Origin of the sequence: Sphingobium sp. 22B, from assembly GCF_001580035.1 — a bacterium.
GTDB classification, from domain to species: domain Bacteria; phylum Pseudomonadota; class Alphaproteobacteria; order Sphingomonadales; family Sphingomonadaceae; genus Sphingobium; species Sphingobium fuliginis.
Window position 1 is genome coordinate 1 of record NZ_LTAB01000023.1, and the last position, 57,671, is coordinate 57,671.

The 57,671-nt window shown below is 66.5% G+C and carries 49 protein-coding genes and 2 pseudogenes (1 of these 51 running past the window's edge); 30 read left to right on the forward strand and 21 right to left on the reverse strand.

Annotated elements, in window-relative coordinates:
* Both A0J57_RS26660 and A0J57_RS18360 read left to right on the forward strand, forming a co-directional pair.
* Positions 1-270, forward strand: a pseudogene (locus tag A0J57_RS26660) (hypothetical protein); the annotation flags it as partial.
* Between the two features lie 89 nt (positions 271-359).
* Positions 360-821 carry a hypothetical protein gene (locus A0J57_RS18360; RefSeq protein WP_061939118.1) on the forward strand — a complete coding sequence of 154 codons (462 nt, stop codon included), beginning with the start codon at positions 360-362 and terminating at the stop codon, positions 819-821.
* On the opposite strand, the gene A0J57_RS18365 is transcribed toward A0J57_RS18360, so the two are convergent.
* A complete protein-coding gene (locus A0J57_RS18365) occupies positions 799-2,118 on the reverse strand; it encodes an MFS transporter (protein ID WP_061939120.1) in 1,320 nt (439 codons plus the stop codon). The two genes, A0J57_RS18360 and A0J57_RS18365, sit on opposite strands and share 23 nt — an antisense overlap.
* 108 nt (positions 2,119-2,226) lie before the next feature.
* Between A0J57_RS18365 and A0J57_RS18370 the strand changes: the two genes are divergently transcribed.
* On the forward strand, positions 2,227-3,147 hold the full coding sequence (locus A0J57_RS18370) for a cupin domain-containing protein (protein ID WP_061939122.1): 921 nt from the start codon (positions 2,227-2,229) through the stop codon (positions 3,145-3,147).
* A 56-nt stretch (positions 3,148-3,203) separates the two neighbouring features.
* Complete coding sequence (locus tag A0J57_RS18375) at positions 3,204-4,220, forward strand: SMP-30/gluconolactonase/LRE family protein (RefSeq protein WP_025548693.1); 1,017 nt, start codon at positions 3,204-3,206, stop codon at positions 4,218-4,220.
* A gap of 45 nt (positions 4,221-4,265) precedes the next feature.
* Here the strand turns inward: A0J57_RS18375 and A0J57_RS18380 are convergent, their stop codons facing one another.
* Both A0J57_RS18380 and A0J57_RS18385 read right to left on the reverse strand, forming a co-directional pair.
* Positions 4,266-4,595, reverse strand: coding sequence for a hypothetical protein (locus A0J57_RS18380; RefSeq protein WP_061939124.1), 330 nt, complete (start codon positions 4,593-4,595; stop codon positions 4,266-4,268).
* Positions 4,596-4,604: 9 nt separating this feature from the next.
* Positions 4,605-6,530, reverse strand: coding sequence for a pyrroloquinoline quinone-dependent dehydrogenase (locus A0J57_RS18385; RefSeq protein ID WP_061939126.1), 1,926 nt, complete (start codon positions 6,528-6,530; stop codon positions 4,605-4,607).
* A 147-nt stretch (positions 6,531-6,677) separates the two neighbouring features.
* On the opposite strand from A0J57_RS18385, the gene A0J57_RS18390 reads away from it, so the two are divergent.
* Both A0J57_RS18390 and A0J57_RS18395 read left to right on the forward strand, forming a co-directional pair.
* On the forward strand, positions 6,678-7,865 hold the full coding sequence (locus A0J57_RS18390; protein ID WP_061939128.1) for a CaiB/BaiF CoA-transferase family protein: 1,188 nt from the start codon (positions 6,678-6,680) through the stop codon (positions 7,863-7,865).
* Positions 7,862-8,644: an enoyl-CoA hydratase gene (locus tag A0J57_RS18395; RefSeq protein ID WP_061939131.1), complete on the forward strand. Its 783-nt coding sequence runs from the start codon at positions 7,862-7,864 to the stop codon at positions 8,642-8,644. The genes A0J57_RS18390 and A0J57_RS18395 overlap by 4 nt, the downstream gene beginning before the upstream one ends.
* Positions 8,645-8,677: 33 nt before the next feature.
* On the opposite strand, the gene A0J57_RS18400 is transcribed toward A0J57_RS18395, so the two are convergent.
* The 8 genes from A0J57_RS18400 to A0J57_RS18435 all read right to left on the reverse strand — a co-directional run bounded on the left by A0J57_RS18400 (position 8,678) and on the right by A0J57_RS18435 (position 18,106).
* Positions 8,678-9,154: a c-type cytochrome gene (locus A0J57_RS18400; protein ID WP_025548698.1), complete on the reverse strand. Its 477-nt coding sequence runs from the start codon at positions 9,152-9,154 to the stop codon at positions 8,678-8,680.
* A 33-nt stretch (positions 9,155-9,187) separates the two neighbouring features.
* Positions 9,188-11,257: a PQQ-binding-like beta-propeller repeat protein gene (locus A0J57_RS18405; RefSeq protein ID WP_044660931.1), complete on the reverse strand. Its 2,070-nt coding sequence runs from the start codon at positions 11,255-11,257 to the stop codon at positions 9,188-9,190.
* A gap of 53 nt (positions 11,258-11,310) precedes the next feature.
* On the reverse strand, positions 11,311-12,795 hold the full coding sequence (locus tag A0J57_RS18410) for an NAD-dependent succinate-semialdehyde dehydrogenase (RefSeq protein ID WP_025548699.1): 1,485 nt from the start codon (positions 12,793-12,795) through the stop codon (positions 11,311-11,313).
* A gap of 20 nt (positions 12,796-12,815) precedes the next feature.
* Entirely contained in the window at positions 12,816-14,051 is a 1,236-nt protein-coding gene (locus tag A0J57_RS18415; RefSeq protein WP_061939133.1) for an iron-containing alcohol dehydrogenase, read from the reverse strand.
* A complete protein-coding gene (locus A0J57_RS18420; RefSeq protein ID WP_048576760.1) occupies positions 14,048-14,446 on the reverse strand; it encodes a c-type cytochrome in 399 nt (132 codons plus the stop codon). The genes A0J57_RS18415 and A0J57_RS18420 overlap by 4 nt, the downstream gene beginning before the upstream one ends.
* Before the next feature lie 85 nt (positions 14,447-14,531).
* Positions 14,532-15,854, reverse strand: a complete 1,323-nt coding sequence (locus tag A0J57_RS18425) for an MFS transporter (protein WP_061939135.1) — start codon at positions 15,852-15,854, stop codon at positions 14,532-14,534.
* A complete protein-coding gene (locus tag A0J57_RS18430; RefSeq protein WP_061939137.1) occupies positions 15,851-17,221 on the reverse strand; it encodes an amidohydrolase family protein in 1,371 nt (456 codons plus the stop codon). The genes A0J57_RS18425 and A0J57_RS18430 overlap by 4 nt, the downstream gene beginning before the upstream one ends.
* A 159-nt stretch (positions 17,222-17,380) precedes the next feature.
* Complete coding sequence (locus tag A0J57_RS18435) at positions 17,381-18,106, reverse strand: GntR family transcriptional regulator (RefSeq protein ID WP_052628168.1); 726 nt, start codon at positions 18,104-18,106, stop codon at positions 17,381-17,383.
* A 284-nt stretch (positions 18,107-18,390) separates the two neighbouring features.
* Here A0J57_RS18435 and A0J57_RS18440 point away from each other — a divergent pair, with 284 nt between their 5' ends.
* From A0J57_RS18440 to A0J57_RS18460, 5 genes are all read left to right on the forward strand, one after another.
* On the forward strand, positions 18,391-19,050 hold the full coding sequence (locus tag A0J57_RS18440) for a hydrolase (protein ID WP_061939139.1): 660 nt from the start codon (positions 18,391-18,393) through the stop codon (positions 19,048-19,050).
* Positions 19,051-19,138: 88 nt separating this feature from the next.
* Positions 19,139-19,978, forward strand: coding sequence for an alpha/beta fold hydrolase (locus A0J57_RS18445; RefSeq protein ID WP_061939141.1), 840 nt, complete (start codon positions 19,139-19,141; stop codon positions 19,976-19,978).
* A gap of 20 nt (positions 19,979-19,998) precedes the next feature.
* Complete coding sequence (locus A0J57_RS18450; protein ID WP_061939143.1) at positions 19,999-20,229, forward strand: DUF1427 family protein; 231 nt, start codon at positions 19,999-20,001, stop codon at positions 20,227-20,229.
* Positions 20,226-22,151 carry an amidohydrolase gene (locus tag A0J57_RS18455; protein WP_061939145.1) on the forward strand — a complete coding sequence of 642 codons (1,926 nt, stop codon included), beginning with the start codon at positions 20,226-20,228 and terminating at the stop codon, positions 22,149-22,151. The genes A0J57_RS18450 and A0J57_RS18455 overlap by 4 nt, the downstream gene beginning before the upstream one ends.
* Positions 22,152-22,215: 64 nt before the next feature.
* Positions 22,216-22,911: a YoaK family protein gene (locus tag A0J57_RS18460; RefSeq protein WP_061939147.1), complete on the forward strand. Its 696-nt coding sequence runs from the start codon at positions 22,216-22,218 to the stop codon at positions 22,909-22,911.
* Here the strand turns inward: A0J57_RS18460 and A0J57_RS18465 are convergent, their stop codons facing one another.
* Positions 22,912-23,841 carry a LysR family transcriptional regulator gene (locus A0J57_RS18465; protein ID WP_025548711.1) on the reverse strand — a complete coding sequence of 310 codons (930 nt, stop codon included), beginning with the start codon at positions 23,839-23,841 and terminating at the stop codon, positions 22,912-22,914.
* 123 nt (positions 23,842-23,964) lie between these two features.
* Between A0J57_RS18465 and A0J57_RS18470 the strand changes: the two genes are divergently transcribed.
* From A0J57_RS18470 to A0J57_RS18485, 4 genes are all read left to right on the forward strand, one after another.
* On the forward strand, positions 23,965-24,663 hold the full coding sequence (locus A0J57_RS18470) for a pirin family protein (RefSeq protein ID WP_025548712.1): 699 nt from the start codon (positions 23,965-23,967) through the stop codon (positions 24,661-24,663).
* Between the two features lie 65 nt (positions 24,664-24,728).
* The gene (locus A0J57_RS18475; protein ID WP_061939150.1) at positions 24,729-25,046 is read left to right on the forward strand and encodes a hypothetical protein; all 318 of its coding nucleotides are present in this window, start codon (positions 24,729-24,731) and stop codon (positions 25,044-25,046) included.
* A gap of 320 nt (positions 25,047-25,366) precedes the next feature.
* Entirely contained in the window at positions 25,367-28,273 is a 2,907-nt protein-coding gene (locus A0J57_RS18480; RefSeq protein ID WP_061939152.1) for a TonB-dependent receptor, read from the forward strand.
* Positions 28,274-28,331: 58 nt separating this feature from the next.
* On the forward strand, positions 28,332-29,873 hold the full coding sequence (locus A0J57_RS18485) for a carboxylesterase/lipase family protein (RefSeq protein ID WP_082718765.1): 1,542 nt from the start codon (positions 28,332-28,334) through the stop codon (positions 29,871-29,873).
* Positions 29,874-29,925: 52 nt separating this feature from the next.
* Here the strand turns inward: A0J57_RS18485 and A0J57_RS18490 are convergent, their stop codons facing one another.
* Positions 29,926-30,579: an HAD-IA family hydrolase gene (locus A0J57_RS18490; protein WP_235600904.1), complete on the reverse strand. Its 654-nt coding sequence runs from the start codon at positions 30,577-30,579 to the stop codon at positions 29,926-29,928.
* A gap of 128 nt (positions 30,580-30,707) precedes the next feature.
* Complete coding sequence (locus A0J57_RS18495; protein ID WP_025548719.1) at positions 30,708-31,187, reverse strand: pyridoxamine 5'-phosphate oxidase family protein; 480 nt, start codon at positions 31,185-31,187, stop codon at positions 30,708-30,710.
* Positions 31,188-31,321: 134 nt separating this feature from the next.
* Here A0J57_RS18495 and A0J57_RS18500 point away from each other — a divergent pair, with 134 nt between their 5' ends.
* From A0J57_RS18500 to A0J57_RS18540, 9 genes are all read left to right on the forward strand, one after another.
* On the forward strand, positions 31,322-32,086 hold the full coding sequence (locus A0J57_RS18500) for a histidine phosphatase family protein (protein WP_061939158.1): 765 nt from the start codon (positions 31,322-31,324) through the stop codon (positions 32,084-32,086).
* Complete coding sequence (locus tag A0J57_RS18505) at positions 32,083-32,985, forward strand: NAD(P)H-hydrate dehydratase (RefSeq protein WP_061939160.1); 903 nt, start codon at positions 32,083-32,085, stop codon at positions 32,983-32,985. Before A0J57_RS18500 ends, A0J57_RS18505 begins: the two co-directional genes overlap by 4 nt.
* A 150-nt stretch (positions 32,986-33,135) precedes the next feature.
* A complete protein-coding gene (locus A0J57_RS18510; protein ID WP_025548724.1) occupies positions 33,136-33,846 on the forward strand; it encodes a Crp/Fnr family transcriptional regulator in 711 nt (236 codons plus the stop codon).
* 56 nt (positions 33,847-33,902) lie between these two features.
* On the forward strand, positions 33,903-34,100 hold the full coding sequence (locus A0J57_RS18515) for a hypothetical protein (RefSeq protein WP_061939162.1): 198 nt from the start codon (positions 33,903-33,905) through the stop codon (positions 34,098-34,100).
* Between the two features lie 104 nt (positions 34,101-34,204).
* A complete protein-coding gene (locus tag A0J57_RS18520) occupies positions 34,205-35,695 on the forward strand; it encodes an ATPase domain-containing protein (protein ID WP_083945778.1) in 1,491 nt (496 codons plus the stop codon).
* The gene (locus A0J57_RS18525; RefSeq protein WP_061939166.1) at positions 35,692-37,704 is read left to right on the forward strand and encodes an ATP-binding protein; all 2,013 of its coding nucleotides are present in this window, start codon (positions 35,692-35,694) and stop codon (positions 37,702-37,704) included. Before A0J57_RS18520 ends, A0J57_RS18525 begins: the two co-directional genes overlap by 4 nt.
* 171 nt (positions 37,705-37,875) lie before the next feature.
* Entirely contained in the window at positions 37,876-39,786 is a 1,911-nt protein-coding gene (locus A0J57_RS18530) for a TonB-dependent siderophore receptor (protein WP_061939167.1), read from the forward strand.
* A complete protein-coding gene (locus A0J57_RS18535; protein WP_025548731.1) occupies positions 39,774-40,355 on the forward strand; it encodes a YfiR family protein in 582 nt (193 codons plus the stop codon). Before A0J57_RS18530 ends, A0J57_RS18535 begins: the two co-directional genes overlap by 13 nt.
* Entirely contained in the window at positions 40,352-42,070 is a 1,719-nt protein-coding gene (locus A0J57_RS18540) for an ATP-binding protein (protein WP_044660950.1), read from the forward strand. The genes A0J57_RS18535 and A0J57_RS18540 overlap by 4 nt, the downstream gene beginning before the upstream one ends.
* A gap of 277 nt (positions 42,071-42,347) precedes the next feature.
* Here A0J57_RS18540 and A0J57_RS18545 read toward each other — a convergent pair whose 3' ends face one another.
* The 5 genes from A0J57_RS18545 to A0J57_RS18565 all read right to left on the reverse strand — a co-directional run bounded on the left by A0J57_RS18545 (position 42,348) and on the right by A0J57_RS18565 (position 48,625).
* Positions 42,348-43,385, reverse strand: coding sequence for a zinc-dependent alcohol dehydrogenase family protein (locus tag A0J57_RS18545; protein ID WP_061939170.1), 1,038 nt, complete (start codon positions 43,383-43,385; stop codon positions 42,348-42,350).
* Positions 43,386-43,537: 152 nt separating this feature from the next.
* Complete coding sequence (locus A0J57_RS18550; protein ID WP_061939172.1) at positions 43,538-44,464, reverse strand: 3-keto-5-aminohexanoate cleavage protein; 927 nt, start codon at positions 44,462-44,464, stop codon at positions 43,538-43,540.
* An 82-nt stretch (positions 44,465-44,546) separates the two neighbouring features.
* Positions 44,547-45,512, reverse strand: coding sequence for an NmrA family NAD(P)-binding protein (locus A0J57_RS18555; protein WP_061939174.1), 966 nt, complete (start codon positions 45,510-45,512; stop codon positions 44,547-44,549).
* A 29-nt stretch (positions 45,513-45,541) separates the two neighbouring features.
* A complete protein-coding gene (locus A0J57_RS18560; RefSeq protein WP_158298532.1) occupies positions 45,542-47,830 on the reverse strand; it encodes a TonB-dependent receptor in 2,289 nt (762 codons plus the stop codon).
* A 189-nt stretch (positions 47,831-48,019) separates the two neighbouring features.
* On the reverse strand, positions 48,020-48,625 hold the full coding sequence (locus A0J57_RS18565) for a VOC family protein (protein WP_202814909.1): 606 nt from the start codon (positions 48,623-48,625) through the stop codon (positions 48,020-48,022).
* Positions 48,626-48,971: 346 nt separating this feature from the next.
* Here A0J57_RS18565 and A0J57_RS27285 point away from each other — a divergent pair.
* Both A0J57_RS27285 and A0J57_RS27290 read left to right on the forward strand, forming a co-directional pair.
* Positions 48,972-50,029 (forward strand): annotated as a pseudogene (locus A0J57_RS27285) (FAD-dependent monooxygenase); the annotation flags it as partial.
* Positions 50,030-50,311: 282 nt separating this feature from the next.
* Positions 50,312-50,755: a hypothetical protein gene (locus A0J57_RS27290; RefSeq protein WP_328587044.1), complete on the forward strand. Its 444-nt coding sequence runs from the start codon at positions 50,312-50,314 to the stop codon at positions 50,753-50,755.
* Positions 50,756-50,870: 115 nt separating this feature from the next.
* Here the strand turns inward: A0J57_RS27290 and A0J57_RS18575 are convergent, their stop codons facing one another.
* The gene (locus A0J57_RS18575) at positions 50,871-51,245 is read right to left on the reverse strand and encodes a nuclear transport factor 2 family protein (RefSeq protein ID WP_061939178.1); all 375 of its coding nucleotides are present in this window, start codon (positions 51,243-51,245) and stop codon (positions 50,871-50,873) included.
* 141 nt (positions 51,246-51,386) lie between these two features.
* Between A0J57_RS18575 and A0J57_RS18580 the strand changes: the two genes are divergently transcribed.
* Positions 51,387-52,088: a TetR/AcrR family transcriptional regulator gene (locus tag A0J57_RS18580; RefSeq protein ID WP_062017324.1), complete on the forward strand. Its 702-nt coding sequence runs from the start codon at positions 51,387-51,389 to the stop codon at positions 52,086-52,088.
* 19 nt (positions 52,089-52,107) lie between these two features.
* On the opposite strand, the gene A0J57_RS18585 is transcribed toward A0J57_RS18580, so the two are convergent.
* Positions 52,108-52,953, reverse strand: coding sequence for a fumarylacetoacetate hydrolase family protein (locus A0J57_RS18585; protein ID WP_062017327.1), 846 nt, complete (start codon positions 52,951-52,953; stop codon positions 52,108-52,110).
* A 130-nt stretch (positions 52,954-53,083) separates the two neighbouring features.
* Between A0J57_RS18585 and A0J57_RS18590 the strand changes: the two genes are divergently transcribed.
* The 3 genes in view from A0J57_RS18590 to A0J57_RS18600 are tightly spaced (at most 26 nt apart) and all read left to right on the forward strand, a layout consistent with a single transcriptional unit that may run on beyond the window.
* Positions 53,084-56,551 (forward strand): indolepyruvate ferredoxin oxidoreductase family protein, encoded by a 3,468-nt coding sequence (locus A0J57_RS18590; protein ID WP_061940515.1) that lies wholly within the window; start codon positions 53,084-53,086, stop codon positions 56,549-56,551.
* 26 nt (positions 56,552-56,577) lie between these two features.
* Positions 56,578-56,991 (forward strand): nuclear transport factor 2 family protein, encoded by a 414-nt coding sequence (locus tag A0J57_RS18595; RefSeq protein WP_158298545.1) that lies wholly within the window; start codon positions 56,578-56,580, stop codon positions 56,989-56,991.
* Positions 56,988-57,671: the beginning of an acyl-CoA dehydrogenase gene (locus A0J57_RS18600; RefSeq protein WP_061940519.1), read on the forward strand. Its footprint extends 1,119 nt past the window's final position; 684 of the gene's 1,803 nt are visible here — the first part of the coding sequence; it begins with the start codon at positions 56,988-56,990; the stop codon falls past the right edge of the window. Before A0J57_RS18595 ends, A0J57_RS18600 begins: the two co-directional genes overlap by 4 nt.

The following is a 57,671-nucleotide window of genomic DNA, read 5'->3' on the forward strand; positions in this document are numbered from 1 at the left end:
TTTCTGGCCCTTGTGCGCGGCAAGGGCCAGAAAAGCTGGACGCACGCCATCGTCCGCAACCGCGATCTGGAGGCGGACTGGCACCAGATGGCGGCCGGGCAGCGCACCGAACCGCTGATGTATGCCGACAATGCGACCGCCCTCATCGTCTGGGGCGGGCGGCGCAGACGGTGCCGGCGCAGGTGTCTGGGCCGACGCCCCCAGGATGAGCAGGGCGGGCGAACACAGATAGAATGCGGCCTTTATGATTGCCATCAATCCTCCCCTTGAGCAGACTTTTGCGTCTTGCATTTGATCATATAGGATATGATGTTAGAGCATTAGTCAAACAAATTATGACATGAAAAGAGGAGAAGGGCGTGAAACACATCTGGAAACTGGCCGTGATCGGCGGGATTGCGTTGTTTCCGCAATGTGTCGCGCTGGCGCAGGAAGATGGCTGCGCGCGTCTGGACGACCCATCGGAACGCCTGGCCTGCTATGATCGCCGGTCTGGCCGGGCCGCGAAGGACAGCCGCCCGATTCCCGTCCCCGCGCCCCCCGCCGCGGCATCGGCGGCTGCGATCAACAGCTATCAGGACCGTCGCGACGCCCTCAAGAGCCGCACGGATTTCGACAGCCGCTTGAAGGCGGCGATCCCGTTGCGGCACGGCTATCACCGGCTGGAGCTGGAGGACGGCACCGCCTACGACACGACGACCGTCGCGCCGCCGCCGCCCGTCGGGGCGGTGATCCATGTCCGCCGCACGCCGTTCGGCACCACCTTCTTCGACATGGAAGGGCGCAAGCCCTTCACCGTCAGGCTGTCGCGCCGCCAATAGGCGCCCGGGCGCCCTCCCCGGCCGGCTGCTCCAGCAGCCGGTTCGGGTCCACGATCACCCAGGCGAGCACGCCCGCCAGCACCACGGCGGCCCCCGCGATGAAGGCGGCGGTCCAGCCGAATTGCGCGGCGATCATCGGCGTCAGGGTGGAGGTCAGCGCCCCGCCGATCTGGCACCCCATGTTCATGAAGCCGGACACGACGCCGCTATGCGGGCCCGCTATGTCCGCCGTCACCGACCAGAAGGAGCTTTGCGAGAGGTAGATCGCCCCTGCCCCCCCGGCCAGGATCAGCACCGCGAGCGGCGCATTGTCCACCATCGATCCGCTGGCGAGGAACAGGCCGGTCAGCACGAAGGAGAGCACGCCCAGCCCGGAGCGTCCCCAATAAAGGCCGTAGCGCGCCGACACCCGGTCGTTGATGACCCCGCCCAGCAGGCAGCCGAAGGTCATGCACAGGAAAGGCAGCATGGAGAAGACAGCGCTGGATTTGACATCCAGATGCCGCGCTTCGGCAAGATAGATGAAGAACCAGCTGAAGAAGATCCAGATCACATAGCCGAAGGCGAAATAGCTGACGAACAGGCCCCAGACATTGCGGCTGGAAAATATGGCGCTCCAGGGAATGGGTCCGGCCGACGCCGTTTTGGCCGGGGGCAGGCCCGCCTCGATATGCGCGAGTTCGGCCGCGTTCACCGACGGATGCTCCTGCGGCCGGTCCCGCGCGAGCCAGAACCAGACGGCGGCGGCGGCAAGGCCCATTGCCGCGCAGGCATAGAAGGATGCGCGCCAGCCGCCCCACAGGATGATCGCGGTGATCAGCGGCGGCGTGATGCCAGAGCCGGCGCCCACCCCGGCGAAGATCCACCCGTTCGCCTTGCCGCGCTCCTGCGCCGGTATCCAGCGCGACAGGAACTGGTTGCCGCACGGATAGACGACCGACTCGCCGATGCCGAGCGCGAAGCGGGTCAGCGCCAGCAGCAGCAGCGCGGCGCTGCCCTCCGGATGGATGAGCGCCGTCGCCGCGGTGAACACGCCCCACCAGAGCAGCGCGCCGGTCAGCACGATGCGGGGACCGTAGCGCGCGGCGAGCCAGCCCGCCGGCACCTGGAACAGCGCATAGCCGATCAGGAAGGCGCTGAAGACCCAGCCCAGCTGCACCTGGTCGATGGCATATTCCTTCCGCATCTCCACCCCCGCGACGGAGATGTTGGTGCGGTCGAGAAAAGCGATCGCGCTGATGATGAACAACAGGAAGATCAGGCCCAGCCTGACCCTGGACCGCGCGGCTCCATTCATAACCATCCCTCCCGCTTGGCTTCTGCGCCAAACAATATACTATATGATTCGTGATAAGATGATGTATGTCGGCATAAGCAGGCAAGAGCAAGCATTGGAGAGGGGAAGATGGGCATGGGCACGTCGCGCATGGCGCTGGTCGCAGCGCTGATGGCCTTTGGCGGAACGGCCATGGCGCAGGGCGCGCCGCCGCTGGCGCAACGCATCGGCCACAGCGATCCGGACAAAATGCGGGTTGCGAACGGCGTCCATGGCGGTGCGGGATCGATGAAGTTCGGGCCGCTGCTCGGCGCCAATGCGCTCAGCACCAACCTCATCTTCGTCCATCGCGGGACGATCGCGCCGAAAAGCGGCATCGGCCAGCATTTCCACAATGATTGCGAGGAGATGTTCATCATCCTCGACGGCGAGGCGGAGTTCACCATCGACGGCCGCACCTCGCGCCTGGCCGGGCCTGCCGGCGTGCCCGACCGCAAGGGGCATGCCCATGGCATCTACAATCCGACCGACAGGCCGCTGCAATGGCTGAACATCAATGTCGGCATGACCAAGAGCTATGACAATTTCGATCTGGGCGACCCGCGCACCGATGCGACGCTCGATCCCGTGCCGCAGTTCATCAGCATGCGGCTGGACCGCGCCCTCCTGAAGCCGGCGGCGGCCGCCCTGCCCGATGCGACCGGCGGCGTCCTCTTTCGCCGCGCGCTGGGACCGGCGGTCTTTTCGACGCCCTGGTCCTATGTCGATCATGTCCTGCTGCCCGCAAATGCGGCGCTCGGCCGCCGGATGCAGGCGGATATGAGCGAGGTCTATTATGTGATCTCCGGCACGGGCGAAGTGACGCTGGACGGGGAAACCGCGCCGATCAGCGCGGGCGACGCCGTGCCCGTCGACCTTGGCGAGGCGCGGGCGATCCGCCAGACGGGCGCGCAGCCGCTCGAACTGATGGTGATCGGCGTGGCGCGCGATCTGGCGGCGAAGGCCCGCTACCGCGCCGAAGCCGAAGCGCGCATGCAACCGCGCCGGTAACATCGCGCCGATCCTCCCGCGTCCCTCCTTTCGATCATCCAAGAAGGAACCAAAGCATGTCATCCCGCCTTCGCGCCGCCCTGCTAGCCGCTGCGCTCTGCCCCCTGACCGCGCCATTGCTGGCGCAGGAACCCGCCGCACCGGCCGCCGCGCCATCCTTCGAGCGGCTGGACCCGGCGCTCGACGCGATCATAGCGCCGGGCACGCCGATCGAGCGGGTGGCGACCGGCTTCGGCTTTACGGAGGGGCCACTATGGCATGAGGGCCGGCTCTGGTTCTCCGACGTCACCGGGGACAGGATGCGGGCCGTCAGCCCGGATGGAAAGGTGGAGGAACTGGTGGCCAATTCAGGCGGCCTGCCCAATCCCCCGGCGGGCGCCAGCATCGGCTCCAACGGCATGGCCCCCGCCCCCGACGGCACGGTGCTGATGACGCAGATGGGCGCTCGCCGCATCGTCAGGGTCGGCAAGGACGGCAGCCTGCAACCCTTCCTGTCGGAATATCAGGGCAAGCGGCTGAACAGCCCCAACGATCTCGTCTACGACAAGAGCGGCGCGCTCTGGTTCACCGATCCGCCCTTCGGCCTGTTCAACGGCATGGACAAGGACCCGGCCAAGGAACTGCCCTTCAACGCCGTGTTCCGCTATGCCGACGGCAGGCTGACGCCGGTCATCACCGACATGACGCTGCCCAACGGCATCGGTTTCTCCCCCGATTTCAAGACCCTCTATGTCGGCAATTACGGCCCCGAAATGTATATCCGCGCCTATGATGTGCGCCCGGACGGCAGCCTGTCCGCGCCGCGCGAGCTGATCCGCTTCCCCGGCGGTCGCGGCGGTCCGGACGGGCTGAAGGTCGACACGGCCGGCAATATCTGGATGACGGGCCCGGGCGGCATCCGCATCGTCACGCCGCAGGGCAAGGTGCTGGGGCAGATCAGGCTGCCGGAAACCGCAGCCAATCTGGCCTTCGCGGAGGATGGGCACATGGTCTATATCACCGGCAGCACCAGCATCTATCGCCTGCGCAGCAAGGTGAAGGGGATGCTGCCGCTCTACGCCGGGGGCCAATGAAGGGCAGCGGGCGGCGACGCGCCGCCCGCTTGGGCCGAACCGCGTTTAACGGCCGCCCGCGCCCGGCCGGGCACCGGGCGCGGGGGCATAATTTTTCGCCAGATAGGCCGTGATCGTCTTGACCTCCTCCGGCGAGACCTCGGCCCCGCGGTCCGCCATGCCCTGCACGGTCGCCGCCCATTCCGCCTCGCTCCGCCGCTTCTGGAAAACCTGCCCGGTCGTGTGGCAGAAACCGCAGCGTTCGTTGATCAGGTCCAGGCCAGGGCCGGGCGGCGGCGGCGCCATGGCTACGGTCGCAGGCGCCTGCTGGGCCAATGCCCCCGCCCCGATCAGGGGCAGGGTCAGGGCCATGATCATCAGTCCGACTTTACGCATGTCATGTCCTCAAGGAAGCGCATAGGCCACCACCTCGTCGCTGGTGGCCGGTGAAAAGGCGAAGCCCCCTGTCGCCACGACGGCGACCATCTGCCGTTTCCCCACGGCATAGGTCATCGGCGTTCCGTAGCTGGAACCGGGCAGTTCCGCCGTCCAGAGCAGCTTGCCCGTCTTCGTTTCGAACGCGCGGAAGCGCTGGTCCTTGGTCGCGCCGATGAAGGTCAGCCCGCCCGATGTCGTGAATGGCCCGCCCGCGCTGGTGATCCCCGCATCTTTGAGCGCGGGATGGCCGGTGTCGCCCAAGGGCCGGCGCCACGCCACCGTGCCCTTGGCGACATCTACGGCCACCAGCTCGCCCCATGGCGGCCTGTGACAGGGGAAGCCGGTTTCCATGTCCGCGAAATAGGCGTAGCCGCCCTTCATGCCCCAGCTTCCGTCGGGCTGCTGCTCCAACTGCTGTGGGCTGGCGAGTTCGTTGAGGTTGATGACGTAGAGGCCCAGATCGGGGTCGAACGCGCCCCCGCCCCAGTCCACGCCTCCCAGGCTGCCGGGAAAGAAATTGATCGCGCTGTCGGCGCGCAGCGGCTGGAACGGCTTGCTGGGGGTGATGTTCAGCTTCTTGACCAGCGCCTCGCACCGGGCCTTCAGCTCCGGCGTGACATCCAATATGTCCTCGGCATTATAGGACAGGCGGGTGAGCGGCGGCGGCGCGACCGGCATGGGCTGGGTCGGCCAGGGCTGCTCGCCCGGCACGTCGGTCTCCGTCGGCACCGGCACTTCGCGCACGTCGAACAGCGGCTTGCCGGTCACGCGGTCCAGGATGAACATGATCGCCGTCTTGTTCATCGCCACCAGCGCGGGCGTGACCCGCCCGCCGCGCTTGATGTCGACCAGCGTCAGCGTCGGCAGGTCGAGGTCCCAGATGTCGTGATGCACGGTCTGGAAATGCCAGAGATATTTGCCGGTCGCCGCGTCCACCGCGACCACCGAGTTGGAATAGAGATTGGCGCCCTTTCGGTCAGCGCCCCAGCGGTCGAAGGTCGGCGCGCCGACCGGCAGATAGGCGATGCCGCGCTTTTCATCGACCTGCACGAAGGTCCAGACATTGGTGCCCGATCGCGCCTTCGCGCTGTCGCCCTCCCAACTGTCCGCGCCCTTCTCCCCCGCCTGCGGGATGGTGTGGAAGGTCCAGACCAGCTTGCCCGTGCGCGCGTCCCAGGCGCGCACATCGCCCGCCGCGCCCTTGACCGGCATCTCCTGCACCCGCGATCCGGTGATGACCAGGTCCTTGTAGATGGCGGGCGGGCTGCTCATGCCCAGCGGCGCGGCGCGCAGGCCGTTCATCACCTCGGGCGTCTTCATGTTGACGATTCCCGCCTCCCCGAAAGCGGCGGCAGGCTGGCCGGTCGCGGCATCGAGCGCGATCAGCTTGCCGGACCGGGTGCCGAAGAAGATGCGCGCGCCCTTCCCCCTGGCTCCGGGCCAATAGGCGACGCCGCGAGTCGAGGGCTGGTCCTTGTTCGCGAGCGTATAGGCCCAGCGTTCCTTCCCCGTGGCGGCGTCCAGCGCGACGACGCGATTATAGGGCGTGGCGAGATACATGACGCCGTCGACCACCAGCGGCGTCGCCTCCGACGCTGAGAATCCGGTGGCGAACTTGGCGCGCATGCCGTCCGGCATCGGTCCCACATCGGCGGTCACGCCGGGCGGGCGCATATGATATACCCAGGCCTGCCGCAGCGTGCCCACATTGGCGGTCGTGATCTGCCTGAGGGGCGAATGGCGCGCGCCGCCGGGATCGCGGCCATAGGCGGCCCAGTCGGCATCGGCGGACGACGCCGCCGTGGCTGCGCCGTGCAAGGCGCCGGCGGCAACGGAAATCAGGGAAGCCAGTGCGATGGACCGGCGGAACGAAGATGTGATTTTCAACGACATGCCTCTCCTGAAGGCGGGGTTTGACCTTTGGTCGACAAGCCCGGTTGTTCTTTTGTCAGGGGAATGCTAGCAGAGGGTCAAATCATATACAATATGATCTGTGACCGAAAATCGGCGCCCCCATATGGCGCATAAGGGAGAAGGAATATGGCGACGCTGCCATTGGCGGGCATCAGGGTACTCGACATTTCGCAGGTCATGGCAGGCCCGTTCTGCTGCATGCTGCTGGGCGACATGGGCGCCGACGTCATCAAGATCGAACCGCCGGTCACGGGCGATTCGACCCGGCATTCGATGGGCTTCCGCCTGAAGGGGGAGGACAGCCCCGGTTTCCTCGCGCTCAACCGCAACAAGCGCAGCATCGCCCTCAACCTGAAGGACGATGCCGATCGCGAGGTGCTCTATGCGCTGGTGAAGAGCGCCGACGTGCTGGTGGAAAATGCCCGCCCCGGCGTCGCGGCGCGGCTGGGCATCGACTATGACACGCTGGCGAAGATCAATCCGCGCCTCGTCTATGCCAGCATTTCCGGCTTCGGCCAGACCGGCCCATGGGCGCAGCGCCCCGGCTTCGACCTGATCGCGCAGGCCATGTCGGGCATTTTAAGCTCCAACGGCTTTCCCGGCATGGAACCGGCGAAGAACAGCATCGCCGTGGCCGATCTGGGCGCCGGTCTTTTCTCGGCCTATGCCATCCTCTCCGCCATTATCGGCCGGGAAAAGAGCGGGCAGGGCCAATATATCGACGCCTCCCTGCTGGAAGCGGCGCTGGGCCTTTCGATCTGGGAGACGACGGAGCTTTGGGGCACGGGCAAGTCGCCCACGCCCATCGGTTCGGCGAACCGCATGTCCGCCCCCTATCAGGCGATGCAGGCGTCGGACGGCTGGTTCGTCATCGGGGCGGCCAATCAGGGACTGTGGCTGACCTTCCTCGACGTCCTCGGACGCCCGGAGCTTCAGGACGATCCGCGCTATTCCAGCAACGCCGCCCGCGTCGTCAACCGGCTCGCGCTGATCGAGGATCTTGCGCCCACCTTCCTCACCCGCACGCGGCAGGAATGGATCGACGCCCTGCTGGCGGCGGGCGTTCCCGCCGCGCCGATCCTCGACTATGGCGAGGCGGTGACCAGCGAACAGGCCGTCGCGCGGGAGATGGTGATGCAGGTGCCCCATCCGGTGGAGGGCGAGTTCAAGGCGCTGGGCTTCCCGGTGAAGATGCGGGGCACGCCGCAGGAGGTCCGCCTGCCCCCGCCGCTGCTCAACGAACATAGCGACCTGATCCAGCAGGAACTGGTGGAAAAGGGCCTGCTCGCCCCGCAGCGGGAAGCCGCGAAATGAGCGAGGCGCGCCTCATTTACGAGAAGCGGGGCAATCAGGCCCATATCCGCTTCGACAATCCCGCCGCCCATAATGCGCTGACCGGCGCGATGTGGCACGACCTGCGCGATGCGGCGCGGGACATAGCGGCCGACCCCTCCATCCGCGTCGCGGTGTTCCGCGGCGTCGGGGGGAAGGCGTTCATATCCGGCACCGACATTTCCAAATTCGCGGATTATACGACCGGCCGGCAGGGCGTCGATTATGAGCGCGACATCGACGAATGCATGGGCGCTCTCGACGCCATCCCCTGCACCACCATCGCGGTCGTGGAGGGTTGGGCCGTGGGCGGCGGCATCAACATCTCCTCCGCCTGCGATTTCCGGATCGCGACCCGCGATGCGCGCTTCGGCTCTCCCATTGGCCGCACCATAGGCAACTGCCTCTCCGCCGCCAGCGTCGCTCGGATCGGCGCGGCGGTCGGCGTGCAACGGGCGAAGCGCATGGTGCTGCTGGGCGAGATGCTGACGGCGGAGGAGCTGCTCGCCAGCGGTTTCCTGCTGCGGATCGTGGAGCGGGAGACGCTGGATGCGGAGGCCGACGCGCTGGCGCGGCGGGCCGCCGAAAATGCGCCGCTCACCACCCGCGCGACGAAGGAGACGATCCGGCGCATGGCCTTCGGGGCTTTGCCCGATGTCGAGGATCTGGTTGCGGAGGTCTATGGCAGCGCCGATTTCCGGCGGGGCGTGTCCGATTTCCTGGCGCGCACGAAGAAAGTGCCGGACTGGACCGGCGCCTGATGGGGAAGCGGGCGGCGGGACGCCGCCCCGCCCTCATTTACCGCATTTGCATTCCGGCGCGGGCTTGGCCGGTTCGGGCCTTTGCGCCACGATCCTGACATTGGGCATCAGCGCCGCATTGGGCGGCAGCGCCAGGTCGCCGGCGGGAAAGCCGTTGGCTTCGAACATATAGGCTTCGATGTCCGCGACCTTCCGCCCGCCCAGGCTGCCCGGCGCGTTGAGCGGCATGGTCGTCTGGATGCGCGCGAACAGATCGCCGGCGGACGTGTTGTTCCAGTTGTTGAGGAAGGTCGGCCCGACCAGAGCGGGCGCGACGTCGATCCCGGCCAGCGTTTCGCCATGGCAGGCCGCGCAATTCTCCGCATAGGCGGCCTTGCCGCGCTCGGCCTGATCCTTCGTATAGACCCCGGTCCAGACATGGCGCTCGGGCGCCTGCGCGCGCGTCACGACCGCGCCGCCCGCAAGCAGCAGCGCGCCCGCCAGCCAATATCCCCGCGTCACCTTGCCCATCGAGCCACTCCTGCCATCAAGCCATTCCTGCCATCAAGCCATTCCTGGAAGTCGGAACGCCACCAGTTCGGCGCTGTAATTGCCACCGCCAATGGCGACGACGATATATTGGCGGTTGTTCAGCATATAGGTCATGGGCGATCCGCTCTGCGGCGCGGGCATGTAGACTGCGCCCTTCTCCTCGCCGGTGGCCTTGTCATAGGCGCGCAGCATCGCGCCCCGGATGCCATATTCATTGGTGTAGAAGCCCGCCTCGCCGCAGATCACCAGGCTCTTGGTGCACAGAGGCCCCAGATTGCCTGCCCGGCCGGTGCGGGGAATCTTCAGGCCCTTGAGCGCCGGGTGGTTGCGGACATTGTCCGGCGTCTCGCCATGGGCGACCTGCCATTTGAGGTCGCCCTTGCCAAGGTCGATGGCGGTGATGCGGCCATAGGGGGGCTTGAGCAGCGGCAGGCCCTGCACGGTCAGGAAACCGGGCGGCGGCCCCGAACCGGGCTTCGCCGCCGGGGGCCGCATGAAGGGCGTCGGCGCCGCCGCGCCCATCGCCACCTGCGGTCGCACTTCGGACCCGGCAATGCCGTGCACATGCGGAAATTCGGAGACGCTGGGGTCTTCGTTCGGGATGATGCCGATCACGGAAGGCTGGGTCTTCGAATAGACGAAGACGGTATGGCTTTCCGGATCGTAGCAGCCGCCCGGCCAGTTGGTCCCGCCCTGGATGCCGGGCGCGGATATGGTGCCCCAGCGGCCGGGCTTGCTGACCACGGGCGGCGTGTAGAGCGGCCCGATCTTGTACTGCTTCACCAGTTCCACCGCCTGCGCGCGCAGTTCCGGCGTGAAGTCGATGAGGTCGTCGATGCCGACGCCCTGCACGTCATAGGCGGGGGGCTTGGTCGGGAATGGCTGGGTCTTGGCATACCATTCGCCCGGCACGTCGCCCGCCTCCACCGGCCGCTCGACAATGGGCCAGATCGGCTGGCCGTTGGTGCGGTCCAGCACATAGAGGAAGCACTGCTTGGTCGGCTGCGCCAGCGCCTTCACCGTCCTGCCGTTCACCGGAATGTCGCACAGGATCGGCGCGCAGGGAATGTCGCGGTCCCACAGGCCGTGATGGACGAGCTGATAATGCCAGCGCCGCACGCCCGTCTCCAGGTCCAGCGCGACCAGCGACTCCCCGAACAGGGCGTTGCCGCGCCGGAACATGCCCATCTCGTCGCCGGTGGGCAGCTCCACCGGCACATAGACCAGCCCCAGTTCCTCGTCGGCGGACATTTCCGCCCAGACGCCGCCATTGCCGGCTTCATCGGCGTCGCCGTTCAGCCAGCTGTCATAGCCATATTCGCCCTTTTTCGGGATGGTGTGGAATATCCACTTGCGCTTGCCGGTGCGCACGTCGAAGCCGCGCACATAGCCCTTCACATTCTTGCGCACCGCCGGCACGTCGCCCGCCGTATGCGCCGCGCCCACCACCACCGTGTCGCGGGCGACGAGCGGCGTCGCGTGCAGCCCGACATCGGCGGTTTCCGGATCGATCTCCTGATCGAAATCCTTCTTGAGATCGACCACGCCGTTCACGCCAAAGGCCGGATCGGGGATGCCGGTCGCCGCATCCAGCGAGACGAGCTGATAACCGATGGTCACGAACAGGATGCGCTCCTGCTTGCCGTCGGTCCAGTAGGAGCAACCATGGCCCGAAAGCTGGCGCGGGGAATTGAGCGCGCGCTGCCCCTCGTCCTTGCGGAACATCCAGAGCAGTTCGCCCGTCGCCGCGTCGATGCAGACGCAGTCGCGGCGCGACCCGGCGGTCAGGAACAGCCGTCCCTTGACCAGCAGCGGCGTCGGTTCGAACTGATATTCCTTGCGCGCCCCCAATATGTCCGTCTTGAAGCTCCAGGCCACCTGAAGATCGCTGAAATTATCGGCGTTGATCTGGTCGAGCGGCGAATAGCGCGTATTGGCCTGGTCGGCGGCATAATGGCGCCATTCGGTGTCCGGCCCGCCGGGCAGATCCTGCGCCATGGCGCGCCGCATCGGGGCCGTGCCGATGCTTGCGGCGACGGCGACCGTCCCGCCCAACAGCCTGCGTCGGGTCATCTTGAACATCGCGCTTTCGGCCCCTTCCCTCTCTCTTTTCCGTGCCGTCGACCGGCTGCGGCTTACCAGCTCACCGCGATATATTTCGCCTCGCAATATTCGAGCAGGCCGTGATGTCCGCCCTCCCGCCCGAGGCCGCTCTGCTTGACGCCGCCGAAGGGCGCCGCGGCATCCGACACCAGGCCGCGATTGACCGCCACCATGCCGGCCTCGATCCGCTCGGCCAGTTGCAGCCCCCGCTTGAGGTCGGCGGTATAGACATAGGCGGCAAGGCCATATTCGGTCGCATTGGCCAGCGCCACCGCCTCCGCCGGATCGTCGAACGGGATCACCGCCGCGACCGGGCCGAACACTTCGGTCGTCAATATCTCCGACCCCGGCTGGACGTTCGCGATCACCGAGGGCGGATAGAAGAAGCCCGCGCCCTCCGGCGTCCTGCCGCCCAGCCTGACCTCTGCGCCGCGCGCCACGGCATCCGCCACCAGATGCTCGATCTTGTCGATGGCCTGCCGGTTGATCATCGCGCCGCACTGGGTCGCGCTTTCCGTGCCGGGGCCCATCTTCATCGCGCCCATGCGCTCTGCCAGCTTCGCGACGAAGGCGTCATGGATGCCGCGCTGGACATAGAAGCGGTTGGCCGCCGTGCACGCTTCCCCCGCATTGCGCATCTTGGCGACCATCGCGCCCTCGATCGCCTCTTCGATGTCGGCATCGTCCAGCACCAGGAAGGGCGCGTTGCCGCCCAGTTCCATGGAGGAGCTGATGACCTGGTCCGCCGCCTGGCGCAGCAGGATGCGGCCGACCTCGGTCGATCCGGTGAAGGACAGCTTGCGCACGCGCGGGTCGTGCAGGATGCCGCTGCACAGCGGCCCCGGATCGCTGCTGTTGACGACATTGACCACGCCCGCGGGCACGCCCGCCCGGCGCATGATCTCCGCCACGGCGAGCGCCGTCAGCGGCGTTTCCTCGGCCGGTTTCAGGATGCAGGTGCATCCCGCCGCCAGCGCCGGGGCGATCTTGCGCGTCGCCATCGCCGCCGGGAAGTTCCAGGGCGTGATCAGCAGGGCGATGCCGATGGGCTGATATTGCACCATGATGCGGTTCGCGCCGGAGGGCGAGACGGCCAGCTCCCCGTTGATGCGCACCGCTTCCTCCGCATACCAGCGGAAGAATTCGGCGGCATAGGCCACCTCCCCCCGCGCGTCGGGCAGCGCCTTGCCATTTTCCAGAGATATGAGCTGCGCCAGCCATTCCTGCTCCGCCATCATCGCATGGAAGCAGGCGAGCAATATGTCGGCGCGCTTGCGCGGCGGGGTCGCGGCCCAGTCCGCCGCTGCTGCTGCGGCGGCGTCGACAGCGGCGATGCCCTCGGCCGGGCTTGCGTCCGCGACGGAGGTCAACACCGCCTCCGTCGCGGGATTGAGGATGTCGATGCGCTTGCCGCTGGCGGCGGGCACCCATGCTTCCCCGATCAGCAGGTCGGTCGGGATGGCGAAGGGACCGGCATGGCCGTCGGTCGTCGTGCAGCTATAGCTTTGCGTCGTCATGGGAAACCTTGTTCGAGAAGTCACGCGGACTTGAGCGCCGCCCGCTCGCCGGAAAAGGCGGCGCGGGTGATGCTCTGCATCGCCGGGAGATCGAGGGGACGGGGATTGTTCTTGACCAGCCGGGCGGCGTTCAGGGCGTTTTCCGCCACGAAGTCCTGCTGGTCGGCCTTCAGCCCCAGCGCCGCGAGCGAGGGTGGAATGTTGACGCGGCCAAGCAGGTCCGCTACCGCATCGATGAACGCCTGCGACATGTCCTCTTCCGCCGCATCGGACAGCCCCACCGTCCGCGCCAGTTCGGCGAAGGCGGGGGCGCAGAAGGGCCGGTTGAACTGCATGACATAGGGCAGCAGCGTCGCCACCCCGTCGCCATGCGCGGTGTGCGTCAGGTTGCCGACCGGATATTGCAGCGCGTGCGCCGCCGCCGTACCCGCCGTGCCGAAGGCGCAGCCCGCCGCCAGCGCCGCCAGCATCAGCCCTTCGCGCGCTTCCATGTCGCTGCCGTCGCGATAGGCCCGCTCCAGGAAGCGGAAGATGTTGTCGACCGCCAGCCGCGCGAAATGATCCGACAGCAGGTTCTTGCCCACGAACACATGATCCTGCGTCAGCATCGGGTCGGCGGGGCGCGCCAGCGTCGTATAGGCCTCCACCGCATGGGTCAGCGCATCGGCGCCGGAACAGGCGGTCAGGGCAGGCGGGCAGGTGGCGGTCAGTTCCGGATCGCAGATCGCGACCAGCGGGATCAGATGCGGGCTGGCGATGCCGACCTTCACCCCGCGCTCGTCGTCGGACACCACCGCGACCGGCGTCACTTCCGATCCGGTGCCCGCCGTCGTCGGCATGGCGATCAGCGGCATGACCGGGCCGGGTACGGCGAATTCGCCATAATAGGACCGGATATCGCCCCCATGGGTCAGCAGCACGGCGACGACCTTGGCCATGTCCATCGAACTGCCGCCGCCGATGCCGACCACCAGATCGGGGGCGAAGCCGCGCATCTCCTCGACACAGGCATTGATCGATCCGATCGGCAGGTCGGGGATCGTCCGGTCGAAGACCCGGACCTCCAGCCCATGGGCCTGGAGGTCCGCGACCATGGCGTGGAATTCAGGCTGGGCGGCCTGCCGTTCGTCGGTGCAGAGCAGGGCGCGCTTGCCCAGCCTGCCGGCGGCGGAGCCGAGCGCGTGGCGCTGCCCGCGTCCGAACAGGACGGAGCGGGGCAGGCGGAGCGCGCCGAAGGCGGGAGGGAGGTCGCTCACTTCTTGCCACCATCCGCGCCATATTGTTTCAGATAGGCGATGATGTCGGCGCGATCCTGCGCGGCGGCCATGCCGGGGAAGATCATCTTGGTGCCCGGAACCAGCTTCGATGGACCTTGCAGCAGCTTGTCGATGCTGGCCTCGTCCCATCTGATGCCCGACGCCTTCATCGCGGGCGAATAGCCATAGCCGCCTTGACTGCCCGCCACGCGGCCGACGACGCCGTTCAGCGAAGGCCCCATGGAGCGCGCCGGGTTCGGCCCGACCTTGTGGCACGCGGCGCAGCGCGCGAAAAGCTGCTGCCCATGCGCGGCATTTCCCTTCGGCGCGGGGGCGGCGACCGCCGTGCCGGCGATGACCGCGCCGATGCCCACAGCGAATATCCAAGTCTTCACCTAAACAACCTCCTGTCGTGCGCGCCATGCGCGCGATGTCCGAACCGAAGCGCCGGGGCGCTGCGGATGATTTCCGGCGATGGCATCACGCCTGGGCCCCCTGCCCGTCACGCAGCTTGCGCGAGGCGTCGATGCGCAGGAACAGCGCCGCCGCGATCAGGCAGAGGACGGAGAGGACCGCGAAGGCGGCGAACCAGCCGCTCATGCTGACGATATAGCCGGTGACCGCCGCCGCGACCGCCGCGCCGCTGTTGCCGAGCGTGTTCATGACCGCCGATACCGAGCCCGCATATTCGCCGCCAATGTCGAGCGTCACCGCCCAGGATACGCCGACCGTCAACTCCAGCCCGAACAGCGCGATGCAGAAGCAGAGGATGCTCGCCACATGCCCGTCCATGGCGGCCGCCAGCGGGATCATCGCCGCGGCCGTCAGGAAGCCGACCACCGCGACCGAGCGGCGCGCCATCTTCAGCCCCGCGCCGCGCTTCACCAACAGGTCGGACGCCCATCCGCCCATCAGGTCGCCCACCACGCCCGCCATCAGCGGCAGGCTGGCGAACAGGCCCATCATGGCGATGTCGAACCCGCGCGCATCGTGCAGATATTTGGGGAACCAGGTCAGGAAGATGTTGATGCAATAGGCGTAGCAGAAATACATGGCCGACAGCACCCAGAGCTGCGAATTGGCCAGCAGGTGCCGCCATGGCACGCTCACCCGCGCCCGGCCCGCGCCCAGCGCGCCCTCGATCATCGCCAGTTCGGCGCTGTTGACCGAAGGATGCTCGCGCGGCGTGTCGCGATAGTAGAAGAACCACAGGGCCGCCCAGCCGATGCCGACCAGCGCGAAGGCCATGAAGGGCATGCGCCAGCCGAACTGGACGATGAGCAGCGCGACGAACACCGGCGTCACCGCCCCGCCCAGCCGCGCCCCCGCATGGGTGAGGCCCTGCGCCCAGCCCCGTTCCGACGGCAGCATCCAGCGCGAGAGCGACCGGGTGGCGATGGGAAAGGCCCCCGCCTCCCCCATGCCGAAGAGGAAGCGGCACACCATCATCGACCCGGCCGACCAGGTCAGCGCCGTCGCGGCGGTGAAGGTCGACCACCAGAGCACCACGCCGGTCAGCGCCCGGCGCGGCCCGAACCGGTCGCCCAGCCAGCCCCCCGGAATCTGGAACAGCGCATAGGCGATGGAGAAGGACGCGAAGATCCAGCCCATCGTCACCGGCGAGAAGCCATATTCCTTCTCGATCACCGGGGCCGCCGTGGCGATTACGACGCGATCCATATAGGTGATGAGATAGGCGAGCACCGTCAGCCAGAGCACGACATGGCGCGCCCGCGTCGGGCGCGCCGCGCCGGCTCCGGCGGCCGCGTCGCGCGGTTCTGCGACGCTTGCCTCGCCGGTCACGGGCGGGGCCCGCAGGCATCGGCCGCGCGGCCGGTGCAGGTCTGCCAGATGGTCGGCACCTTGTTGCCGGCGATATAGACGGCGTCGATGGCGCGGGTGTTGCGGATGTCCGCCGTGGGATCGCGGTCCAGCACCAGCAGGTCGGCCCATTTGCCCGGCGCGACGGTGCCGATGTCCCTGGCGCCCATGAACTCCGCATTGGCGCTGGTCGCGGCCGTGATCGCCTGCATCGGCGTCACCCCGGCCTTCACCATCAGTTCCAGTTCCCAATGCGCGAAATAGCCGGGAAAGCGCGCCGTCGGGCCGCTGTCCGTGCCCATGCCGTAGCGGATGCCCGCCTTCGCCTCCCGCGCGAAATTGTCCATCGCATATTGCAGGGTCGGCGCATATTTGGGGAAATTGGGCGCCGCGCCCAGCTTCGCCGCCCGCTCCGGACTGGCCAGTTCCTTCAGCACGGCGGGCGTCACCCCCCGCGCGAAGAAGGGATCGTCCAGGAAGGGCAGCGTCCTGTAGGTGAAGGACGCCTCCCGGCTCAGCGTCGCGGCCATCTGCCACACGCCCTTCGCCTTCATCTGGCCGAGCAGCGCGTCGTCCACGGCGCGGTCGCGCACGGAATGGGCGAAGGCGTCCACCCCTTCCCGCGTCAGTTCGGCGGCGTTGGAATAATAGAAGATGTGGGCGACGGTCTTCTTCCCGTCCTTGTGCGCCTGGTCGATCACGGCGCTGCTGATCCGGGGCGGCATGCGTTCCTCCAGCATGCCGAATTCGTCGTCGACCCACAGCTTGATGAGGTCTGCGCCCTTGGACGCCTCCTTGTCCACCATCGCCCGCGCCTCTTCCGGCGTGGCGACCGACTGGTCGAGGCCGGGGACGCCGCCATAGCTGCCCTTGAAGACCACGCCCTGCCCGACGGTATAGACCCGCGACATCGCCGTGGGCCCCTTGCGCCTCTGCTGGATCGGGAAGATCAGGTCCTTCTCCGTCCCCAGCGTCTGGACGGTGGTGACGCCATAGGCGGCGTAGATGCGAAGCTGCTTCTCGATATTCTCAGCCGTCTGATATTGCAGGTTCTGGGTGATGCCGTCGACCAGCCCCAGATGGACATGGCTGTCGATCAGGCCGGGCATCAGATATTTGCCCTTCAGCCTTTCGACTTTCGCCCCGGCCGGCGCCTTCAGCTTCGCGGACGGCCCGACCCAGTCGATCCGCCCATCCGTCATGACCAGCGCCTGGTTCGCCGCCGGCGCCTTGCCGGTGCCGTCGATCAGCGTGAAGTCGCGCAGCACCCTGGTTTCGGCCAGCGCCGCCGCCGGAAGTCCGGCAAGCATCGCGACCGTCAGGCTGACAAGTGAAAAATCGGCTTTCATGGCTGACCGCATTACCCATCCTCTCCAGGATCTATTTCATATCCTATATGATCCTGTGCGACCGTGGTAGGTGGTTGCCGCGGGCCCGTCAAGGGGCTTTCCCACGTCGTTGAACGTTCGGCCGACACGTGATGCCTCCCCCTTCCGGGGGTTGCGCGATCAGCGTCGAGACGTGCCGTTCGCCCGGTCCATCCGCTGCTGCGAACAGGTGAGATGGTCGCGCACCGACTGCTCGGCCGCGACGGGATCATGCGCCAGCAGGGCGGCGATGATCGCCTGATGCTCCCGCGCCGCCACTTCGGGCGCATTGGGCTGGGCGCTGTTCTGGTAGAGCGATCGGAAAATCTGGAGATGCGCGTGCAGCCGCTCGATCGTCTCCTCGATCAGGCGGTTCCCGCTGCCCTTCGCGATCAGCCGGTGGAGCTGCGCATCCGCTTCCGCGAAACGGGCATAGGCCTGCTCGTCGCGCTCGACCACGGCGTCCATGTCGGCCTGGATCGACTGCAGGACGGAAAGCGTCTCATCGTCGATCTGCTCGGCTGCCCGGGCGGCGGCATAGGGTTCGATCAGCAGGCGCAGCGTATAAAGGTCATGCACCTCCTCCGGCGTCATCTGCGGGCTGGCGCGGTAGCCGACATTGGTGGTCTTGTAGACCAGCTTCTCCGCCTCCAGCTGGCTCAGCGCCTCGCGAATCGGCGTCTGCGAGATGCCGAGCTGGCGCGCGACGGTATCGATGGGAATGCGTTCCCCCGGCGCGATCTTCACCGTCATCAGCATGGAGAGAAGATGCTCATAGGCACGCTCCACCAGCGTCGGTCCGGAGGCGGCGCGTGCCGGGGAACCAAGGGCGCCCGCGGGCTGTGACATGTTGTGAAGGTCGGACATGGAGGCCGCTTATAAGGTCAGATGCGGAACATATAGGATATTTTCGTCGCAATGGCGATGGCCATCTTGCAGGAGACAGGGCCGGCGCGACGATCCGTCACCGTCCTGCTACAATGAAGGTGCAATATCGATTATGCTCCATTGGGCCAGCCGGCCGCTTCGGCTTTTCCAGAATTTGGAACGAATAGGTAGATTTTATACGCCTGTTTCGCAGAAGCGAGGGAAAGTAGACCGACATCAGCCCGAACGACGGGCCCCTGCACTTTCAAGGAAGGAGACCCGCCATGTCGATCACCGCCATTCCCACCCCCTCCGATGCGCTGCTGTCACCCGACGACCACGCCCTGATCCTGATCGACTTCCAGTCGCAGATGGCCTTCGCCACCAAGTCGATCGCGCCCGAAATATTGCGCAACAATGCCGCCCTGGTCTCCAATGCCGCGGCCGGATTCCACGTCCCCACCATCCTCACCACCGTTGCGGAGAAGAGCTTTTCCGGCCCGATGTTCAGCGAGATCGCCGACGCCTTTGGCGACCAGCCGATGATCGACCGCACCAGCATGAACAGTTGGGAAGACGCCGCCGTGATCGGGGAGGTGAACCGCATCGGCAAGGACCGCCTGGTCATCGCCGGACTGTGGACCAGCGTCTGCATCGTCGGCCCGGTGCTCTCCGCGCTCGAACAGGGTTTCGAGGTCTATGTCATCGCCGACGCCAGCGGCGACATTTCCGAGGAAGCCCATGACCGCGCCGTGGAACGCATGATCCAGGCGGGCGCGCGCCCGATCACGGCGCTGCAATATCTGCTCGAACTGCAACGCGACTGGGCGCGCGCCGAAACCTATGCGCTTACCACCGGCATCGCCCGCCAGTGGGGCGGCGCCTATGGACTGGGCATCACTTATGCCAGCACCATGTTCGGCGCCTCCGAAGGCGGCCACTGATCCCCCCTTCCCCACAGCCGGGCCGCCCCTTTGGCCCGGCTGCCCCTTCTCCCGCACCCCCAAGCCAGAGCGATGAAAGGATTTCCCGATGAGCAATTTCGTCACCACCCCGGACGGCGTCGACATCTTCTACAAGGATTGGGGCAGCAAGGACGCCCAGCCGATCATGTTCCATCATGGCTGGCCGCTTTCCGCCGACGACTGGGACACGCAGATGCTGTTCTTCCTTGCCCGGGGCTATCGCGTCATCGCCCATGACCGGCGTGGCCATGGCCGCTCGCAACAGGTCGATTCCGGCCATGACATGGCCCATTATGCCGCCGACGCGGCCGCCGTGGCCCGGCATCTCGATCTGCGCGACGCCATCCACATCGGCCATTCGACCGGCGGCGGCGAAGTGGCCGCCTATGTCGCCCGTCACGGCCTGCCCGAAGGGCGCGTCGCCAGGGCGGTGCTGGTCAGCGCCGTGCCGCCGATCATGGTGAAGACGGACCGCTATCCCGGCGGCCTGCCGATCGATGTGTTCGACGGGCTGCGCGCCGGCCTTGCCGCCAACCGCGCGCAATTCTTCCATGAGGTTGCGGCCGGCCCCTTCTACGGCTTCAACCGCGAAGGGGCGGAGGTGAAGCCCGCCGTCGTCGACAATTGGTGGCGGCAGGGGATGATGGGCAGCGCGCTCGCCCATTATGAAGGGATCAAGGCCTTTTCCGAAACCGACCAGACCGACGATCTGAAGGCGATCACCGTCCCCACGCTCGTCCTGCACGGCGACGACGATCAGGTCGTGCCCTACAGGAATGCAGGCCTGCTCCAGGCCGAAATCCTGCCGAACGCCACGCTGAAAATCTATGAGGGCTATTCGCACGGCATGCTGACGGTGAACGCCGATGTCCTCAACGCCGACATTCTGGCGTTCATCAAGGCCTGACGCAGCGAAGGAACGGACCCATGAAAGCCTATATATTCTCGCTGGGCGCCGGGCTGCTGGTCGGCATCGTCTACAGCCTGCTCGGGGTCCGTTCCCCAGCCCCGCCGGTCATCGCGCTGGTCGGGCTGGCAGGCATCCTCGCCGGCGAACGGGTCGTGCCGGTCGCCGGCAGCCTGTTGCGCGGCAAGCCTTTCACCCCTGTGCAGCAAAGCGCCGCCGCCCTGCCGCCAAAGCCGGAGCAGGAGCAGTGATCACCCGCCGCCGGGCGCTTGCCGGCGCCGGCGCCACCACCCTGTCCACCGCCACGGAAAGCTTCGCCATGACAGCCAGGGACGTCATCATCATCAATGCCAGGGTCACGACGCTGGACCGGGAAAATCCGGTCGCGCAGGCCGTGGCGATCCGCGACGGCACATTCCTGTCCGTCGGCGGCGAAGGCGAAGTGCGCGCCGCCGCCTCCCCCGACGCGCAGGTCATCGACGCCGGGGGCCGCCGCCTCATCCCCGGCCTGATCGACAGCCACATCCATGTCATCCGGGGCGGCCTCAACTATAATATGGAATTGCGCTGGGAAGGCGTTCCGACATTGGCCGACGCCATGGCGATGCTGAAGCGCCAGGCGGAAATCACGCCGCCGCCGCAATGGGTGCGCGTCGTCGGCGGCTTCACCGAGCATCAGTTCGCGGAAAAGCGCCTGCCGACCCTTGAAGAGATCAACGCCGCGGCGCCCGACACGCCGGTCTTCATCCTCCATCTCTATGACCGCGCGTTGCTGAACGCGGCGGCGCTGCGGGCGGTGGGCTATGCGAAGGACACGCCCAACCCGCCGGGCGGCGAGATCGTCCGCGACGCGCAGGGCAATCCGACCGGCCTTTTGCTGGCGCAGCCCAATGCGACCATCCTCTACGCGACGCTGGCGAAGGGCCCGAAGCTGCCGCCCGAATATCAGCTCAATTCGACCCGGCATTTCATGCGGGAACTGAATTCGCTGGGCGTCACCAGCGTGATAGACGCGGGCGGCGGCTCGCAAAACTATCCCGACGATTATGAGATCGTGGAAAAGCTGCACAGGGACGGCGATCTCACCCTGCGCATCGCCTATAATCTCTTCACCCAGAAACCGAAGGAGGAGCTCAGAGACTTCGCCAACTGGTCGACGAAGATCAGGCCCGGCGACGGCGACGACAGCTACCGCCACAACGGCGCGGGCGAGATGCTGGTCTATTCGGCCGCGGATTTCGAGGATTTCCGCGTCGCCCGCCCGGACATGCCGCCGGAAATGGAAGGCGATCTGGAACCTGTCATCCGCCTGCTGGCCGAACGCCGCTGGCCCTGGCGCCTGCACGCCACCTACGACCAGACCATCGGCCGCGCGCTCGACGTGTTCGAGAAGGTGAACAGGGATATTCCGCTGCAGGGCCTCAACTGGTTCTTCGACCATGCCGAAACGATCGGCGACCGCAATATAGACCGGATCGCGGCGCTGGGCGGCGGCATCGCCGTGCAGCACCGCATGGCGTTCCAGGGCGAATATTTCGTGGACCGCTACGGTGCGAAAGCCGCAGAGGCCACGCCGCCGATCAAGCGCATGATGGCGGCGGGCCTGCCGGTCGGCGCGGGCACCGACGCGACCCGCGTTGCCAGCTACAATCCCTGGGTGTCGCTGTCCTGGCTGGTGACGTCGAAGACGGTCGGCGGGCTGGCGCTTTATCCGGTGCGCAACCGGCTGGACCGCGAAACGGCGTTACGGCTGTGGACGGAGAAGAACACATGGTTTTCCAATGAAGTCGGCAAGAAGGGGCAGATAAAGGCTGGGCAACTGGCCGACCTGGCGCTGCTGTCCGACGATTATTTCACCGTGCCGGAGGATGAGATCGCCCATCTGCGGTCGGTGCTGACCGTGCTGGGCGGCAGGATCGTCTATGGCGAGGGCGATTATGGCCCGCTTGCCCCGGCCGCGCCCAAAGCAATGCCCGACTGGTCGCCGGTCGCGACCTTCGGCGGCCATTACCGGAGGGATGCGACGGCCAGGAAGATGGCGTCGGCCTGCGGTTGCCATTCCGCCTGCGCCGTCCACGGTCATGACCATGCAGCGGCGCTGGGCGCATCGGTTCCCGCCGCCGATGTCCAGAGCTTCTGGGGCGCGCTCGGCTGCGGCTGCTGGGCAGTGTGATTTCGCCTGCCGACCGGATAAACGCGCCCAGCCCCCTTTAACAGCCAAGCGATTCGAGGACATCATGACCGCTCCCAACGGCCCCGCCGCGCCGCTGCCCTGGCTGCTCCTCCTGCTCTCCGTCACCACAGGCCTGGTCGACGCGATCAGCGTGCTGGGCCTGGGCAAGGTGTTCACCGCCAATATGACCGGCAACATCGTCTTCCTGGGCTTCGCCGCCGTGGGTACGCCGGGGTTCCACGCGCTCTCCTATCTGGCCGCCATCGCCGCCTTCCTGATCGGGGCGCTGGTGGCGGGGCGCGTGGGCAGGCATCATGTCGGGCTGCCGCTGCGCCGCTGGCTGATGGTGGCCGCACTGGCAGAGGCTGTGCTGCTCTGGATCGCGGCGGGCGTCGCCACCGGCTTCGACATCGCCAGCCAGTCGCCCGGCAGCGCGCTCTATGCGATCATCGCGCTGACCGGCCTTGCCATGGGCTTCCGCAACGCGACCGTGCGCCAGCTCAAGGTGCCGGACCTCACGACCACGGTTCTCACCCTCACGCTCACCGGGCTGGCGGCGGATTCGGCGCTGGCGGGCGGCAGCAGCCCCAATCGCGGCCGCCGCATCGGCGGCGTCGCCGCCATCCTGCTGGGCGCGGCCATCGGGGCCTTGCTGGTCAATCGCGCCGGTCTCGTCGCGCCGCTGGTCCTCTCGGGCGCGCTGGTCCTCTTCGGCACCGCCGCCTGCGCGCTGCACCCGGACGCCAAGGCGCCCGCCTGATCAGATGTCGCCCATGCCCTCCACATCCCGGTCCAGCGCGCCCAGCGCCACGAACTGATCGAGCAGCCAGGAGGCGGCCGGCCCCGGCGGCGTGTCGCGCCGCCAGATGGCGGAGAAACGGTACATGCCCCCGTCATGGTCGGGCATGGCGAGCCGCACCAACGTCCCCGCGACCAGATCCGGCTCGATCATCGGCAGCGGCATATTGCCCCATCCGATGCCTTCCCGCAGCAGCGCATGCTTGGCGCTGAGGTCAGCGAGGCGCCAGGTCTTGGGGCTGCGCACCGAATAATCCCGCCCCTCCGTGAATCGCGAACGGTCCGTCAGCACCAGCTGTATATGGTCGCGCCCGGCGCCCGGCGCGATGGCCTCCATCCGTCCCAGCGGATGATCGGGCGCGGCGACCGGCACCATCGCCACCGCTCCCGCCGTCCGGCTCTCGATCCCCTCGACCCCTGCGGACAATGGCCCGGATATGCCGACCACCGCCGCGCGGTCCAGCACCATGGCGGTGATCGCGCCCAGCGCCTCGGCATGCAGGCGAAGCTGGACCGTCGGGAATTCGCGGGCGAAGGCGCGCAGCACGCGGCCCAGGCGCTCCGACGGCAGCATCACGTCGACCGCCAGGTCGACCTCCGCCTCCAGCCCGTCGAGCAGCCCCTTCACCTTCGCGCGCAGGCCGTCGACGCCGTCGGCGATGCTGCGCGCCTCCGCCAGCAGGGCGCGGCCGGCGACGGTGAGTTGCGGCTTGCGCGTCCCCTCCCGGTCGAACAGCGTCAGGCCAAGCTGCGCCTCCAGATTGGCGATGCCATAGCTGATGACGGACACGGCGCGGTTCAGCCTGCGCCCCGCCGCCGCGAAACTGCCGCTGTCCACGATCGTCAGGAAGATGCGCAGCTGGTCGAAGGTCGGCATGCCCGGATTGTTCACTGTTCCATTTCCTCGAACGGTTCGATGCAATTTATCCCACTGAACGGGAAAGCCGCACGCCTGTAAAGAGATGTTCAACAGGGCAAGGCCATTTCCGGCCCCCGCCCGATGAGGAGACAAGACATGATCGAACTGCGTCCCTTCGACAGCCTCGGCGGCGCCAATCACGGCTGGCTCGATGCCAAGCATCATTTTTCCTTCGCCGGCTATCACGATCCCGCCCGCATGCACTGGGGCAATCTGCGCGTCTGGAACGACGACACCATCGCGCCCCAGACCGGCTTTCCGCCCCACCCGCACCGCGACATGGAAATCATCACCTATGTCCGCGAAGGCGCGATCACGCATCAGGACAGCCTGGGCAACAAGGGCCGGACAGAGGCCGGCGACGTCCAGGTGATGAGCGCGGGCACCGGCATCCGCCATTCGGAATATAATCTGGAGGATGTGACGACCCGGATCTTCCAGATCTGGATTCTGCCCACCCGCGACGGCGAAGCGCCGAGCTGGGGCGCCCGGCCCTTCCCCAAGGGCGACCGCGCCGGTCAGTTCGTCACCCTTGCCTCCGGCTACGACAATGACAATGACGCCCTGCCGATCCGCACCGATGCGCGGGTGGTGGCGGCGACGCTGAAGGCCGGGGAGAGCGCGGAATATCCGATCGGCCGCGACCGCAAGGCCTATCTGGTGCCGGCGACCGGCGCGATCCGGATCGACGACGTGCGGGTCAACGCCCGCGACGGCGCTGCGATCAGCGACATGGACGTGATCCGCGTCACCGCGATCGAGGACAGCGAGATCGTCCTGGTGGACGCGGCATAACGAAAGCAGGAGCGGACGCGGCCCTTGGGCCGCGTCCCTTCACCCTGCGCAAGAGGAGGACGGCCATGCTGAATATCGCCCCGCCCGAGCTCAGCCCCGCCGAATGGCACGACGTGAAGGCCGCCCTGATCGCGTTGGCCGATTGCGGCTGCGGCGATCCGGCGCCCGCCGGACCGCTGCGCGCACGCCTTTCCCATGCGCTGAACGCGATCATCGGCGCGCCCCGGACCGCCCGCACGCCGCCCGCCGATCTTCTGCCCCTGCGCGATTTCCTGTGCGAGACCGGCCGCACGCGGCAGATTGCCGAACGGCACATGCCAGCCCTTTACGAAAGAGGCTTTTCCCGGCGGCAGATCGATGCGCTGGCGCTCCTGGGCGCCTGATTTCGTCGCGACGGCCCACAGCGGGAGCGCGGTCGAACCGGCGATGAAAAGCGCGTCCGAGCGATAGAGACACAGCGCGGCCCCCAGATAAAGGGGTGGCCGCGACGAAGCCGTTGCGGCTGCCCTTCAAGCCGATCCTGCGATGCACCGGCGAAACGCCCTGCCCTGTCACGCCGCGACGACGCCGCCCGCATGGCGGCGGACACCCGGCGCAACCGCTTGCGAAAAATGCATTGACATGCACTTTTTATGCTTCTAGCGAATTATGCATCACAGTATATATTTGAATAACAAACCCTTTCAGCGAGAGGAGACTTGGGATGAAGCTGTCCGTTGCGTCCGCCACATGCGTCGGTGTGAGCTTGCTGGCACTTGTCGCTCCGGCCATGGCGCAGACCGCTCCCCAGGTCGACGGCGCCCAGCTCCGGTCGGAAGACCCGGCCGACGCCGGCACGGACGCCGGCGCCAGCGACATCATCGTCACCGGATCGCGCATCGTGCGCGACGGCTATACCGCGCCCACCCCCGTGACGGTCGCCACGACGGAGGATCTGGTCAAGGCGACGCCCACCAACGTGCCCGATGCGCTCAACAAGCTGCCGCAGTTCCAGAACAGCTCCAGCCCCTCGCGCAGTTCCCACAACTTCGCCAACAGCGCCAGCCATGGCAATGTCCTCAACCTGCGCGGCGTCGGCGGCAACCGCACGCTGATCCTGTTCGACGGCATGCGCGTGCCGCCCACCACCTATCAGGGCACGGTCGACACCAATGTCATCCCCAACGCCCTGCTCCAGCGCGTCGACATCGTGACGGCGGGCGCATCGGCCGCTTATGGGTCGGACGCCGTGGCGGGCGTCGTCAACTTCGTCCTCAACCGCAAGTTCACCGGCCTCACCGGCAGCGTCCAGGCCGGCGTGTCGCAGCGCGGGGACAATGGCAATCAGCGCATCAGCCTGGCCGGCGGCATGGACCTGTTCGGCGGGCGCGGCCATCTGCTTCTGTCGGGCGAATATTATAATAATGACGGCATGCTGCGGTCCGACCGCAAGGGCGGCAACTCCAACTATGTCTATGTCGGCAGCGTGCCCGGCAGCAGCGCGACGCCGGGCTCCAACGCCAATCCACGCATCCTTCGGGACAATATCCACCTGATCTTCGCCAGCGACAACGGCAAGATACTGGACGGCCCCTTCGCCAATTACCAGATCAACGGCGACGGCACGATCCGGCCCTTCGACAACGGCACGCCGACGGGAACGGCGGCGTTCAACATCGGCGGCGACGGCTTCGTCATCCCGTCGGACGTCCATGCGGTCGCGCCGCTGCGCACCTACCAGACCTTCGGCAGGTTCAGCTACGATGTGACGGACGACATCGATTTCTTCGTGCAGGGCAATTTCACCCGCAGCGAACTCAGCTATATCAGCCAGTCCAATGCCTGGGTCGGTACGCAGAACGCCCCCGTCTTCCAGGGCAACCCCTTCATCCCCGCCCGGATCGAGGCGGCGCTGACCCCCGGCCAGCAGTTCAACATCGGCAAATATTCGGGCGACAGCGCGAAAAAGCCCTTCACCCAGGAACGCACCGATTTCTGGATGGCGACGGCGGGCCTCGAAGGCAATCTGGGCGACGGCTGGAAATGGTCGGTCAACTATACCCATGGCAGTTCCAGGCACAGCGTCGACCAGCATGGCCTCTACGACTATCAGAAGGCCTATGCCGCGCTGGACGCCGTGCGCGACACCAACGGCAATATCGTCTGCCGCCCGACGCTGAGCGCCGATCCCGTCATCCGGGCGCGCTTCGCCGGATGCCAGCCGCTCAACATCTTCCTGACCGGCGACGCCTATACCAACCAGCCGGGCTATGATTATGCGACCGGCACCATGTCCTATGACGCGCGGATCAAGCATGACGCCGCCGCGCTGCAGTTCCAGGGTTCGCCCTTCGAACTGCCGGGCGGTCCGGTGGACATCGTGGTCGGCGGCGAATGGCGCAAGCAGTCGCTGGACCTCACCAGCAACAGCGACCCCTCGCGGCTCGACACCGCCGCTGAACGCAGCGAATATTTCGCCGGCCTGCGCGGCGTGTCCTCGACCTCCCTCTTCTACTGGCTGACCAATGTGGGCCAGGCGCAAGGCAGCGTGACGGTCAAGGAAGCCTTCGGTGAAATCAACCTGCCGATCGTCAGGGACATGCCCTTCCTCAACTCGCTGGAACTGAACGGCGCGGGCCGCATCACCGACTACAGCACGTCGGGCCAGGTCGAAACGTGGAAGGTCGGCCTCACCTGGAAGCCGGTACAGGACATATTGCTGCGCGGCACCATCTCCCGCGACATCCGCGCGCCCACCTTGTTCGACCTGTTCGCGGGCGACCAGAGCGGCATCGGGCTGCTGACCGATCCGGTGTCGGGCCAGAGCGGCAACGTCTCCACCGTGTCGGGCGGCAACCGCCTGCTCGATCCGGAAAAGGCGAAGACCAGGACCTTCGGTTTCGTGCTGACGCCGCGCTTCCTGCCCGGCTTCAGCCTGTCGGCAGACTATTTCAACCTAAAGATCGACGGCGCCATCGGCACGCTCGACACCACGCGGATCGTGCAGAACTGCGTCGCCAATGCCTCCGCGCCCGAATGCGCGCTGATCACCCGGCCAAGCCCGACCGCCTTCCCCAGCCTGGTCCGCATCGCGGCCGCCAATATCGCCAGGCTGGAAACGGCGGGCGTCGACATCGACGCCAGCTATGCGACGCGCCTTGGCAACGGCAATTTCAGCGCCCGCGCCTATGTCAGCTGGCTCGACAAATATGTGACGCAGCAGAGCGCGGCGGTGCCCGCCTATGACTCCGCGGGCTACGGCATCAACAATGGTCCCATCGCCCGGCCGAAATGGCGCGGCACGCTGAACCTCAACTATGTCAGCGACGGCGGGCTCACCATCTTCGTCTCCGAACAATATACCGGTCCGGTGAAGGTGGGATCGCGCGAACCGAACAACAATTATTCCGGGGCGAAGGCGCCTTCGGTCTGGTACACCGACCTCACCATCAGCCAGAAGATCGAGGGCTGGGGCGGCAGCCTGGAGCCGTTCATCACGATCAACAATCTGTTCGACCGCGATCCGCCGCTGGTGGCCGCCGATATTCCGGGCGTGAACCTGCCGACGATCATCTCCACCTATGACACGGTGGGACGGGCGTTCACCGCCGGCGTCCGGTTCAAATTCTGATCACGGGGCGGGCGGCGCACCGAAGGGACGCAGCCCGCCCTTCATGGGGAGAGATGGGGTGAAGGCAGCAGCATTTCTGGCGGGCGCCGCCTGCCTTTCGCTGGTCGGCGGCAGCCTGGTCGCGGCCGCTCCGGCAGGTCCGGTGGTGGCGACCGCATCCGGACCCGTGCGCGGCGTGGCGCAGGGCGAAGGCGGCGTCTTCAAGGGCATCCCCTTCGCCCGGACGACCGGCGGCGACCATCGCTGGACGCCGCCGCGCCCGGCCGCCCCCTGGACCACCCCTCGCGACGCCTCCCGCTTCGGCCCGATCTGCCCGCAACCCGAGACCCCCCATGAACGCAGCGCTCCGCAAAGCGAGGACTGCCTGTCGATCAATGTCGCCACCCCCTCGTTCGACGGCAGGATGCCGGTGCTGGTGCTGATCCATGGCGGCGCCTTCTTCGTGGGTTCGGGCGCGGAACTGTTCGACGATGCCGCCCGGGTCTATAACAGGCGCGGCATATTGGTGGTGTCGCTCAACTATCGGCTGGGGCGGCTCGGCTTCTTCTCACACCCCGGCCTGCGCGCGGAGCAGCCGGGGGCGCCGACCGGCAATTACTGGCTGATGGACCAGATCGCCGGTCTGAACTGGGTGCGCGACAATATCGCGCGCTTCGGCGGCGATCCGGACAAGGTCACGATCATGGGCTGCTCGGCGGGCGGCTCCAGCATCAACGCGCTGGTCGCCTCGCCCCAATCGCGCGGCCTGTTCGCCCGCGCCAGCGCGCATAGCGGCGGCGGCATCAACAATGCGACCCGTCCGCAGGCGCAGGCCGAACGGGAAGGCGTCGCCTTCGCCGGGCGCGCGGGCGTGACCGGCGAGGGCAAGGAGGCCATCGCCGCCCTGCGCAGGCTCGATCCGGCGGCGGTCATGGCGGCCGATCCCGGCCCCCCCAATTTCGGCGCGGTGGTCGACGGCGAGATGATCCCGGAGGAAACCGCCATCGCCTTCGCCAGGGGGCATATCGCCCGCGTCCCCTATATCGCCGGCTCCACCAGCAATGAAGCGAGCATCTTCGGCCTGATGGGCTTTGACGAAAGGGTGCTGAAGGACCGCTTCGGCATCGACATGGCGGCAGTGCGGAAGGTCTATGATCCGCAGGGCAGGCTGCCCCCGGCGGAACTGCTGCGGCAGGTGCAGACGGACTTCATCTTCACCGCGGCGGCGACCGCGACGGCGGCTCTCGCGGCGCGCTGGCAGCCAAGCTGGTCCTATCATTTCGCCTATGTCCCGCCCGCCGAACGCGGCAAGGCGGCGGGCGCGCCGCATTGCGCCGATTTCGGCTATACGCTGGGCGCGGCCAAGGCGTCGCAGGGCGCCGAAAATGCGCGTCTGGCCGCGATGATGCAGGATTATTGGGCGCATTTCATCAAGGACGGCGACCCCAACGGCCTTGGGTCGGGCAACAGGGCTCTGCCGCGCTGGACGGAATATGAAGGCCCTCATCGCGGCCCGCTGCTGATCGACCGCAGGACCGCCGTCGCCCCCAATTTCCGGGCTGGGCAGATCGCCTATTGGTGGCGACTCTGGGCCGACCGCACCGGCCAGACCCTGCCCTGAGCGAAGGAAGACGATGGCGCGTCGTCCGATCTGACGCAGCGTCCTCCTGGCCTCAGCCGATGGGTCCGATGCGGACGGACCCGCCGGTGGCAGGAGCCGCGCCAAGGCCGCGATAGTCGACAATGGCGGGATGCGGGGTCTCCATCGGCCGGTGATGGGTCGCGGTGACGACCAGGATGCTTGCGCCCGCACGCTCCGCCGCCATGATCCCCGCCACCGAATCCTCGATCACCAGACAGCGGTCCGCCGTCGTTCCCATACGCTCGGCGGCCAGATGGAAGCAGTCCGGCGCGGGCTTGCCGCGTTCCACATCCTCCGCCGCGATCAGCAGCGGCGGAACGGGCAGCCCAGCGGCCTGGATGCGGCGCAGCGCAAGCTGCCGCGGGGCTGAGGTGACGACGGCCCAGCGGCAATCGGCCAGCGCAGCGAGAAACGCCGCCGCGCCCTCGATCGCCTCGATCCCGTCGACCGTATCGATCTCCGCCTGGGTGACGAGCGCCGCCTCCGCCACCGGATCGACGCCGGGCAGGCCCAGCCGCCTGATCGTCTCCACCGACTGCACGCCATGGACGGTCGGCAGGAAAGCCTCGACATCCAGTCCATGGCGCAGCGCCCATTCGCCCCAGACCCGTTCCGCCACCTTGATGGAGTTCAGGATCGTGCCGTCCATGTCGAGCAGCACCGCATCCACGGACCTGTGTTCCATCAGCACCGCCATCCTTGCGAAAAGACCATGCGGGCGGACCGGCATCCGCCCCCCGACCGCCTCCTACACAGGACCGCCGCAAAACGCACGCCCGTTTCGATCCGGCGGCTCGCCGCCGGATCGCCAGGTCACTTCGCCGTCGTCTCGACCCTGGCGTGGCTGCCCTCCTCGCTCGGGCGAATCCTGCCGCCGAACAGCATCTTGAGCTTTCCGGTCAGCGACACGTCCGCCTCCCACAATTCCGCCTCGTCGATGTCGAAGCGCAACAGGGCCAGATTGGGGTCCGACCTGCCGCCCGGGAACCAGGCTTCGACCGTCGTCGACCACAGCTTGTCGATCATCGCCGGATCATTGTCGATGCGCGCGCGACCGGCGAAACAGGCGAAGAAATCGTGCCCCTTGGAAACGAACTGGCCCATCGCCGCGCCGCCGCCGGCCAGACGGTTGTCCTTGCCCACGAAGAACCACAGCGTATCCACCTGGTCCTTGTCCAACTGGACGGTCAGCGGCTCGCTATGCTGCCCGCTGCCGGTCAGGCCCAGCATCATGAAGGGGCTGTCCGACATGCGATCCCACAGATGTTCCTTCAGCTTATGCGCATCGCTCATGATCATCTCCCGATTATGGAACGGACTATACGAATGGCGGGCGCGAAGGGTCCGCCGCGCGGCGGGATGAAGCCGATCCGCCGCCCGGGCGTTGTCCCCCCGATGCAGGGAAGAAGGGAAGGAGAAGAAGTCAGATGACGATCCGCTGGCCTGCCCAATTGATCATCGCGCGCCATGGCCAGAGCGCCGGCAATGTCGCGCGGGACGCCGCCCATGAAGCGGCGGCCGACCGCATCGCCCTGTCCATCCGCGATGCCGACGTGCCGCTGAGCGATCTGGGGCGGGAACAGGCCGCTTCGCTCGGTCGCTGGTTCGCGCGCCAGCCAGAGGATTGCCGTCCGGATGTGCTGCTGTCCTCCCCCTATTTGCGCGCCTGCCAGACCGCCCGGCTCTTCCGCGACCATGGCGGCGCGGCGGGAGAGGAGCCGATCTGCTTCGACGAGCGGCTTCGCGAAAAGGAGTTCGGCATATTGGACGGCCTCACCACCGGCGGCATCCGCAACATCTTCCCCGACCAGGCCGAATTCCGCCGCCTGCTGGGAAAATTCTATCATCGCCCGCCCGGCGGGGAGAGCTGGTGCGACGTCATCCTTCGCCTGCGGTCGGTGATGGACACCATCTCGCTCCACTATGCCGGGCGGCGGGTGATGATCTTCAGCCATCAGGTCGTGGTGCTGTGCATGCGCTATATATTGGAGAGCCTCACGGAAACCGAGATTCTCGCCATCGACGCAAAGGGGGACGTCGCGAACTGCGCCGTGACCGATTATCGGCTGGAGGCGGATGCGGGCCACGACGGCCGGCTGGTCCTTCAGCGCTACAATGTCACCGCGCCGATGGAGGAGGACCGCACGCCCGTCACCAAGGCGCCCGACGCCATTGCGGGAGCGCGCGGATGAGCCCGCCACGGATCGACCGCCGCTGGCTGTACGACCATCCGCTGCCGGGGCTCGCGGACGCATCGGACAAGAATGAGCGCGGCCGCGTGGTTGTGATCGGCGGCGCCGAATTCGTCCCCGGCGCCCTGCGCCTGACGGGGGAGGCGGCGCTCAGGGCGGGGGCCGGCAAGGTGCAGCTGGCGACGGTCCACTCGGTCGCGACCGCGCTGGGCGTGCTGGTGCCCGAGGCGTCGATGCTGGCGCTGCCGTCCGACCGCAATGGCGAGATCGCCGCCCAGGCCGTGGCCATGCTGGAGGACCATGTCGGACGATGCGACGCCATGGTCCTGGGACCGGGGATGAGCGTCAGCGACCGCACCGACACGCTGGTGGCGCGCCTGCTCGCGTCCCCGCGCCAGGGCCTTGGCGTCGTGCTGGATGCGGCGGCGCTGACCTCCGCCTGCGACCTGGCCCCTGTCATCGCCAGCCATGAGGGCCGCGTGATCATGACGCCCCATCGCGGGGAGATGGCGATCTTCGCGGGGATGGATGAAGCCGCCGTCGCCGCCGATCCCGAAGGCGTCGCAGCCGACATGGCCGGCCGCTTCCGGTCGGTCATCCTGCTCAAGGGGCAGGAAAGCATATTGGCCGATCCGTCCGGCCGGCTGCTCCGCTTCGACGGGGGCTGCGTAGGCCTGGCCACGGCGGGATCGGGCGATGTTCTGGCGGGCATCATCGGCGGCCTGCTGGCGCGTGGGGCCGATCCGTTCCGCGCCGCGGCCTGGGGCTGTTGGCTGCACGGCGCGGCGGGACGGGCGCTGTCGGAAGAGATCGGCAGGATCGGTTTCCTGGCGCGCGAACTCGCCGCCGTCGTCCCCCGCCTGCTGGATGAGACGATGACCGCGCCGCAGGATGGGTGAGACGGAAGCGGACTTCGCTTCGCTGCCCTCGTCCCGCCTCATCCCGGCCGGGCCATGGGACCAAAGGCCGGAGAGAAGAGGCTGGCCGCCGGCAGGCCCTGCTGATAAGCCATTGGCCGGGCCTCCATGCCCTGGGGAGACATGCTGCCGATGATCTTTGCCGACTTCCTCCGCAATCGTCGCCGCGAGCAATTGTCGGATCAGGATCTCGCGGCGCTGGAGGCCAGCGTCAGCCAAGTCCGCAAGACCCATGCGCGCCAGCTGCTCGCCCATGCGGGCGAACCGATCGCATGCAGCACTTACCTGATGGAAGGGTTCATCTGCCGCTATATGGACGACCGCAACGGCCTGCGCCAGCTCGTCGCCGTCCACGTCCCCGGCGATTTCGTCGACCTCCACGGCTATCCGCTGGGGCGGCTGGACCATGATGTCGCGACCCTCAGCGCTTCCAAGATCGCCATGGTCCCGCATGAGGCGCTGGACGGCCTGCTGGCTCAGCGGCCCAATCTGACGAAGCTGCTGTGGTTCAGCACGCTGCTGGACGCCGCCATGCACCGGGAATGGATATTCCGCCTCGGCCGGCTCGACGCCGTCGCGCGGATCGCGCATTTCTTCTGCGAGATCGAGGCGAAGCTGCGCGCCGTGGGGCTGAGCGACGGCAGCCGGTTCGCGCTGCCGCTGACCCAGGCCGATCTGGGCGAGGCGTGCGGCATGACGTCGGTGCACATCAATCGCATGTTGCGGGAACTCCGGGAACGGGAACTGCTTCAGGTTCAGCGCGGCAGGGTCACCATTTCCGATCTCGCCGCGCTGCGGCGGCTGTGCGATTACGACCCATCCTACCTGTTCATCGGCGGCTGAGGGAACCGCATCCGCCTGCGGAGCGTCCTTCCCACATGAACGGAAGAGGATGGTCCATGCCCCGAGACGGCGTTTTCGATGAATCCGGCAAGGCCTATGCAGAGGAAGGACAGGTGATGCTCGACGGCCCGGACGGGGTCGCCATCAGCATGACGCCGGATGCCGCGGAAGAGACGGCGAACGAACTCATCAGGGCGGCGTTGGAGGCGCGGCAACAGATCGACGACAGGGAAAGCGGCGCGTCCGGCTCGTGACGCGCATCGGACAGGCCTGACTTGATCGAAATCAATCTGCGACGCATTCAGGGCGGCCGCTTCCCATGGTAATCGCCGATGCTCCTGCCCTGAAAGGAGATGACGTGGAGACCTATTCGACCGAACAGGCCCTGGCGGGTGTGGATGGCCTTGACAACATTCTCTCCGGCGGGCTGACCCGCGGCCGGGTCTTCCTGCTGGAAGGCAGTCCGGGCACGGGCAAGACCACCATCGCGATGCAGTTCCTGATCGAGGGCGCTCGGCGCGGCGAACGCTGCCTCTACATCACCCTGTCCGAAACCGAGGACGAGATGCGCGAGAGCGCGGCATCGCATGGCTGGACGCTGGAGGGGGTGGACCTGTTCGAACTGGTGCCGCCCGAAAGCCTGCTGGACGAGCAGCAGCAGCAAAGCCTGCTCTATTCGTCCGACCTGGAACTGGGCGAGACCACCCGCCGCATCTTCGATGCGTTCGAGCGGGTCCGGCCGGACCGGGTGGTGCTGGACAGCCTGTCTGAAATCCGCCTGCTGGCGCAAAGCTCGCTGCGCTACCGCCGCCAGATACTGGCGCTCAAGCACTTCTTCTCGAAGCAGAATGCGACGGTGCTGATGCTGGACGACCTGACGGCGGAGGTGGCGGACAAGACCGTGCACAGCGTCGCCCATGGCGTCATCCGGCTGGAGGAATTGTCGCCCGGCTACGGCCCGGAGCGCCGCCGGATGCGCATCATCAAATATCGCGGCCGGCATTTTCGCGGCGGCTTCCACGATTTCGTCATCGAGAAGGGCGGCGTCCGCGTCTTTCCCCGGCTGGTGTCGGCCGAACACAAGACCAGCTTCGTGCGCGACGTGCTGAAAAGCGATTCCGGCGAACTCGACGCCCTGCTGGGCGGCGGGATCGAGCGGGGCTCCAGCGTGCTCGTCCTCGGCCCGGCGGGCACCGGCAAATCCCTGCTCGCCCTCACCTTCGTCACGGCGGCGATCCGGCGCGGGGAAAAGGCGGCAATGTTCGTCTTCGACGAGGAGATGGGCCTGCTCTTCAACCGCGCCCTGGGCCTTGGCATCGACATGCAGGCCATGGCCGGGAGCGGCGAGCTGATCGTCGAGCAGGTGGACGCGGCCGAACTGTCCCCCGGCGAATTTGCCCAGCGGGTGCGCAACTGCGTGGAACGGCATGGCGTGAGGACCGTCGTCATCGACAGCCTGAACGGCTATCAGTCCGCCATGCCGGAAGAAAATGCGCTGGTCCTGCACATGCATGAGCTGCTGCAATATCTGAACCGGCAGGGCGCCACCACCTTCCTGACGGTCGCGCAGCATGGGCTGGTGGGCGACATGAAGACGCCGGTCGATGTCACCTATCTGGCCGACACGGTCATCCTGCTGCGCTATTCCGAAGCGCTGGGCCGGGTGCGCCGCGCCATGTCGATCATCAAGAAGCGGACCGGATCGCATGAGGACACGATCCGCGAATTCCGCATCGGATCTTACGGCATTCGCCTGGGCGAACCGCTGGTGGGCTTCCAGGGCGTGCTGCGCGGGGTTCCGCATTTCGTCGGCAGCGCGCCGGCGCTGCTCGAAGACGAGAAGGCGTGATACCGCATCTTTCCGAACGGGCGCTGATCCTCGCTCCCGTCGGGCGCGATGCGGAGATCGCGGCATCGATGCTGGCCGAGGCGGGATTGCGGTCGCAGATCTGCCGGGATCTTCCCGCCCTGCTGAACGGCATCGACCATGGCGCCGGCTTCGCGCTGGTGACGGAGGAGGCGCTGCACAATCGCGACCTGCACCCGCTGGTCGGCTGGTTGCAGGATCAGCCGGAATGGTCGGACTTCCCCTTCATCCTGTTGACCCGCCGCGGCGGCGGGCTGGAACGAAACCCGTCGGCATCGCGCTATCTGGAGATGCTGGGCAACGTCAATTTCCTGGAGCGGCCCTTCCACCCCACCACGCTGATCAGCCTCGCCCGTTCGGCGCTGCGCGGCCGCCGGCGGCAATATGACGCCCGCGCGAGGCTGGAGGAACTGCATCGCGGCGCGGAGAAATATCGCACCCTGTTCGATTCGATCGAGGCGGGCTTCTGCATCATAGAGATGATCTTCGACGAGGCAGGAAAGCCGGTCGACTATCTCTTCATAGAGACCAATCCCGCCTTTGCGCGCCATACCGGGCTCAGCGACGCGGTGGGAAAGCGGATGCGCTCGCTCGTGCCGGAGCATGAACAGCATTGGTTCGACATTTACGGCCAGGTCGCCTGCACCGGCGAGGCCGTCCGCTTCGAGGACGCGGCCGATGCGCTGGGCGGCTATTGGTACGACGTCTATGCCTTTCGCGTGGGCGACCCCAGGGCGCCCCAGGTCGCCGTGCTGTTCAACGACATCACCGAACGCCGCCGCATGGAGGCAGCGCTTCGCCAGAGCGAGGAGCGCCTGCGCGCGCTCAACGAAACGCTGGAGGAGCGCGTGCAGCAGCGCTCGCATGAACTGGAACTGGCGCAGGAGGCGCTGCGCCAGTCGCAGAAGCTGGAATCCATGGGCCAGTTGACCGGCGGCGTCGCCCATGATTTCAACAATCTGCTGACGCCGATCGTCGGCAGCCTCGACCTGCTCCATCGCCGCGGCCTGGGCACCGATCGGGAGCGGCGACTGATCGAAGGCGCCCTGCAATCGGCCGACCGGGCGAAGATGCTGGTGCAAAGGCTGCTTGCCTTCGCGCGGCGGCAGCCCCTGCAACCCACCGCCATCGACATTGGGGGATTGGTGCGGGACATGCGCGACCTGATCGTCAGCACGTCGGGCCCGCGCGTGCAGGTCGAACTGGCGGTGGCGGACGACCTGCCCGCCGCCCATGCCGACGCCAACCAGATCGAAATGGCGTTGCTGAACCTGGCGGTGAATGCGCGCGACGCGATGCCGGACGGCGGACAGCTTCGCATCGGCGTGAACTGCGACAGCATGGCGGCCGACAACCGGCTGCATCTGCGGGAGGGGCGATATGTCAGGCTGTCGGTGGCCGACACCGGCATCGGCATGGACCAGCAGACAGCTGAAAAGGCGATAGAGCCCTTCTTCACGACCAAGGGCGTGGGCCAGGGGACCGGCCTTGGCCTGTCGATGGTGCATGGCCTGGCCGCGCAGCTGGGCGGCGGCCTCACCATCGAAAGCGCCGTGGGCCATGGCACGACGATCAGCCTCTGGCTGCCGACCAGCGAGATCGAGGCCGGGAAGGAGGCCGCCGGGCCGGACATCGCCCCGGTCAAGCTGGACCATGGCATGGCGCTGGTGGTGGATGATGAGGAACTGGTGCGCGCCAGCACCGTGCACATGCTGCGCGAACTGGGATATGACGTGCTGGAGGCCAGCTCCGCCGAACATGCGCTCGCGATCATGAAGGCAGAGCCGGGCATCGACGTGCTGGTCACCGACCATCTGATGCCTGGCACGACTGGCACCGACCTGATCGAGCAGGCGAGGGTGCTGAAGCCGGAGATCAGGGCGCTGCTGATTTCCGGCTATGCCGAAAATGCCGGAATTTCGGCGGAACTGCCGCGGTTGACCAAGCCCTTCAAGCAGATCGATCTGGCCAAGAGCCTTGCGGCCCTGTGAAGGCGGCGTGCGGCTGCCGGCGTCCGACCGTGGGTTTCAGGCACATTATGCATGGAATTGCGGAGGTTGGCGTGGAACTTTTCCGACGCGGCTGCGTAACGACTCCACGATGCGCGGGCGATCCTCGCGCCGGGGGCAAGCGCAACGGGCAGCGCAGGGGGATGAACGAAAATGGCATGGGCTTTTGGCGGCGCGGCGTTCGGCGGAGTGGCCGTGGGCCTTCTGTCCCTATACTGTACGGCCGCCCAGGCGCAGAGCATCGAAGAACTGCGCGACATGCCGATCGCCGCGCTGTCGAAGCTGGACGTCACGTCCGTCACCCGGTCGGCGGCTTCGCTGGCCGACTCCCCGGCATCCATCTATGTCATCACCCATGACGACATCGTCCGTTCAGGCACGCTGACGCTGCCCGGCATTCTCCGGCTCGCGCCCAATCTGCAGGTCATGTGCGGCGGCCCCAACGATACGGTCGTCGCCGCCCGCGGGCTTGGCGGCAACGACGCCGCGCAGAATTTCTCCAACAAGCTGCTCGTGCTGATCGACGGGCGCAGCGTCTATTCGCCGCTCTATTCCGGCGTCTATTGGGACATGCAGGACATATTGCCGGAGGATGTCGACCGCATAGAGGTGATCTCCGGCCCCGGCGCCACGCTCTGGGGATCGAACGCCGTCAATGGCGTGATCAACATCATCACCCGCGACGCAGGGGCGACACAGGGCCTGTACGGCACCGGCGTGGTCGGCAACAGCACCTATGATCTGGGGCTGCGCTATGGCGGCCATGCCGGCGGCAACGCCAGCTATCGCCTGTTCGTGAAGCGCCATGAGAATTTCGAAAGCGCGTCGAACGCGGACGACGGCAACCGCCGCACCCAGGGCGGCTTCCGCTTCGACTGGAACGCGACCCCCGCCGACGCGCTGATGGTGCAGGGGGACGGCTATTACGGCTCCCGCTCGCGGGGGACCGCGCCCGACGAGAGCCTGCACGGCTACGACCTGCTTGCCCGCTGGCGCCATGGCGCGGCGTCCGGCGCGACGCTCCAGCTCCAGGCCTATTACGACCACACCGCCCGCAAGATCGAGGATGACGGCGGCCGCTTCGCGCTCGACACCTTCGATGTGGAGGGGCAGCACAGCTTCACCCTGGGGCGCAACCACAGCATCGTCTGGGGCGGCGGGGCGCGCCTCGGCCGCTATGTGATCCGCGACATTCCCGGCCTGGACTTCGTGCCCGAGCGGCGAAACCTTTTCGTCGGCAATCTGTTCGCGCAGGACAGCATCGCCCTGACGCCGTCCATCACGGGCACGGTCGGGGCCAAGCTGGAGCAGCGCAGCTACATGGACCTGACCTTCCTCCCCAGCGTTCGCCTGTCCTGGAAGCCCGACCCCGGAACCCTGGTCTGGGGCGCGGTCTCCCGCGCGGTGCGTTCCCCCACTCCCTTCGACGAGGATGTGGTCGAATCCATCGCAGGCACCGTCTTCCTGACCGCCCTTCCAAGCTTCCGCTCCGAAAAGCTGACCGCCTTCGAACTGGGCACGCGGCTGATGCTCTCGCCCCGCGCGTCGCTTTCGGTCTCGGCCTTCTACAATGTCTATGACGACCTGCGGACGGTGGAGCCGGCGCCGGAGGGGCTGCTGCCGCTGCGCTGGGGCAATGGGATAAAGGGCGACAGCTATGGCTTCGACGCCTGGGCCGACATCCGTCTGGCAAGCTGGTGGCGGCTCAAGCCCGGCTACAGCCTGCTGATCCAGAAGTTCCGCTTCAAGCCGGACTCGGTGCCCCTGCTCGGCGTGTCGCAGGTCGGCAACGATCCCAAACACCGCGCGACGCTGCGCTCCTCCATGGACATCGGGCCGGAGGTCAATGTCGATTTCGACCTGCGCTATGTGTCCGCCCTGCCCGACCCCCATGTGCCGGGCTATGTGGAGCTGGGGGCAAGACTGGGCTGGCAATTCGATGAGCGCGCCGAACTGTCGGTATCGGGCTTCAACCTGCTGCACCGCCGCCACCGTGAGCTTCCCGCTTCGCAGGCGACGCCGCTTCGCCGCAGCGTGTTCGTGGCGCTCAAATGGACGATCTGAACCCTTCACCGCGCGGCAGGCGGGCACGACGCCGGCGATGGGCCGCCCTGTCCTGTCTCGCGGCGGCCGCGATCGTCGTTCCGGCGCCGGTGCCGGCCAATTCGCCGACGACGCTGGAACGCGCGATCCAGGCGAATTTCCTGTTCAAGTTCGCGCCCTTCGTGGAATGGCCCCCGGCGGCATTTTCCGGGACGGAAAGGAATTTCGTCATCTGCGTCGTCGGAGAGGACCCGTTCGGCACCCTGCTCAACGAGGTGGTGCGCGGCCAGAAGATGGTCGGCCGGCCGGTGGTGGTGCGGCGTGCTGGCGGCGAAGCGGGCCCGGCCGGCTGCCACATCCTGTTCGCCGGACACTCGACCGATCCCGGCTATGCGCCCTTCGCGACGACAGAGGGGCAGCCGGTGCTGACGGTCGCGGACAAGAGCGCGGGGCCCAGCGGTGCGATGATCGAATTCGTGCGGCAGAGCGGCCGGGTTCGGTTCCAGATCGATGACGGCGCGGCCCGGGCCAACGGCCTCAAGATCAGTTCCAAATTGCTGGGCCTTGCCATCGCGGTGAACCGGAAATGAAGCAAGCGACCCCAAGCCGGCTCAGCCTGGGCAAAGTCGTCGGACAGATGGCGACGCCCCTTTCCGCCGTCCTGATCGCCTTCCTGCTGCTGGCCGCGGGGCTGGCCGCCGCCATCCAGCTCGAACAGCTCGGCCGCGTCGAAAAGCTGCGTCAGACGACCGTCCAGGCGCAGGTTCTGGCCAATGGGATCGCCGCCCCGCTGGCGTTCGAGGACGATGTTGCGCTCCAGGAATATCTGAACGCGCTGAAGGCCGATCCCCAGATCGTCGCGGTCGCCGCCTATGACGGCAAGGGCGCCTTCGCCGCCGGCTTCGCGCGCCCTCCCGCCCGGCTGCCCAAACGGGCGGAAGAGGCCAGCCGGGACGCGCCGCCCGCCGCGCTCGCCGTCACCGTTCCGGTGAAACAGGGCGGCACGCGGCTCGGCTCCGTCTATCTCCAATCCACCATGGACAGCCTGTCGCGCCGCCTGACCCGCTATCTGGGCATCGCCGTCATCGTCATCGCGGCGGCGGTGCTGATCGTGATGCTCGCCGCCTCCTATTCCTCGCTGCGCCGCGCGCACCAGGCTCTCCAGGCGGAAATCGCCAGCCGCCAGCAGGCCGAAGAGGCGCTGCGCCAGTCGCAGAAGATGGAGGCGATGGGCCAGTTGACCGGCGGCGTCGCACATGACTTCAACAATCTGCTGATGGTCGCTTCCGGCGGTCTCGACCTCATGGAACGCACCCAGGACGCGGCCAGGCTGGAAAAGCTGCGCGCCGGGATACGCCAGGCGCTGGACCGGGGGGCGAAACTGACGCGGCAACTGCTCGCCTTCTCCCGCCGCACGCCGCTCAACCCGGAGGTCGTCGACCTGCGGGAGCGGATCAGGGGCATGGATGCGCTGCTCGAACGATCGCTGGGCGAAAGCATAGGGGTAACCATGCACCTTCCCGCGGACCTCTGGCCGGTGGAGGTGGATGCGTCGGAACTGGAGGTGGCGATCCTCAACATCGCCCTCAACGCCCGGGACGCCATGCAGAAGGGCGGCACCATCGTCATCGAAGGCGCGAACCGCCCGGTCCATGGCGACCTGCCCGACCGGGTGCAGATCGCGGTGACGGACAGCGGCGCCGGCATCGCGCCGGAACTGGTCAACAAGATCTTCGAACCCTTCTACACGACCAAGGCGGTCGGTCAGGGCACGGGGCTTGGCCTCAGCCAGGTCTACGGCTTCGCGCGGGCGTCAGGCGGGGAGGTGCTGGTCGACAGCATCGTCGGCAGGGGGACGACCATCACCCTGCTGCTGCCGCGATCCCTGCTCGCGCCCCGGGAAAGCGACAGGCCGGCCGAACCCGTCGGCGCATCCGGCAGGCAGCGCATCCTGCTGGTGGAGGATGACGACACGGTGGCCGACACGGTGGGCGGCATGCTGACGACGCTGGGCTATGAGATGGAGCGGGTCGACAATGGCGACGCGGCGCTGCGCCGGCTGGAGCGGGCGGACGATTTCTCCCTGATCCTTTCCGACATGATCATGCCGGGCGAGGTCGGCGGCATGGAGCTGGCGCTGCGGATCAGGAAGCACTGGCCGCATCTGGGCACGATGCTGATGACGGGCTACAGCGCCGCGGCGGCCTCCGCCGCGAAGGAGGGCGTGCCGCTGCTGGCCAAGCCGTTCACGATCCAGGACCTGTCGGTCCACCTGATGGCGGCGCTGGACCACAGCAAGGCGTGACCGCCGGCGCGGCCTCATCCCCCCTCAGCCCGGCAGCTTGGCCAGGATGATCGCGCAAATCGCGATCACCAGTCCGAACGACAGCGTCGCCAGAAAGACGACATCCAGCGATTGCCTGACCCGATCCACCATCGACATCTTGTTTCTCCCTCATCGAAAACCCGCTTCGCGCCGCCATTCTGGAGCGCGCCGCGGTGAACCGGACGCAAGATCGCGCGCCGAATCTTTATCGCCGCATCCCTTCAGGCGGAAAGCCGGTTGCCGCCCTTCGACCGGCTCAGGGCGTGATCAGGACCTTCAGCGCCTGGGTCTCCGCCGCCCGCCCGAAAACGTCATAGGCGTCCAATATGGCGTCCAGCGAAAAGCGGTGGGTGACGAGCTGTCCGGCGTCGATCTTCTCCGCCGCCACCGTCTTCAGCAGCATCGGCGTGGTCACCGTGTCCACCAGCCGGGTCGTCACCGTGATATTGTGCGACCAGAGCCGTTCGAGATGCAGGTCGGCCTTCCTGCCATGCACGCCGATATTGGCGATCACCCCGCCCGGCGCGACAAGGTCCTGGCAAAGCTCGAATGTGGCAGGGACGCCGACGGCCTCTATGGCTGCGTCGACGCCCTGTCCGTCCGTCAGGCCCCTGACGATCTCCACCGGGTCTTCGGACCGGCTGTCGATGGTGCGTGTGGCGCCGAACCGCCGCGCCACGGCCAGCCGGTTGGCGTCCATGTCGATCATGATGATCTGCGCCGGAGTATAGAATTGCGCGCTCAGCAGCACCGCCAGCCCGATCGGCCCCGCGCCCACGATCGCGACGCTGCTTCCGGGCGCGACCTTGCCGTTGAGCACGCCGCATTCGAAACCGGTCGGCAGGATGTCGCTCAGCATCACCAGCGCTTCCTCGTCCATCCCCGCCGGAATGGGATAGAGGCTGGTGTCGGCATGGGGTATGCGGACATATTCCGCCTGCGTCCCGTCTATCTCATTGCCCAGCAGCCAGCCGCCGGTCCTGCAATGGGAATAGATGCCGCGCCGGCAATAGTCGCACCGTCCGCAGGCAGTGATGCAGGAAATGAGGACATGGTCGCCGGGCGTGAAGTTGGTGACGGCAGGCCCGACGGAATCGATCACCCCGACGCCTTCATGCCCCAATATGCGGCCGGGCGCGCAACCCGGCACATCGCCCTTCAGGATATGAAGATCGGTGCCGCAGATGGTGGTGTGCGTCACGCGGACGATCGCGTCGCCGCCCTCCGCGATCTGCGGCTTGGCCCTTTCGCCCAGGCTCTTCTCGCCCGGTCCTCCATAGATCAAGGCTTTCACGATGGCCGATCCCTTCCAGATGGTTCGCCTCAGTGGCGATCCCCCGGAAGTTCCTCTCACCGGCGCTTCATTCCTATCCGTAGATTCCCGGACGGCGCCTGCCTGAACGCGCAAGCGGTCCTTGCCTCATCCTCCTGCCGGCGGGTCCGTGCCTAGAAGGCGACATTGTCGGCGCCCTTGAGGTCAAGGATCGCGCGGGTCTCCTCCGGCGTCGCGACCTCCAGCGACAGAAGTTCGAGGATGGACCGGATCAGCGCGACCTGCTCCGCATTGGATCTCGCCAATTTCCCCTTCCCGGCGAACAGCGAATCCTCCAGCCCCACCCGGACATTGGCGCCGTTCAGCGCCCCCATGGTGACGAACGGCAATTGATGCCGCCCGCTCGCCATCACGGACCAGCGATAGTCGTTGCCGAACAGCTTGTCCGCCAGCCGCTTCATATGGACGAGGTTTTCGGTGTCCGCCCCCGTGCCGCCCAATATGCCGAAGATCGACTGAACGAAAAGCGGCGGCGTCACCAGCTTGCGGTCCAGGAAATGCGCCAGGGTGTAGAGATGCGCCGTGTCGTAGCATTCGAATTCGAAGCGGGTGCCATGCCCCTTGCCCAACCGCTCCAGCACCTGTTCGATGTCCTTGAAGGTATTGCGGAATATCCAGTCGCGCGACGATTCCAGATAGGCGGGTTCCCATTCATGCCGGAATTCGCTGTACCGTCCCAGCATGGGGTACATGCCGAAATTCATCGACCCCATGTTGAGCGACGCCAGTTCCGGTGACGCGCGCTCCGCCGCCGCCAACCGGTCGTCGAGCGACATCCCCTGCCCGCCGCCGGTCGTGATGTTGACGACAGCGTCGCAGGATTGCTTGATGCGCGGCAGGAACCGCATGAAGAGGTCGGGATCGGCGGACGGCCTGCCCGTTTCAGGGTCGCGGGCGTGCAGGTGCAGCACGGCCGCCCCCGCCTCCGCCGCGTCGATGGCCTGGCGCGCGATCTCGTCCGGCGTGATCGGCAAATGGGGGCTCATCGTCGGGGTATGCACCGAACCGGTGATGGCGCAACTGATTATGACTTTGGACATGTCTTCTTCCTTATGCGGCGGCGGCAGGGCAACCGCCGCCGCGAGGGCCGCTCACGGGCGCCCCCGGTTGTCGTTCCAGCGTTCAGCCCTGCTGATCGGGAAAGAAGTGATGCCGATGCTCCATCAGCCAGGAACGGAAGCTGTTGGGCTTGCGGCCCAGCATCCGCTCCGCGAAATTGTTCAATGCCCAGACGACCGAATTGCCATATTCATATTCGAAGAAGGCCCAGCGATACTCGCCCTCGCCCTTGCGGCCCTGACGCTGTTCCAGCAACGGACCATATTCCTTGAGGAAGCCTTCCTTGCTGCCGTCATGGACGATCCGCCGCTTGAAGACGTCGCTCATGATTTCAGCGACGACGGTGGTCGTGAACTGGTCCTGCCCGTTGTTGACGGTGTGGAACTGCGTGATGTGCCGCGCATCGTCCGACAGCAGCACGCGGGCGGCCACTTCAGCGAAATCGCGCGGATCGATCAGCGGAATGTAGCGCTGCGGCCAGATCAGCGTGTCGGTGCGCTGAAGGCCCGGCGCGGTGTAGAGCAGATTGTCCATCAGCGACGCGCCGCAGTTCAGGAAGGTGACGGGCAGGCCGCTCTCGTCCAGCATCGCCTTGGCGATATAGTGCTGGCTGCCGTCGCCGCCCATTTCCCGCAGATGGGCCGGCACCCGGGACGGCGGCGATTCCGGCTCATAGCCGACGACCCGTATGATATGGGTGGCGGCGGCCGCCTGCCGCACCACGTCGATCAGGTTGGTCATGCCCACCTGCTCGTCCAGGCCGGAGGGCGTCACGACGAAAATGCCCTCCATACCCTCCAGCGCCGGGACCAGCGACGCGCGGTCGCAATAATCGGCGGCCACGACCTCGACGCCGGGAAACTGCTTCTGCACCGCCGCGACCTTGGAGGGAGAGCTGGTGATCAGCCGCAGGCGGATGTCGGGCGCGGCATAGCGCACATATTGGGCGAAGGGGCGGCCCATGCGCCCGCCGGCGCCAAAGACCGCTATGCTACGCGGGATTGCCTTGATCGGATATTCGGCAGTCATGTCATACTCCAAAACAGGATTTCGTCCGCTCAGAACCGGGAATTCAGCGTGATGCCGTAGGTCGCGGGCATGCCGGTCAACCGCACCGTCGTGTCCACCGGATGCACCACGCCCATCCAGTGATAGGTGTTGAACACATTGCGCCCCCATAGCTGGACGCGCCAGCGGCCGTCGGCTGTCTCCACCCCCGCCCTCAGGTCGACCAGCGCATAGCCGTCGATCTTGAATTCCGGCGTCCGGCCGAACGCCGCGAAGGAGGATGAGCGATAGGTCACGCCGCCGCCCAGGAAGGCATTCAGGTCCGCCGACAGCGGAATGTCATATTGCGCATCCCCGACGAACTGCCATTTGGGGGTGTTGGGAAAGCTTTCCCCCTCGATATTGATCGGAACGCCCAGCGGATCGGTGATGTTGGCATTCGCCCGGTCGACCGAGGAATCGACATAGGTGCCGCCCGCCGTCAGGCGCAGGCGCTCGGTCGGGTGCAGCGTGACCTCAAGCTCCGCGCCGCGCACGCTGGCCTTCGGCACGCCCTGCAATGCGGGCAGCAAACCGAAAAGCGTGTTTGCGATGCCCAATACCTGCTTGTTCCGATAGTCGTAGTAAAAGGCCGCGCCCGAAATCTGCGCCCGCCGGTCGAGGACCGAAGCCTTGAAGCCGGCCTCATAGGCCAGCACAGATTCCTGCACGACGGGATCGAACTGCGCCGTGAACACCGCCGGCACGGAGGAGAAGGTGCCCGACTTGTAGCCCTTCGTGACATTGGCATAGAGCAGGCTGTCGTCCGAAGGCTTCCAGTTGACGCTGGCGCGCCAGGACAGGTTGTTCTCCGACAGATTGTCCCGATAGTCGCTCTGCCGCTCGAACGTCGTCGAATCCAGCGTGACGCATCCGCCCGGGGATGCCGGGTCTGAAACGCCGTTCGCCAGGAAGTGGACGAAGTCGATGGCGGCCGCCAGGCGCCCGTCGCCGCCATCCTCCAGACAGCCGCTCAACTTGCGCTTCTGGTCGGTATAGCGGGCCGAAGCCTGGATGGTCAGCTTGTCCGTGATCTGATAGTCCAATGCCGCGAACCCCGCCAGCGTCCGGACCTTCTGATCCGCGCGCTGGTTGAAATCATAATAGCGGAACGGACCGATGCCCGAGTTCGAACCGAAGTTCCGGCCGACCGACGTGCCTTTCACATTGTCGTGGCCGTAATTCCCGCCCACGGTGAACGTCAGCCGGTCGGTGGCCTTTCCGGCCAGCCTGACTTCCTGGAAGAAAGTCTTCGCATCGCCCACCAGCGTACCGAAATAGTCCACGAAATCGGTACCGTCATTATCATTGGGGCTATAGAGGCTGAAATCGATATAGCTGGTGATCGCGGTCAGCGTTATGTCGTCCGACAGGTCGACGTCGCTGCGCAGCGATATCTGCCTGAAACTGTCGTCACGCCGAAGATCGGCGCCGACATCCCAGTCGGCCGCGCGATTATTGTCCGGCGCGGAGGCCAGATTGCCGATGGCCTGCGTCACTTCCGGATAGCCATTGGGCAACGCCGCGGCGAAGGAACGGAATTGCGCCGCCTGGGTGTCCGACTTGTCCCACCAGGCATTGGCGTTGAGTTCGAACCGGACGCTATCGCTGGGCGTCCAGTCCAGCAGCAGGCGAACCGCCGTGAAGTCCCGCTGACCGCGCCTGTCATTGGGGCGGGTCATGCTATATTGCCAGTCGCCGCGATATTCGTGCCGCACGGCCACCCGCGCCGCCAATGTGTCGGTCAAGGGACCGCTGACGAAGGCCTGCGCGTCGATCTGGTCGAACCGGCCATAGGTGAGGTCGATGCCCGCCTGCAGATCCTTGGTCGGCTTGGCGGCGATATAGTTGATCGCGCCGCCGGTCGAATTCTGTCCGAACAGCGTGCCCTGCGGCCCCTTCAGCACTTCCACGCGCTCGACGTCCAGGCCGGCGGCCGGCGTCATTGCCAGATAAGGCAGGGGCGCCTGGTCGACATAGACGGTCACGGTCGGGGACACGCCCAGGAAATTGTCGAACAGGCCGATGCCGCGGATGGTGAAGACAGGCACGCCATAGGCGCTCTTCTGGAAAGCGAAACCGGGCGCGATCCTGGCAAGATCGGAGGGGCTGGTAACGCCCTGCTTCAACAGTTGATCGCCCGTCGCCGCGGTAATCGACAGCGGAACGTCGCTCAGCCGTTCGGAACGCTTCTGCGCGGTGACGATGATCTCCTCGGTCGTTGTCCGTTCTTCGGGCTGTACTTGCGCCTGGGCGACGCCAGCCCCGAGGCTTGCGGTCGACAACAACAGGTACAGCAAGCTCTTTCTCTTCCTCACCATCTCTCTCCCACTTTGTTGATGTTATCGCTGTATTTTTATCGATATTCGTGGAAACTGACGTTCTGCCTGAAGCGCGCAGCGTTCAATCGGGTATGGGGCCCGCGCTCCTATTCTCGTTGTGGCATCGTTTCAGGCAGAAAACCGGTGCTCACTTTTCTGCACGATGCTCTAGTCCCGCAGCATCTCATATGGATGAACTCCCGGCGGCAATGACGGACGGCGCAGCAGGTCGGCCAGCTTCTCGCCGTCCCTGAACCGCGCCGCCAGGTCCGCCGGATCGAAGATCACGCCGATGGGATTGGTCGTGAAATCGGGCGAACGGATGAAATCCTGCGCCTCATCCGCCGACATGGTATCCACCTGCAATTCGATGCGGTTTCCATCGGGGTCCCTGTAGTAGAGGGAAATTGTCGGACCATGGTGGATCGGCCAGAACGGTTCTATCCCCTTTTCGGCAAGTCGTTCATAAGTATGGAGCAAGTCGCCAAGATCGCCATAAGTGAAGGCGATATGGTCGAGACTGGCGCGCACGCCTTCCTTGGCCAGGGCAATGCCGGGCTCCTCTACCAGGGCGATGCGGTGATGCTCCTCATCGAAGGTCAGGAAACACAGCTTGGGGGAAGCCGGGGCCTCATGGGCCACGCTCGCCCCCAACACCGCCGCATACCAGTCGCGCATCGCATCGACCGAAGGAGTCCGCAATACGATATGGGCCAATTTCTTGGGTCGAATAAGAGGCGGCTTCGCCTCGGCTCGAGTGGCCAGCTCCATCATAGGTTCACCATCCTCTCAAGGGGGCGCTCCTTTGGATGCGTCCCCCTTTCCCCGCAACCGCCCATCCGGGCGATTCCGCCGTTATTCCTTATCTATGAGATTGAATGACGATATTGTCAATATGTATTCGTCGGCACCTCATGAACGCGCCGGCAAAGTCCGCTAATACCCGCATATGGCTGATAAATCCCCCTCATTTCAGGCGAATTCTGCATGCCACACCTCCCGTCGTAGCTCCAGTCCATAAAGATATTGACGTTTTTGTCATTTTGTGGATATGCCATGACAATATTCAAGAGCGCGCTGTTCGACGCGTATCCGGACGATGAGATGGAGAGAGGCAATCATGCGAGAAATTGACGTTCCGGTTCTGATCATCGGCGGGGGCGGCTGCGGGCTGTGCGCTTCGATTTTCCTGAGCGACCAGGGCATCGAACATCATCTGGTCGAACGGCATGAAACCACCTCGCCCTTTCCAAGGCGCATTATCTGAACCAGCGGACGATGGAGGTCATGCGCAGCCATGGCCTGGACGAGGCGATCTACGCCGTGGGCACGCCCCCGCAATCCTTCCGCACGATCCGCTGGATGACGTCGCTGGGCGGTCAGGGGCCCATGGATCGCCGCGAAATCTATGCGCTGGAGATGATGGATCAGGATTATGTCGCCCTGCTGGAACGCGACAGCCCCAGCCTGCCGAGCAACTATCCGCAGATGCGCCTGGAACCCATATTCCGGGCCGCCGCGGAACAGCGCGCGCCCGGATCGGTGCACTTCAACCGGGAGCTTGTCGACTGGGAAGAGACCGGCGCGGGCGTCCGGGCGCAGATTCTGGATCGGGCCACCGGCGAGACCTATATCGTCCGATCGCGATATATGATCGCGGCCGACGGCGGCCGGACCATCGGGCCGAAACTCGGCATAGCGATGGTGGGACCGACGCAGATGGTGAAGGTCGTGGCGGCACATTTCACCGCCGACCTGTCCGCTTATGTCCCGGACGATACGCTCATCACCCGCCTTCTCAATCCCGACGGAGAGGGTTCCTGGGCCAGCGGGTCGCTGGTCAAGATGGGTCCGAAATGGGATCGCCATTCGGAGGAATGGGTCGTGCATTTCGCCTTCCGTCCGGACGATCCGGAAGAGCTGGACGAATCCTCCATGGCCGAACGGATAAGGGCGGTCTGCAAGCTGCCCGACCTCGATCTCAAGGTCCTTCGCGTCGGCCGCTGGTCGGTCGACCGCGTGCAGGCGGAGCGCGTGCGCGAAGGGTCGATCTTCCTGGTGGGCGATTCCGTGCACCGGCATCCGCCCACCACCGGCCTTGGCCTGAACGGCGGCATTCAGGATACCCATAATCTGTGCTGGAAGATCGCGGCGGTCCTGAAGGGCCAGGCGGACGATGCCCTGCTCGACAGCTATGGGGCGGAGCGCCTGCCGGTGGCGGTCGACAATTGCGACTGGGCCCTGTCGGCATCGCTGAACTTCCGCGTGATCGACATGGCCATGGGCCTGCTGCCGGGCGCGCCGCCTGAAATGAACATGGCCGCGATGGAGAGCTATTTCGCACCGACGCGGGTGGGCGCATCCATCCGCGCCAGAACCGGAGAGGTGATCCGCACGCAGCGGATCGAGTTCCAAGCCCATGACATCGAAATCGGCTTCGCCTACGAAAATGGCGCCATCATGCCCGACGGCAGCGAGGCATCGCCCCGCGATCCGTTCGGCACGGAATATCGGCCGACCACACGGCCGGGCCACCGCCTGCCCCATGCATGGGTGATCGACCGGGGCAAGCGCATGTCGACGCTGGATCTGGTCCAGCCGGGCAGCTTCGTCCTGATCGCGGGCGACCGGGGCCAAGCCTGGGTGGAGGCAGCGGCGGCCGTGGCCCGGGAAACCGGCATTTCGTTGAAGGCCGTCCGGATCAGCGGAGAGCGCGACTGGGAAGCAGTCCGCGAAATCGCGCAGGATGGCGCTGTCCTCATACGCCCGGACCAGCATGTCGGCTGGCGCGCGATGACGATGGCGGCCGATCCGGCGCAGACGCTGCGGCAGGCCTTGGCCGGGATTCTCCGGCCGTCTGCGACCCGGGCGGAGGCATCGGCATTGCAGGCGGCCTCCGCCTGAAGCGCGGCTGCCGGCCTGGAATCGCAATGGCCCGGAAAGCCGCTGGCGGTTTCGCGGCCATTGCCTTCCCCCGACGCGGCCCTGGGAGAAATCCCGCCGCCTAACCGTCTGCCGCTTAATTGCGCGGGTCCTGCGCGGAATCGAAATATTCGTCGAGGCGGCTCAGCCGTCCGTCGCGCACCGTCGCGAAGAAACAACCCGGCACGCGAAAGGGCGTGCCGTCCGGCTTTCGCCCCGCCACGACATGACGCTGGATATATCCATCCTCGGTATAGTAGCGGCGCACGCCTTCATAGCGCAGGTCGGAGAAATCGGCACTCAGCGCCGCACCGATCTCCAGCGCCTGCTCCCTCCCGATCTCGCCCTCCATGACATTGTAGGTCAGGATGAAATCAGGCGACAGCAGCGAGTCCAGAAGCGCCATGTCGCCGCGCACGACCGACATCATGTGGGATTCGGCTATCCGGTCCATTTCCTGCCGGTGCGACATCGACCGCCCTTCCCCATTTCTGTCAGCATGGCATTATTGTCATTTTAATTCGCTCCGCTCAAGGTGTTTTGGTTGTCAATCGACAGGGCTTGGCGATATGACGATGGCCGGAAGACGAAATCCTTGCCTGCTCAGGACGAAATGACGGACCAGCCATACGACATGCCAGAGCCGGACGAAGATTTCCGCGTCCGCGCCGCACGGGTGAAGCGGGAAAAGATGCAGGCGCGCCTGTTCGATGCGATGATGCAGGTCTGCGCCGAAAAGCATCGCCTGCCCAATGTCATCGACGAGGTGATCCAGGCGGCGGGCGTCGCGCGGGGAACCTTCTACAAATATTTCGCCTCGCTGGAGGAACTGGCCGAAGCGGTCGGAACGAAACTGAGCGATGACCTGACAGAGGAATCCCTTCTGCTCATGCCCGAACTGCCGATCGGGCTGCTGGGCACGGCGGGCGGCGTCAGGCTGCTGCTGTCGCGCGCCGCCATCGATCCGGTATGGGGCACCTTCGCCGTGCATTCCGATTTCCTGACGCCCAATACCGCCGTCGGCAAGCTGGCCCGCCGCAATCTGTCGGAGGGGCATGCGGCCGGGCAGTTCGTGTTCGCGCTGCCCGACGTCGCCGTGGACATCGTGCTGGGTTCGGTGGTCGAGGGCATAAGGCGGCTGCTCACCGGAAGGGTCGATCCGGAACTCTATATCTACCAGATGACCATTCACATCCTCCAGGGCCTGGGCGTCCCGCATGCGACGGCGCGCACCGCGACGGAGGAGATCTACGCCTTCTTCACGCAATATGCGCCCGAACGCCTTGGCTGGTGGAGAAGCCTGGGCGCCGCCTGACCGGCCCTCCCGACGCCTCTTACGGTTCGCCCCGCACGTCATTGCGCAACAGGCCGATGCCCTCGATCCCGACCTCGACCGCGTCGCCCTCCTTCAGCCAGAGGGGCGGCTTACGCAGGGCGCCGATCCCGCCCGGCGTGCCGGTGGCGATCACATCCCCCGGCTCCAGCCGCGTCCAGCGAGAGCAATAGGCGATGATCGTCGCGATGTCGTAAAGCATCAGGCTGGTCCGCGCGGACTGGACCACCGTGCCGTTCAGCCGGGTGACGAGGGCGGCGTCCGCGATGTTCGGCAGCTCATCGGGCGTGACGATTGCCGGGCCGAAGGCGCCGGATCGCCAGAAATTCTTGCCGGCGGACAAGGAATGCTGCTGGAATTCGCGCACGCTCCCGTCCATGAAACAGGCATAGCCGCCGACATGGTCCAGCGCGGCTTCCGGCGCGACATGCCGCGCCGGGGAACCGATGACCACCGCCAATTCCCCCTCATAGTCATAGCTGACCGACGCCCTGGGACAGACCAGAGCATCTTCCGGCCCGACCAGCGCGCTGCGTTCCTTGGTGAAAAGGGCGGGCTGGKCGGGCAGGTCGGACACGACTTCATCGGCATGATCCCGATAATTGATGCCGACGCAGATGATCTTGGCGCGCGGATCGAGCGGCGCTTCAAGCTTCGCTTCGCTCCGCGGAATCCGCACATGCGCGTCCCGAAAGGCTTTATCCAGCGCGTCCCGGCCAAGCCGCGCCAGCGTAAAGGGCGCATCCTCCACGGGTCCTTCCGACCAGCCGCCCGACAGCAGGATGTCGTCGCCGTCGAGGAACCCCTCTCCGACAAGCCCGCCGCGTGAGAATTTGACCAGCCGCATCCCTTATCTCCTCATCCCGTGACATTGCGCTTGACAAAGTCATCGAACAAAGTGACGATAATGTCAATCTGATATGACAAGACGGTCAGACGCCTCCGCGGACAAGGAGCGACGGCCCAAGGAGAGCAAAGTGTCATCGAGCGTGTCGATCGCGAGCAGGCCGGATGAGGCGTCCCTCCACGGGGTGGCCCTCGACGATAAATATCGCAGGCGCGACGGTCGCATCATGCTCACCGGGGTCCAGGCGCTGGTCAGGCTGATGCTGGTGCAGGCGGATCGGGACAAGGCGGCCGGCCTGAACAGCGGCGGCTTCGTGTCGGGCTATCGCGGTTCGCCGCTCGGCACGCTGGACACCGCCTTCGCAGGCGCGCGCATGCTCACTGCGGAGCGCAACATCGTCGTCAGACCGGCCGTCAATGAGGAACTGGGCGCCACCGCCGTCGCCGGGACGCAGCAGATCGCGCAGACGCCCGGCGCCAGCGTCGATGGCGTCTTCGCGCTCTGGTACGGGAAGGGACCAGGCCTCGACCGCGCATCCGACGCCATTCGCCACGGCAATTCCGCCGGCAGTTCGCCCCATGGCGGCGTGCTTTTGGCGGTGGGCGACGATCATATCGCCAAATCATCCACGCTGGTGGTCCATAGCGAGGATGTCTGCGCCGCGCTGCGCCTGCCCCTGCTCTACCCGTCCGACGCCCATGAAATCGTCACCCTGGGCCTGCATGGTTTCGCCCTGTCGCGCCACACCGGTTCCTGGGCGGCGCTCAAGATCGTGACGGACGTCGCTGACGCGACCGCGTCGGTCGACGCCGACGAGATGGACATGCCCATCGTCCTGCCGGACATCGCTCCGCCTGCCGGCGGGCTGCACGTCCGCTGGCCCGACCCGCCGATCGAGCAGGAGGCGCGCCAGCAGCAATTCCGCCTTCCCGCCATATTCGAATATGCCCGCGCCAACCGGCTGGACCGGCCGCATCACCGCACCCCCGCCAGCCGCATGGGCATCGTGTCGGCAGGCAAGTCCTGGCTCGACCTGCTGGAAGCGCTGCGCCTGATCGGGCTGGACGAGGCGAGGCTGGAGGCGCTCGGCATCGCGCTCTACAAGGTGGCGATGATCTGGCCGCTGGAACCGGAAGGATTGCGGGCCTTCGCGGACGGCCTCTCGCTGATCCTGGTGGTGGAGGAGAAAGGCCCCCTGATCGAGGGCCAGATCAAGAATATCCTCTACGGCAGCGCCAATGCGCCCCGCATATGGGGGAAGGCGGGCGCGACGGGGGAACCGTTGCTGCCCGCGCATGGCGATCTGACGCCGGAACGCATCGCCGCCGCCATCGCCCCGGCGACCGTCGCGGAAACCGGCGACACGGCGCTGCGCGACAGGATGCAGCCGATCGAAGCCGCACTGGCGGACCAGAGGCGGCTCGCCCTGCCCCCGGCGATCCGCCGCCCCCATTTCTGTTCCGGCTGCCCCCACAATCGCTCGACCGTCGTGCCGGAGGGGAGCCGCGCCACGGCGGGCATCGGCTGCCACGGCCTCGCCGCCTATTTCATGCCGAACACCGCGTCCTGGGCGCAAATGGGGGGCGAAGGCATCCACTGGATGGGCCTTTCTCCCTTTACGGAGGAACGGCATGTCTTCGCCAATATCGGCGACGGCACCTATTTCCACTCCGGCATATTGGCGATCCGCCAGGCCATCGCCGCCAATCTCAACATCACCTACAAGCTTCTCTACAACAGCGCCGTCGCCATGACCGGCGGGCAGCAGGTGGACGGCGAACTGTCCGTCGAACGAATCCTCGCCCAGCTTCATGCGGAGGGGGTCGAGCGGATCGTCCTGCTGTCCGAAGATCCCGGCCGATATGCGTCCGCCAGTCCGGTGCGCGGCCTTGCCCGCGTCGGTCATCGCGACGAGCTGGAGGCGACGCAGCGCGCGCTTCGGGAAACGCCGGGGGTCAGCGTCATCGTCTATGAGCAGATGTGCGCCACCGAAAAGCGCCGCCTGCGCAAGCGCGGCAAGCTGGCCGAACCGCCCGCCCGCGTCTTCATAAACGAACGGGTCTGCGAAGGGTGCGGCGACTGTTCGGTCAAGTCCAACTGCCTTTCGGTGGAACCGGTCGACACCGCCTTCGGCGCCAAGAGGCGGATCAACCAGTCGAGCTGCAACAAGGATATGAGCTGCCTCGACGGCTTCTGCCCCAGCTTCGTCACGGTGGAGGGGGCGACGCCGCGCAAGCGGCAGGCCGCATCCGGGGGCGAGCCCCTGCCCGATCCCCCGGCCCGGACGGCGCCCGACCATGAGCGCATCCTGGTCGCCGGCATCGGCGGCACCGGCGTCGTCACCGTGGGCGCGCTGGTGGCGATGGCGGCCCATATCGGCGGCCGGAAGGCCGGCGTGCTCGACCAGGTGGGAATGGCGCAGAAGGGGGGCGCCGTCACCAGCCATGTCCATGTCGCCAGCGATCCGATCACCGCGCTGCGCATCCCTGCGGGCGGCGCCGACCTGATCCTCGCCTGCGACCAGATCGTCGGCAATGCGAAGGATGTCATGAGCGCGATGGCGCCGGGCCGGACCCGCGTCGTCGCCAATGCCGATGTCGCGATCACCGGCGAATTCACGCGCAACCGCAACGCGGTGGTGAGCGGGGAACTGCTCGCCCGCCGCCTTGCCGAACGCGCGGGCGAGGAAGGTTTCGTCGCCTTCCCGTTCAGCCGCCTGTCCGAAGGGCTGTTCGGGGACGCCATCGGGTCGAACCTGATGATGCTGGGCGCGGCCTGGCAGAAGGGCTGGATCGCACTGGACCGCGAAGCGTTCGAGGCGGCGATCGACCTCAATGGTCAGGCGACCGCAATGAACCGCCAGGCCTTCGCCTGGGGCCGGCGGCTGATCGTCGACCCGCAGGCCGTCCATCGCGCCGCCGGACTGGCCGGGTCCGAACCGGAGACGCTCGATGCCCTGATCGAAGGAAGGGAGGTGTTCCTCACCCAATATCAGGACGCGGCCTGGGCGGCGCGTTTCCGCGCCAGCATCGACAGGGTGCGGCATGCGGAGAGCAGGGTCGGCGGCGAGACGCTGACCCGGACGGCGGCCAACGCCCTGTTCAAGTTCATGGCCTATAAGGATGAATATGAGGTCGCGCGCCTCTACACCGATCCCGCCTTCGCGGAAAGTCTTGGCCGGCAGTTCGACGGCAGGCTGAAGCTGCGCTTCCACATGGCGCCGCCGATCCTGTCGCGCCGGGACCCCGTCACCGGCCAGCCGCGCAAACGCCGCTTCGGCCCCTGGATGCTCTACGCCTTGCGCCTGCTCGCGCCGATGAAGCGGGTGCGGGGCACGGCCCTCGACCTTTTCGGCTACACCGCCGAACGCCGGACCGAACGGGCGCTGATCGGGGAATATGAGGCATTGCTGGAACGGCTGATCGCCGGCCTGTCCCGCGACACGCTCGACGAAGCCGTCGCCATAGCCGCCCTGCCGATGGAGGTTCGCGGCTATGGCCATGTCAAGGAAGCGGCGATCGCAGCCTATCGCGCTGCTCTGGCCGACCGGCTGGCCCATTTCGAACGACCGGCCGGCCGCTCCGCGACCGCCGCATGACCCCCGACCAAGGAATGGAACGCACGATGACCGATCATGGCGCGGCACAACAGCTTATCCTCCGCTACTGGAACGCCCTCGACCGGCGGGACTATCCCGCCATGCTCGACCTGCTGACGGAGGATGTCGAGTGGAAGGTCAGCGCCATGTGCGAAGGGCGCGCGGCGGTTGCGGCCGAACTGGAAAAGCGGCCGTCCAATATGGTAGTGCGGCACATCATTTCGAACATCGTCGTGGACGATGCGCCGGAGGGGCAGGAAGTCTTCTTCCTGCTGACGGCATTCGGCCGCCTGACCGAGGATGGGGACAAGCCGCCCTATCCGCTGGAGCTGCCGCAGATATTGGGCGACATCCGCGCCACCGTGGTCGAACGCGACGGGCAGTTGCGGATCAGCAGGATCGCGGCGAGCCCGGTCTTCAGGGCCGCGCACCGACCATGACCGAACTGATCGACCGGCGCGACCTCGACTGGCTGCTGTTCGAATGGCTGAAGGTCGACGCCCTGCCCGGCAGCCCGGATTTGGCGGGGCAGGAGCGGGAGACGTTCGAAGCCGTGCTCAACCTCGCCTGGCGGTTGTCGGAGCGGGACATCCTGCCCCATTTCAAGGCGTCGGACAGTCGGGAGCCGGCACTGGCGGACGGCGCGGTCACTCTCCTTCCGGCTGTGGCGAACGCGGTGCGGGCCGTTGCCGAAGCAGGCCTGTTCGGCGCGCCCTTCCCCGCCGGGCTGGGCGGACTCGGCCTGCCGCGCTCCATCTACCTGGCCGCGCTGGGCCTCTTGAAGGCCGGATCGATCGGCACCGCATCCTACATCATGCTGACCGTCGCCAATGCCCGGCTGATCGCGGCCTTCGGCTCCGCCGCGCAGATCGAGGCCTTTGCCCGGCCGCAGGTCGCGGGATCGACGCTGGGCACCATGTGCCTGTCGGAAGTGCAGGCCGGTTCCTCGCTGGCGGACATCCGCACCCGCGCAGTTCCCGACGGCAGCGACGAACTGGGCGACCGTTACCGCATATCCGGCGACAAGATGTGGATCTCCGCCGGGGACCATGACATCACGCGCGACATCGTTCACCTCGTGCTGGCGAAAGTGCCCGGACCCGACGGACATATGGTCGAG

Excerpts from the sequence above, each read along its gene's own strand:
- A0J57_RS18365 (WP_061939120.1), bottom strand. The coding sequence starts at position 2,118 with ATGAATGGAGCCGCGCGGTCCAGGGTCAGGCTGGGCCTGATCTTCCTG.
- A0J57_RS18370 (WP_061939122.1), top strand. The coding sequence starts at position 2,227 with ATGGGCATGGGCACGTCGCGCATGGCGCTGGTCGCAGCGCTGATGGCC.
- A0J57_RS18375 (WP_025548693.1), top strand. The coding sequence starts at position 3,204 with ATGTCATCCCGCCTTCGCGCCGCCCTGCTAGCCGCTGCGCTCTGCCCC.
- A0J57_RS18380 (WP_061939124.1), bottom strand. The coding sequence starts at position 4,595 with ATGCGTAAAGTCGGACTGATGATCATGGCCCTGACCCTGCCCCTGATC.
- A0J57_RS18385 (WP_061939126.1), bottom strand. The coding sequence starts at position 6,530 with ATGTCGTTGAAAATCACATCTTCGTTCCGCCGGTCCATCGCACTGGCT.
- A0J57_RS18390 (WP_061939128.1), top strand. The coding sequence starts at position 6,678 with ATGGCGACGCTGCCATTGGCGGGCATCAGGGTACTCGACATTTCGCAG.
- A0J57_RS18395 (WP_061939131.1), top strand. The coding sequence starts at position 7,862 with ATGAGCGAGGCGCGCCTCATTTACGAGAAGCGGGGCAATCAGGCCCAT.
- A0J57_RS18400 (WP_025548698.1), bottom strand. The coding sequence starts at position 9,154 with ATGGGCAAGGTGACGCGGGGATATTGGCTGGCGGGCGCGCTGCTGCTT.
- A0J57_RS18405 (WP_044660931.1), bottom strand. The coding sequence starts at position 11,257 with ATGTTCAAGATGACCCGACGCAGGCTGTTGGGCGGGACGGTCGCCGTC.
- A0J57_RS18410 (WP_025548699.1), bottom strand. The coding sequence starts at position 12,795 with ATGACGACGCAAAGCTATAGCTGCACGACGACCGACGGCCATGCCGGT.
- A0J57_RS18430 (WP_061939137.1), bottom strand. The coding sequence starts at position 17,221 with ATGAAAGCCGATTTTTCACTTGTCAGCCTGACGGTCGCGATGCTTGCC.
- A0J57_RS18435 (WP_052628168.1), bottom strand. The coding sequence starts at position 18,106 with ATGTCCGACCTTCACAACATGTCACAGCCCGCGGGCGCCCTTGGTTCC.
- A0J57_RS18440 (WP_061939139.1), top strand. The coding sequence starts at position 18,391 with ATGTCGATCACCGCCATTCCCACCCCCTCCGATGCGCTGCTGTCACCC.
- A0J57_RS18445 (WP_061939141.1), top strand. The coding sequence starts at position 19,139 with ATGAGCAATTTCGTCACCACCCCGGACGGCGTCGACATCTTCTACAAG.
- A0J57_RS18450 (WP_061939143.1), top strand. The coding sequence starts at position 19,999 with ATGAAAGCCTATATATTCTCGCTGGGCGCCGGGCTGCTGGTCGGCATC.
- A0J57_RS18460 (WP_061939147.1), top strand. The coding sequence starts at position 22,216 with ATGACCGCTCCCAACGGCCCCGCCGCGCCGCTGCCCTGGCTGCTCCTC.
- A0J57_RS18470 (WP_025548712.1), top strand. The coding sequence starts at position 23,965 with ATGATCGAACTGCGTCCCTTCGACAGCCTCGGCGGCGCCAATCACGGC.
- A0J57_RS18475 (WP_061939150.1), top strand. The coding sequence starts at position 24,729 with ATGCTGAATATCGCCCCGCCCGAGCTCAGCCCCGCCGAATGGCACGAC.
- A0J57_RS18480 (WP_061939152.1), top strand. The coding sequence starts at position 25,367 with ATGAAGCTGTCCGTTGCGTCCGCCACATGCGTCGGTGTGAGCTTGCTG.
- A0J57_RS18490 (WP_235600904.1), bottom strand. The coding sequence starts at position 30,579 with ATGGAACACAGGTCCGTGGATGCGGTGCTGCTCGACATGGACGGCACG.
- A0J57_RS18495 (WP_025548719.1), bottom strand. The coding sequence starts at position 31,187 with ATGAGCGATGCGCATAAGCTGAAGGAACATCTGTGGGATCGCATGTCG.
- A0J57_RS18500 (WP_061939158.1), top strand. The coding sequence starts at position 31,322 with ATGACGATCCGCTGGCCTGCCCAATTGATCATCGCGCGCCATGGCCAG.
- A0J57_RS18505 (WP_061939160.1), top strand. The coding sequence starts at position 32,083 with ATGAGCCCGCCACGGATCGACCGCCGCTGGCTGTACGACCATCCGCTG.
- A0J57_RS18510 (WP_025548724.1), top strand. The coding sequence starts at position 33,136 with ATGATCTTTGCCGACTTCCTCCGCAATCGTCGCCGCGAGCAATTGTCG.
- A0J57_RS18515 (WP_061939162.1), top strand. The coding sequence starts at position 33,903 with ATGCCCCGAGACGGCGTTTTCGATGAATCCGGCAAGGCCTATGCAGAG.
- A0J57_RS18530 (WP_061939167.1), top strand. The coding sequence starts at position 37,876 with ATGGCATGGGCTTTTGGCGGCGCGGCGTTCGGCGGAGTGGCCGTGGGC.
- A0J57_RS18535 (WP_025548731.1), top strand. The coding sequence starts at position 39,774 with ATGGACGATCTGAACCCTTCACCGCGCGGCAGGCGGGCACGACGCCGG.
- A0J57_RS18540 (WP_044660950.1), top strand. The coding sequence starts at position 40,352 with ATGAAGCAAGCGACCCCAAGCCGGCTCAGCCTGGGCAAAGTCGTCGGA.
- A0J57_RS18550 (WP_061939172.1), bottom strand. The coding sequence starts at position 44,464 with ATGTCCAAAGTCATAATCAGTTGCGCCATCACCGGTTCGGTGCATACC.
- A0J57_RS18555 (WP_061939174.1), bottom strand. The coding sequence starts at position 45,512 with ATGACTGCCGAATATCCGATCAAGGCAATCCCGCGTAGCATAGCGGTC.
- A0J57_RS18565 (WP_202814909.1), bottom strand. The coding sequence starts at position 48,625 with ATGATGGAGCTGGCCACTCGAGCCGAGGCGAAGCCGCCTCTTATTCGA.
- A0J57_RS27290 (WP_328587044.1), top strand. The coding sequence starts at position 50,312 with ATGCCCGACGGCAGCGAGGCATCGCCCCGCGATCCGTTCGGCACGGAA.
- A0J57_RS18575 (WP_061939178.1), bottom strand. The coding sequence starts at position 51,245 with ATGTCGCACCGGCAGGAAATGGACCGGATAGCCGAATCCCACATGATG.
- A0J57_RS18580 (WP_062017324.1), top strand. The coding sequence starts at position 51,387 with ATGACGGACCAGCCATACGACATGCCAGAGCCGGACGAAGATTTCCGC.
- A0J57_RS18595 (WP_158298545.1), top strand. The coding sequence starts at position 56,578 with ATGACCGATCATGGCGCGGCACAACAGCTTATCCTCCGCTACTGGAAC.